This window comes from Trueperella sp. LYQ143 (assembly GCF_046599595.1).
Taxonomy (GTDB): Bacteria; Actinomycetota; Actinomycetes; order Actinomycetales; family Actinomycetaceae; genus Trueperella.
On sequence record NZ_JBKIWR010000019.1, the window covers coordinates 1 to 40934 of the forward strand.

Consider the following 40934-nt stretch of genomic DNA (forward strand, 5'->3'; position numbering starts at 1 on the left):
CCCCCCCCCCCCCACCCCTGATAGCTCACGCAGGATGATAGGGGAGATCAGGAACTGAGGGGGCGTATTCCCTCTTATGCCTCCCATTACTTTCCGCATACCATCGGGAAAACGATTCCCACCGGAAGATCTGTACATCTGTGAGCGGGATTTATACGTTTACTCGTGGAATCTATACGTCTGTGACCGGGATATATACATCTTGAGCGGGATCTATACGATCTGCGCGCGGATTCACACCTGCAACCGGAAGACCTATATATCTGCGCGCAGATCACCTTTCATGCATACGCACAGATCGGCCCTAGCTCATCGCTATATCTGAGCTAGGGCCGATCTCGATCCTTATTGGGTAAACGGAGTCGTAGTCAGGACCTCAAAGGTGTAGATGCCCTGATCTCGATGTTGGCGCACCATACACCAAGCCAGACAGGAGAAAACCTCTTGCGTTGGCAGGGTGATATTTCGGGTACGTCGGCACTCAGACATTGCAGATATCACACAGTCATCTGCGCCTTGCCCGATTCCGTATGCGAGGGTGAGGTGGGAAGCAAAAGGGGCCGGATAACAGACGGCATCGCTTCCTAGGACCTCGTGAGCACAGGCATTCGTCGCTGCGATGAGCTCATCCCATCTAGGAATATCACAGTGCATGATGGCTGAATGGTTAGCACATATAGGATCGTGCCAGCGCCCAGAGAGAACTGGCAGTGCCCGAATATGAGAATTATTGGCCAGTTCAGGGAGCAGCTCGCGCAAGCTCGCGTCGTCGGCCTGTTTGAACCGAGCAACCGTGAGGTGGAGGGCCTCCTCGGGTTGCGGGGCGAGATAATCGAGGCCGACAAAAGCATCGCGGTACTTGAATATCTCGCGGCGGCTGGTCGGCTCTGGGATGAGATATGCGTGGAGCTGCCCAGCCGCCACAAGCTCGTCATCCGTCGTCGTTGCAAAGAAATCTTCCATTGTTCTCTGACCTGACCTACACGCGAGCATTCGGGTCGTCATACGTGCCATAGAACACGCGGTTGCCAAAGCGATCACGCCAGCCGTTATCCGCTAACTGATCGACCTCAGCAATTGAGCGCCCTTTCGTTTCCGGAGCGAGGAAGAAGGAAATAATCATTCCGATAATGGCGACGCCAGCAAATAGCCAGGTGGCCTTATTCATTCCCCAATTGGTGACGAGGAGTGGGAATACCAGCACGCCAAGGATAGATCCGATGCGGGAAACCGATCCGGCGAAGCCAACTCCAGTACCGCGCAATCGCGTGGGGAACATTTCATTGGGGTAGACCATGTTCAACACTCCCGGACCAAGGTTTGCAGCCAGAATCGTCACGGAAAGCATGATGATAAGGGGAACCAATGGCGGTTTCGTCCACAAGGCGAGGGTGACGAGCGCGATAATCATCAGGGCGAAGCAAGAGAGGATCTGCTTGCGTCGGCCAAAACGCTCAACGGTAAACATGCCAAGACCAGCGCCGACAACTCCGAGGAACGCAATTAATGCCGCTCCGAGGAAGGCAAGGTGCGGTCGGCCTTCAGTGAAGGGCGTCAAGATAGTGGGCGTGTACATTTGAATCCCGTAGAAAGACACGCCGAAAGCGAACCAGAAACTTGAACAGAAAATAGTTGCGCGCAGGGATTGCGGGCTAAACAGATCAACCCACCGGCCTTTAGCCTGGGCAACAGTGTCAGCGGTGGACATGGTGAAATCGTGTTCGCGTTTGACTTCGCGTTCGATACGTTTTGCTTCTGCCGCGCGTCCTTGGGCGCGCAACCAGCGTGGAGATTCGGGAACAGAATGGCGTAAGACGATGACGACGGCAGCAATAACAGCACCAAGGAAAAGCATCCAGCGCCAGGCCTGATCGCCGACGTTAAAGAGCGCGATACCAGCCAGATATGCTGTGAAGGAGCCTAATTGCCACAGCAGGGACATAAAGATAATCATGCGCCCGCGGCGGAATGGCGCAGTAAATTCCGCCGTCATTGAGGAACTGATGGGGTAATCTGCGCCGATGAAGATTCCGAGGGCGAAACGAGTGAAGATAAGCTGCCAGACGTTTTGGGTGAGTGCGGCTAGCAGTGCGAATACTACAAAGCCGACGAGATCAAACATGTACATTTTACGTCGGCCAAATTTATCGACCAACATTCCACCGCACATCATGCCGAAGAACATGCCGATGACGACGGAGGAAGCAATAATTCCAGAGATAAGTGGGCTAGTAATATCCCATGATTTTTTGAGGCCGGGTAGTGCAACGGCGATGACAGAGACGTCAAATCCGTCAATGAACATGCCGGCACCGGCAAGCACGGATATTTTGTGTTGGAAGCGTCGTGACGCTGGTGATTCATTCACATTAGATATTTGTGCCATACACCACATCCTATGCTTGGTGGAACTGTTGGTCAAAGTTTGATTGGGGCAAAAGAAGAGAAGGGAAAGGGTAAAAGATCGCGAAAGCAGCAAAGATAAGGGAAGCAAGAGCTCCTGAGCGGCCCTCTAGCAGAGAAAAAATAAATGAGAGAGTTTTTATGCGCCGATGAGAGCTAACTAAGCCAGCGGCTGATGAATCGATAAAAATCATCGGTGATCGCGCACTAATGAATATTTCCCCTCCCGACGGGAAACGCCAATGAGATCCTGCCTTGTGGAAGCCTTAGGCGGCGGGGAAGAGAGGGAGAAAGCCGTGAGAAACCCGCTAATGGAAACCAGCTAGGGAAGCTAGGGAATAGACTCGATATGGTATTCCACGGTCACAGCGCTATGCGATAGACGAATAATGCTGTTTAGGCAGGCGGATTATTCGGTAGCGAGATGAGCTTGCCCCTCAAATAAAAGAACGATTCTGGCTAGCTAATAGGCAATGTGACCAGCGAAAAAGGGAACATAGCAGGCACTGTGGGGCATGTTCGCTATCGCTGTGGCTTCTAGTACTGCCAGGGTTTTGCGCTACTCCACTGATTCGGTAATACGCGGCTACCGTCATGGCTACGGGCTTCTGTGCAAAAACGCATATCATGCGATTCGCGAGTAATGAAGAGCCGGAGTAATTCAGCGCAGACGGCAGCGTCATGGATAGCTCGATGTGTCGGCTGTACTTGCAACCCTAAACGTTGAGCCAAACCGGCAAGGGAATGTGATCCTGGCGGGCAGTATATCCGTGATTGATCGAGAGTACATACGCTATGTGCAGCCTCAATCCGTTCACCACGTTCAGTGCGGCATAATTCGGCATTAATAAATTCCCGGTCGAAGCGCGCATTGTGCGCAACAAAACGACGCCCGTCCAATGCCTGGCAGACTTCCTCGGCAATATCGCCGAAGGTGGGGGCTTGTGCAACGTCAGCGTCGGATAAACCGTGAATGTGGCTGGCCTGTATTGGGATCTGCGGGTTAATAAGGCTGTGAAATTGGGCGGTTTCCCGTAACTGTGAGTCCAATTGAAGAATGGCGATTTCGATGATTCGGTCCTGTTGTGGGGATAGCCCGGTCGTCTCAACATCGACAACAGCAAACCCGTAAGAACACATATCCTTACTCTCTCACATTGCAATCATTTTGCCCCACGCGAAAGATAGTGAGATGAAGCAGACGAGAATCGATATTCATGCTTATATCTACTATGTGAATGCAGTAGTAGAGACTCCACAGTTGACAGCAACAGATCGATGCGACGCCTGCCATGCCCAAGCGTATGTGCGCGTCGAACTGGCTAGTGGCGAACTATTTTTCTGCGCCCACCATGCGCGCGAGCACCGAGCATCGCTGGAAAAGGTCGCCATTCGCATTATTGATGAAACTGGGCGTATTGACGCTGAATAGGGCACTATTGGTGTTTATTGGCGATAAGTAATTGTATTGTTGCCGCCAATTTCAGGCATATTGCTCTGCTGAGATTCGGTGATATTGACGCCCGTGTTAGCTGCTCAATCAGGCGTCTTGCCCCAAGGGAGCACGAGATAGTTTTAGCCCAGTTTTAGCCGCGACGCGACATCAATCCATATCGAGTAGCCGAAGTAACTGCATCGGAATCAGATATCGAAGTCGGTGAACTCGGATCGCATTACTAAACTGACGCGAGCTATCCCAGTGCCGCATGCTCGCTCGCGAGCCAGCCCGACGCCTGCGATACGTGCCGCGATATGCGTTGCGTATCTGATTTGTTTACCTGCGGTAAAGCGGCGGAGGTGATATAGCCAGGGGTAACGTGTGATATTTGTCCACACCACGAGTGGCTTCTCATTGGGAAGAAAACTCCCCGATTAAGATGTGCTCGTGTCATCAGTAGATAATCAGCAATACACCGCTCGGCATCTTTCTGTTCTTGAAGGTCTAGAAGCGGTACGCAAGCGTCCTGGTATGTATATCGGCTCAACTGACTCGCGTGGCCTTATGCATTGCTTGTGGGAGATTATCGATAACAGTGTTGATGAGGCAACAGAGGGGTACGCACGGCATATCGGCGTCGTGTTATATGCCGATGGTTCAGTCGAAGTCAGTGATGATGGTCGAGGTATCCCAGTAGATGAGGTTCCGGGGACGGGAGCTTCTGGTGTGGAAGTGGTTTATACCAAGCTCCACGCTGGAGGAAAATTTGATTCGTCAATGTATGGCTCAGCCGGTGGTCTGCACGGTGTAGGTGCCTCCGTCGTTAATGCGTTATCAGAGCGCCTGGATGTGGCTGTGCAGCGAGACGGCAAAGTATGGGAGATGTCCTTTAAGCGCGGCGAGCCAGGGATATATCGTGATGGTAAAGAGCCGCGTCCCGATGCGCCCTTTACTCCTTTTACCGAAACCTCACAATTGCGGGTGACGGGTAAAGTCGCTAAGAAAGTAACAGGCACGCGGGTCCGTTACTGGGCTGATCCGGAGATCTTCCCGTCAAATACTGAATTCAATTACGAACACCTCATTGAGCGAGTTCGGGAGAAAGCATTTCTCGTCCCTGGGTTACAAATCACGGTCCGGGATATGCGTACGGCGACGGTTGATAAAGCAGGTCATATTGTTGAGGAAGTATTCCAATATGACGGAGGCGTCGTTGATTTCGTCGATCATATTGCAACTGATCCGGCATTGACGCGCACAATGCTGCTCCGCGGTACGGGCACGTTCATGGAGACAGTGCAGATCCTTGATAAGAAGTCGCATCATCTGCGCCCGCACGACGTTGAACGCACATGTGAGGTGCAAATCGCACTGCGCTGGGGTAACGGATACGACACTCGGGAAGAGTCTTTCGTCAATATCATCGCCACCCCCAAGGGCGGCACCCATTTAACCGGCTTTGAACAAGGCGTGACGAAAGTCTTGCGGGCACAGATTGAATCAAAATCTCGGCAATTGAAAGTTACTGCCCGCGATCCACGAATCGAGAAAGACGATATTCTGGCTGGGCTAACTGCCGTGGTTGCCGTGCGTTTCCCCGAGCCGCAGTTTGAAGGGCAGACGAAAGAGGTGCTTGGAACGGCGCCTATTCGCCAAATTGTCGCACGTGTGGTGGAAACTGAGTTGACGGCATGCCTTAACTCAACAAAGCGCGATGCAAAAATGGAGAATATGCGGCTCTTGGAGAAGATCGTCTCCGAGATGCGGGCGCGGGTGGCCGCACGCACGCAAAAGGAGATCTCTCGCCGTAAGAATGCCTTAGAGACTTCTAGCCTGCCAGCAAAACTTGCCGATTGCCGCTCAGAAGATATTGACCACACGGAATTGTTTATCGTTGAGGGTGATTCGGCACTTGGCACTGCGAAACTGGCTCGCAATTCGGAGTTCCAGGCATTGCTACCAATCCGAGGGAAAATCTTGAATGTCCAGAAGGCCTCGCCAACGGATATTCTCAAGAACCAGGAAGTCTCCTCCATTATCCAGGTTGTTGGCGCTGGCTCCGGGCGTACCTTCGACGTCGATTCGGCGCGGTACGGAAAAATTATTTTCATGACGGATGCTGATGTGGACGGCGCCCATATCCGCACCCTTTTGTTGACGCTGTTTTTCCGCTATATGCGCCCATTGGTGGAAGCTGGTCGCGTCTATGCGGCAGTACCGCCGTTGCATCGCATTGAGGTTTCCGGGCGCGGGGCAAAAGGGCGTGAATACATTTATACCTATTCAGACGCGGAACTACATAGCGTTCTTGATCGGCTACGTAAGCAGGGTCGGAATTATAAAGAACCCATCCAGCGATATAAAGGATTGGGGGAGATGGACGCCGATCAGCTTGCCGAGACGACGATGGATCCGCTGCGCCGCACCCTACGCCGCATTTCCCTAGCTGACGAGGAAGCCCTGCGCTATGCGGAGGAAACCTTTGAACTGTTAATGGGATCAGAAGTGGCGCCACGTAAGGAATTTATTGTTGCTGGTGCCGATGATATTTCTCGGGAACAGATCGATATTTAGCCCTTAGATATGTAGTGCCTGACAGCTTATATATCGGTTTATATATCGGTGTTTGTGCCACGCCGGATCACTTTATCAACAGACAAAGAGGTAACTTCTGAGGATATGATAGCCACCTCGCCGGTGCGTGTTTCTAACGTTTCCCTATATGTGCTGAGACTCCCGTTTATACCAGGGGATACGTCAACTGAGATACCGGCAGGAAGTCCAGGATCGTCTACAACACGCTCACTAAATGGCACTACCTGTACAGAGATGATCTCCCCGTTTCTTTTACCGTCCCCGATAGTGTCAGCTCGCGCGTCAAAACGATGCCGGCAAGAAAACGGTGCCAGCGTCGAGTAAAAACTGGCATATCCGCATATACCGCGGCGATACGTCCGTCGGCTAATGCGGAAATATAAACTGCGGGTATTCCCACAACAGTGCCCACATCTTTGCGTTAGGCAGTGTTCATCCGGGACTTTCGGTACACTGGGCTATATGACGGGAATACTCACAGGACGATCATTAGCGCAGCGTCTGGCTGCGCCGGAGGAGCTTCCTCTCCCGTCACGCCATCTGGGATTGACGTGGTCGCAGCTTGATTCGGCAGATCTGCCAGAGTTGCGGCAGATGCTAGATGAGTCGATTGATCCTGAGATCTTTGATGAGACGCGCCTGGTGATGACGTTAACCTGGTGGCTTGATGACATCACAAAACATTCCCATGTTGACGCCATCATTGGCCGTGATTTTGCCGGAGTTGTTCAAGCGGTCGGTTTAGTATCCGTCCACCCGCACCCGCTGACGGAAGCACAAGCCGATGTATTTGGCGCTATTCGCCCACAGTGGCGAGGGCGAGGAATTGGTCGGGCGTTACTGGAATGGCAAGATGGTCGGGCCCGCCAAATGATGTTGCAGGCAGGTCACGATCTGCCTGCCTCGATTCGCTCTCGGGTGAGTTTAGCGAATATGGAGCGCCGACGCTTGCTTGCTGCGGGTGGTTTTTCTCCGCAGTCTCGTTGGACGTACATGGTCTTACCTTTAAGCTCTTCACATTGTCGCCAGAGCGCACAGGCACGTCAGCGGTTACAAGAGCGCGGTTTACATATCGTCACCTTTGATGAGGTTCACCGCACAGAAGTTCTCCGCTTGCACAATCGCGTATCAATGGTGATGGACCGTCGTCAGCCCCTATCAGAAAAAGACTGGTGTGAGCGCATTTCGGCAATGGATCACGATCTCTCACTGTTGCTAATTGATGATTCACAGCTTGTGGGATATTCCCTGTGTTCTCGGGAATCGGATGGCGAGCTACGGGTCGGTTTCTATGGCATTGACCGTGGGTATCGGCATCAAGGCAACGGAACCGATCTCATTTTGGCACTTATTGAACCGGCAATAGATGCGGGTTTGATGCAGATTAATGTTCCTGTCGTATCAGAGACGACGCCATCAACCCAATTCTTGACGACCTACGGATTTATCGAAGGATCGTCACAAATTCTCTATTCAATTGATATCTGATGGCTAATACCCCGTGGAATTGGACTGCGTTACACGCCGAGCACGTCACCGATGTTCTCAGGCTGATTACTGATATTGAAACTGCTGATTCCTCGCCAATTCGGACGACGCTAGCGGAGGTGGAATCCTACTTTCGCCCGTCGCACGTGTGGAGCGCACAAGGCGCATGGGTTAATTCTGAGCTCATTGCTTTCGGTCTGGCTCGTACGCCAGTGGTCAATAACGGGCAACAACCTATTACCATTTCTGGTGGAGTCGTTTCCTATTGGCGGGAACACGGCTTAGGGACGCAGCTCCTTGAGCGCCAGTTGGGAGCTGCCCGGATTGTGGCACAACGCGCGGGGATTGAATCGGCACGTGCGCGTATGTACGTGGATGCCGAACATCGGGTGCTGCTTTCCCTCGCTCAAGAATTAGGTTTCCAGGAGGAATCGAGATTCGTGCAAATGCGGCGCGATTTAGCGCAGATGCATGAGGTCGTGGAGCTTTCGCCGTATATGCATATTGTGCCGTTGTCCTCCGAATGGGTTAATGACGCGCGCAAAGCTCATAACCGCGTATTGGCGCGAACTCCAGCGTGGTCGAAGCATAATAAGGCGATGTGGTCGGCGCGGCTGGATTCAATGCGCGGCGAATGGTGCCTCGCTGCTGTGGATATGTTTGGTGATCGGCCACGTTTGGCAGGTTATCTGCTCGCCTCTGGATTTGCTTCTGCGGTAAGCCCGCAAGGTCATGACGTCATTGATGAAGGCTACGTTGAAGAGATTGTCGTCTTACCTGATTGGCGGGGAAAGCATGTGGCAACCTCGCTCATTATGACTGCAATGGATCGTTTCCGTTCAGCCGGGTTATCTTTTATTGGGATTGACGTCGATATTGTTTCAGGGAATAACGGGGAACAATTAGTGACGGTCTTTGAGCATTTTGGTTTCCAGCGGGTAGCCCAGACGAATATTCTCACCATTGACGTCTAGCTGAGCGCGATAACAAAATAGCGCGTTAATACGGTATCGCCGTAACGCAGGGATGCTCAGAGAAAACGGAATACACGTAGCCGATTTTCCGACGCAATTCGAGTGGCGATAATGCGACTGGGTGACGATTCGACTGCGGGTGACGCATACGCCAGGTAGCCGCATAGACGTTCTGAAACCGAAAGGCACAACGTCATAGTTAATATTCGGCGATTTGTGCCACTGTGCGGTATCGGCGTGCTTATGTTTACTAGCTAGCATACATATCGAGATATGGCGAGGACGCAGGACGTAATGAGCTGGTCGCTACAAGGCATACGGCGCTCGCGAAAGGTAGCGGTAAGTAGCTAGCGAGGGTGAATAGCACAGGATATGGCTTAGGGGTAGTAGATGACGGCGGTAACGCGCAGAAAACCGAGCGAGCAAAACGCCTATAGCCGCCCTGCTCGCTCGGTTTTCTGCGTCTCAGCTACCGGCGATGATTATCCGATAGCGCTAACCACATGCGTCAGCACACTGCCGGAGGCATCGCGGCGTTCGTCAATCTCGGGCAACGGCACCGGCTTACCGTGTGGACCACTTGCCCGAGGCGGGAGCGGCCCAACCCAGGCCTGTTGTAGGATATCTTCGCCACGCACGAATCGTTGCGTGCGAACCCCGCCGGTGCCGCGCCCTTTTGCGGGGTAGCGATCCAGGGGAGTGACTTTAGCTGATCCGGGCATTGTGCCAGGCAAGGACGTAGACGTTCCGGCGATAGTAACAACGCCGTGCGCGGCAAGATCATCGCGAGGAACAACACCCATTGCGATAACCTGTGCGTCAGGGGAAAGGCGGATGCCGACGATTCCCTGCCCGCTACGCCCTTGGGGGCGAACAGCGTCGGCATCAAAACGTAAGAGCTGAGCATTGGACGTTACCAGAACAATCTGATCGTTATCCGTGGCAGGGTGAGCGCCGATAACGACGTCATCGTCAAGCAGGGTAATAAGATCTATGCTTCCCTTATCAGGATAATCGGGCTTGACTCGTTTGATCTTGCCCTGTGCCGTTGCAATGGCTAGGGGAGAGGCATCCGAGGTTAAATCTACGAGGGAAATAATGCGAGTGCCCTTACCCATGAGGATAAGCTCATTTGCCTGCGCCCCCGCGCTCAAACTCGGGGCAGCCTCGGTATCTGGAATAGCGGGAATATCCAAAACAGAGAGCCGCTGTAGCGAGCCATCAGAACACAGCAGACCCACATGGGAACGATTAGTGGTGTAAACAAGCCCAGCAACCGTGTCATGAGTGGAGCGTGGCCCGCTGCGGCTCGGAGGATTTTCTCCGACGATTCGCGCGATACGCCCATCGGCTGAGAGAATGACCCAGCACGGGTCATCAGCGACTCGAAGGGGCTTTTCTGCGCCAGTTGGGGCAGCCGCTTCAGCTTCAAGTAAGACAGTGCGACGGGGAGTGCCAAATTCTTGTGCGACCTGCCCAAGTTCATCGGAGACGAGCTGATGTAAAGCCCGCTCAGATTCAAGGATTTCCGTCAATTCAGCGATAGTATCGCGCAGTTGGTCACGTTCTGCTTCTAGCTCTAGCTGAGAGAACTTCGTCAGCCGGCGCAAACGTAACTGCAGGATATATTCGGCCTGTACCTCACTCAGATCAAAGACTTTCATCAGGCGATCGCAGGCCATGGCCGAATCATCCGACGAGCGAATGACCGCGATGGCTTCGTCAATATCAACCAAGATCATGAGCAAGCCATCGACTAAGTGGAGTCGATCTTTGGCTTTCGCTAGGCGGAATTGTGTGCGTCGGCGAGTGACGTCAACGCGGTGGTGAAGGAATACTTCAAGGAGTTGTTTTAATCCTAGAGTACGTGGCTGACCGTCAACGAGGGCGACGTTGTTAATTCCAAAAGACTCTTCCAAGGGGGTGTTTTGATACAGCGCGGCAAGAACGGCTTCTGGATTAAAAGAATTCTTCACTTCCACGACCAAGCGGGTGCCATGCTTGCGATCAGTGAGGTTCTGTACCCCAGAGATACCTTGCAGCTTCTTGGATTGGACGCCGTCTTTGATCTTTTCAATAACCTTTTCTACCCCGACGAGGTAGGGCAATTCGGTGAAGATGATTCCCTTTTTGCGGGCAGAAATATTTTCAATATGGGCAGTTGCTCGGGTACGGAAGATCCCGCGACCAGTCTCGTAGGCTTGCCGCACGCCATCTAGCCCGACGATCTTTCCGCCTTCTGGCAGGTCCGGCCCTGGAATGAAACGCATTAACTCATCTAAGCTCGCCTCTGGGTGCATAAGCAGATGTTGGGCGCCGGCGATTACTTCATTGAGATTATGTGGCGCCATATTCGTCGCCATTCCAACGGCGATGCCAGATGTGCCATTGACCAGCAGATTCGGGATCGCTGCTGGCAAAACCTCCGGCTGGGTATCGGAGCCGTCATAGTTTGGCAACATAGTGACGACGTCTTCGTCCAGTGAGGCAGTCATAGCGATGGCTGCGGGGGCGAGCCGAGCTTCGGTGTATCGGGGTGCAGCCGGACCATCATCAAGTGAGCCGAAGTTGCCATGCCCGTCAACCAAGGGAAGACGCATCGTGAAGGGTTGAGCTAATCGAACCATAGCGTCATAGATTGCCACATCGCCGTGAGGGTGGAGGCGCCCCATAACCTCGCCGACCACGCGCGAGGACTTGACGTGTGCGCGATCGGGACGCAATCCCATGCGGTCCATCTGGTAGAGAATTCGGCGTTGAACTGGTTTCAGCCCGTCGCGTGCATCCGGTAAAGCGCGCGCATAGATCACCGAGTAGGAATACTCAAGGAAAGATGTGCGCATCTCCTGGGAGACGTCAATATCGACGATGTGCTCTGTAGTCTTCGCCATTTGCCCATTATCGGGCGGTTCGCGCTATGACCTGGCGATATCGGGCGCTGTGTCGGCGTGATGTTGCTGACGAGTCGTGCGGTAACAGGATGAGATTTGGGACAATAGCGACGTGGATCAAGATTTACACGATGAGCTAAAAGCCGTAATCATCCAAAATCCAGCGGGTCAATCTCCGCTATGGGAGGATATCGAGCAGGCGGTGGGAGCAGAGCCAATCTGCTCATTTTATGTTCGCCCGGAAACCGTATTCGATATTGATTCCGTCTATGAGCATCTCATGGTGTATATCCTGACGCCCGCGCGCCTACTGACGATCAGCACAGACACCATCCATGATCTGGATGAGCGTGGTGAATGGGCAACAACAATTCATACCATCCGTATTGCCCAGATTAAAGAACACATTATTTGCCGACGGCGTGGTTTTACCGATGGCGGTATCGGGGAGCTGAATTCGGTGTTCTTGCGGCTGCGCTGGGGGCTGACGTGGACTCAAGAGATCCATCCAGCGAGCTGTGATGATCCGGCGTGCGTCAATGAGCACGGTTACGTCGCAGTGGTGACCAACGAGGATATGGGCGTATTTATTGATCGTGAAGCAGATGAAGAACAATTTGCCCGCGGCCTACATTTTGTTGCTGCGTTAGAGGCGGCGATAGCCCGCAATGACTAAACGACCGCTGACGATCAGCCGAATCGGTGAACTAGCTGAGGTTATTCCGAGTATCTTCCGGGCGATTGGTATTGACGATACTTCGCCGGAGCCATCCCGCTCTGGCCATTTTGAATTCCCACAAGCGCGGCGGGCCTGCGTTGTTCTGGTTGACGGGTTGGGGTATCACCAGTTAGCGCAACGGTTAGGGCATGCGCCAACGATTCGGAGTATTGGTTTAGGCGATCCTATCGTCACCGTGGTTCCCTCAACGACAGTGGCGGGGATCAGCGCCTTTGGTACGGGGTGCCTGCCGGGGCGTACCCACATGGCTGGATACGCCTTACGGGTGCCACAGACGAATGATATTTTCAATCTGATTGCATGGAATCATCCGCAGGTCGATCCGGTGGCGTGGCAGCCTGTGCCAAGTTTCTTTGAGCGCTGCGAGGCGGGGGATCTGCGTCGGGTTGATGAGGACAAACCGATTAGTTTAGTGAAGATCCAGCCGAAGAAGTATGTGAACTCTGGTTTGACGAATGCGGCATTACGCGGGGGTCAAACAGTTGTGGCGCAGGATTTATCGCAACGAGTTGACGCCGCGCTCGCCCAGTTACGCGGGGGAGCAGATATCGTCTATCTGTATTGGGGAGATTTAGATTCCACGGGTCATAAGCATGGATGGCAATCCGAATCGTGGACTGCGCAGCTAGAACATTTTGACGCGGAATTACGGCGGTTGCGGCGCATGTTGCCTGCGCAGACGTTACTGATCGTGACAGCCGATCACGGCATGATCGATGCGCGTGAGGCAATCAATATTGCGCAATACCGTGAGTTGAAAGCTGACGTGGATGTGGTGGCGGGGGAATCCCGTGCGGTGCATCTGTACAGTGCGTGCCCCGACGAAGTGGCGCAACACTACCGAGATGTATTAGAAGATCGAGCGTGGATTTATACTGCGGATGAAGCGATCTCATGCGGTCTATTCGGCGAGGTGACGCCGCAACTGCGGCAGGTCATCGGTGACGTCCTGGTTTTTGCGCGTGAGGACTACGTGGTTGTGGATTCTCGGGTGCAAAGTCCGTCGGCGATGTCCTTGATTGGCGTACATGGTTCACTGACTCCGGCGGAGATGGAGATTCCGCTCCTTGTTGATCTGCGTTAATAATATTGGTTCCCCGTTATTTGCTTACTGCTGAATGCTTTTGTTGAGTGATCTACGGCGCGGGTGCTTGGCAACCTGCCGTGCCATTGCGTAATTGCGGGAGTTTTTGCGGGAGCTGCCTGCGTTAACAGGGGAATCGTCCGGCTGCTATAACAGCTCCTATAACAGCTCTGTTATAGCAGCACTGACTTATTAGCTTTAATCGTGGGGATGCTCGCATGGTGCGCGGTATCAGAAGAGTTTGCTACCCGATGTATTTTCCAGTGAGGATAAGAATGGGGTGTGAGAAACAGATAATCCGTTCCTCACACCCCACTTAGCGGAAATGCGGCTATGAACGGTGCCGGCGGCTAAGGATAGCCAGCGCAATGCCGCTGAGCGTGAGCATTACGGCTAAACCGATCGGTAGCTGAGTGCCGGTTAACGGCAACGCAGCAGCCCCACGATGTACCGCGGCTGGAAGAGTAGCGGGAGTAGCTGGCGGTGTAACTGGTTGCGGCGTCGCCGGAATAACTGCCGGTGCCGTTGCCGGAGTGACGTTGAACGTCAGCCAGCGATTCTTCGTATCTGCCACGCTCATCCACTGCTCACGCGGTGTCACGTCAGCGTCAATATCCGTGATGATGTGATGAGCTAACAGGTAGCGACCTGGTTCAATGTTAAGGCTGCCAAGAGTGACTTTCCAGGAGCCGGCAACCGTGTTATGGGCGATCACTCCAGGATCATCCTCGCGACTACCAGAGCCGGCACTGTTATCAGTATCGCAGGGGACGGCGGTGTTTGGAGTCGAGGCTGTAGCGTCGGCGGTACCGGCGATATAGCAGGCCGTGATGACGATTTCCCGTGATTGACCATCGGTATCTACTCGGGTAGCTGCGGTGGTCGAGCCATCAGGATTAATCCGTTCAAGACGGGTGACAACGCGATACTTCTCACCCGCAGCGAGATCGTAGTAGCTCAGGTCAGCGTCGATCTGGTGCGTTCCACCGGCAACGGATATTTCAGCCTGCGGCTGTGACCCTGACTCTGCCGCAACAGCCGATACACCATCGACGAGCGTTTTAGCGGAGAAACGCGGCTCAATAACCCGAGTCAGTTCGAGGGGAACGGTGAGTTCCGTATCGGACGTGATCGTCGGATATTCGTAATCCATCGGCAGTGTATAGAAATACTGCTCTGGATTGCCTATCTCGTTGGGATACGAGGGCAAGGTGTAAGCCGGTTGACCGCCAGAAGCAACCATAATGTTCTCGGTTCCCACCTTTTGCCCGTGATAGACGTAGGTGACGGCAACTCGATACTGCGTCACAACCGGCTGTGGGGTATCCGGTGCAGGTTGAGCTTTCTTTACTAGTGGCACACTCAGTACTTGAGAAGCGGTAATCTCTGGATTCACCCATTGCGGATCTACCTGGTAGGTATCCGGATCAGGAACCGTGATGAGAGCCTTTTCCCCGTGTCGCACACTCTGAGGAGCATTATTAGTGCTGGGAACTTCCGTTGCCCCATACATGTACTTCACGGTGACGGTGTAGGTATAAGGCGTGAACGTGAGGGGAACAACGATTGTCTCAGAACTGCGAACGCTGAGATGGTTGTATTTATCCTCGTAGCTGTAGTTGCCGCTATTACTGGCTGGTGCAGCTACCGGAATGTGTGCCCCATACGGCAGGTCGAATTGATCTGTGGAGATATCGCGGTCGCCATCTCGGTAGACCACAGCCACGTGGTGGCGAGTCGGTTTCGTCTCGGCGGAGATGTTGCTTGCAGCAATACCTGTGCGCAGCGGAATCTGCACGGCGGTATCGCCATACACTGGCTTATCTGGGAGCTGATAGTCAGGATCGACAACGTAATATCTGTGTTCGCTTGCTTGTGGGTGTGCCGGCAGTTCGGCTGGCACAGTGATAATAGATCCGGCGGCCTGTTGGAAGGTGATAATATCGCCGATTTGCGTCTTTGTGAGGGCATCGACGTATCGAATCGTCACAGTTACTTTTTCGGCTGCCGTTGGGGAGCACGGAATAATGACGCGCTCATCCTTGGTGACGTTCTTCGGCATGGTAACTGTTGCGTCTTTACTGACGCCATATCCATCGGGAAGAACGAGATCGTATTTGGCGTCCGATCCGTGCGTTACAGTGATCTGATCAGTCTTTAGCTCTTTGCCGTTTTCATCTTGATAGACGAAAGTAACCTGGTACTTCTTTTTCTCCACGGCAATAGTGTTGACGGTATTTGCCGTCAACTTTCCGGGAGTCCCGACGTATTGATACCCCTGCGGGAGCTTGGAATCATCGAGAACGATGGGTGTTGATCCCTCAGAAGGCTTTGATTGAATGGCGTACTCTGCGACCGTTGTTCCGGCTTCAACGAGTTTGACGTAGGTCGTGTAATAAATAGGAACTCGATTGAGTCGGATCGTATAGGTTTGCGGAGCATTCAGCGTGGCGGTGTCTGGCGTTGGCAAGTTGCCACTGTAGCTGTAGGAGTAATCAGGGTTGGTGCTCTTAGGCAGTTCCGGAGGGGTGAATTGGCTACCGACTTTCACCATGTATTCATTGCGAGCTACCTCTTGATTACCATCAGTGAAGACGTACGTCACCGGATAGGCTCGTTCCTGGACGACGATAACGCGGTGCTCACCAACCTGCAGGGGAGCAACCTCGCCTACCGGCGTGTAATCGCCAAGATAGGTGCTTGGGGAGAGCGCTTTGAGTTCATCTGCCGTTTTTGCGAGCGCCTTCTTCGAAACGGTTTTACCGTCTTGGGTACGCAGCTCGACCGTCGTCAGAGCGATCATGCCAGCATGTGCAATATTGGGATCTTGGTATCCTTGACCCTTATCAAAACCGCGGCGCTTTCCAACGCTAAATCCGTCAATATCAATGTATTTATCTTCAAAGAAAGATTTGGAACCGTGACCGTTAGCTGAGCTATCTAAGGTCTTTGCACCTTCAAATGCGCCGGTAATATTCGTAACGGAATCGTTAGCCGTGCGATAGTGCAATGATCCCATTTCTTGGGTGATGACGTCGCCAACCGCCTGATAGGCGCACATCCAATCGGATGAGGTGCATCGAATTTTCGGGGCGTTGAAGGTATAAGCCCGACGGAACTCGGAGTTGTACTTTTGCCCTGGTTCGTCAATCCGATAGTCTTTGAAATTCTTGTGGTACACCGGCGAGCCATATTTTTCGCCCAGGGATCGAACGGTAAAGATCTGCGTTAAGAAACCACCGAGAGAGTGGCCGGTAACGTAGACATTCGGGTAGCGGTTGCTGAAGATCTCATCGGCAAGGTTTTGGGCGTCGTATCCTTGTCTCGGCCATGCGCCCAAGGCCAAAGCGGCATCGCTACCGAGATCGCCTTTATTCCCGTCAGTTCCGCGGATGGCAACCATGTGTGTGGAGTTGCCCTGTAAGAAGGGATAGAGCTTGTTGCTGAAAGCATATAGCTGGGCGTCGAAGGAATCCTTTTGGTTGTGCCAGGTTTTGACGACATCCCAGTAAGGAGTGAGCTCCAGACGCATGACTCCATATTCGGAGTTATCTTCGTACCAATCCTTTTCCGAGTAATTGGAGGCGGGATCAAAGAGATTGCGCAGGTAGATATCGTCACGATAAGCAACTCGCTGGAACATGATAGCGTCGCGAGTTTGCACATCCCACATAAGCGGATGAGCGTCGGCTTTATCAGTGATTCCATCACCATCGGTATCGGCAAGAAGCGGATGTGAGGTGTAGGCGTAACACAGCTCGCCGTCTTTTGTGAATGTACCTAACTCGTCTTTGTTAGCAATACCATCGCCATCATCATCTGCATCGGGTTGGAGCGGAGCGTGATTGACGAGGAGACGATCAACGAGGCCGTTGCGGTCGTTACCGCACCAATGCACCTCGCCATCGACAATCTTTTGTGCGCTTTGCGCCGTCAGTGGCTCGACTGTGGGCTCGGCAGCGTGAGCAGGGGCTTGACCCATGCCAAATACCGAGCCGCTGAGCATTAATGCACTAACGAGTCCGAAAATTCCAGCGCGGCGAACGAAATATGACGTGGACATACTCTGCTCGCTACCTGAAGAAAAAACAACCATGTGTGTCAGCCTTACTCACCGAACGTGGATAAAGTGGAAAACTGTTCATCTCATCATACGAGAAAACACGGAAATCAACAACCGCGATAGTGTTGAATTATTCGCTTTATATTGCGGAAAAGTCGCAGTTCAAAGCGGTTGTGAATCCTGTGAAAGAATGAGTGTAGTCACACCTGAAATGTGTTCGGTTTTGGTGCATATCTAATGTCGGAAACTGCCTCGAAAAATTACAGAAAATGAATATTGTTTCGAGATATTTTCGCGGTAGTGCCCAGGAAGATGGTGAGAGGGAAGATGGTGAGAGGGAAGACGGTGAGAGGGAAGACGGTGAGAGGGAAAATACGCGTGGCAGCAGCTAGGCAGGGATATTAACTAGGTAGGGCTCATCAGGCGAACGGAATACGCGAGTGAAGTAGACGTAACCACTCGGAGGAAAACTGCAAAAGGAAGAAACAGAAAAGAAAATCCCCTGGAAAGAGAACGCACAAAACGCAATCAATATGGCGGAGAAAACCTAGCGTTCCCTAAACGAAGCGATGCTAGCGATCCTCGCGATCTGAGCGTGCTTGCCCATAGACGATTTCATCAAAGGTCGGCAGGGCTGGACGGGAGCGGCGTTTCTTTGCGGGCTTCTTCGTCTTTTCTGGCGCGACGACATCTAAACCAGGCAAGGCTTCCTCGGCTGATTCCGGCGCAGAGGAAGCAGAATCAGCTTTTACTGCAGGTTCGGTGTTATGCGAGGAGGCCTCTGGCGAAGATACTGATGGCACACTGATTGCGGTGACGGCGCGCGGCCCAACGCGATGTGCATCATCATTTTCCCCTGAGATAGATGCTCCTGAGGTGGCGTCAGCAGCTAACGCGGAATCCGGGGTATCGCTTGGCGAATCGTTCTCATAGGAATCCTGCAGCGCAGACGATCCAGAAATGGCATGCCCCACCCCAGTTGTGCTCCCCATCGTCGGGAAACTGAGAATATCGGCACCTGCGGAGGATTCGGCAGAACTGCTCGTCTCATTGTGTGACGCAGGAGAAGGCGCAGAGGGATCCGTCAGAAATGGCATGGGCTGGGCAGTGCCACGACGAGAATTCAACGCATCCAACATGAGGTCAATATCAACCGGCGTTCCGGCTGCTGCGGGATGGGCATCGATAGCGGTGTGCAATTTACGCCGACCGCGGGCATCATCGCCGGAATCGGCACTCATAGCCGGAGTATTGACGGGGCGCCACGGTGAAGTGGGAGCAGGAATTTGTGTTTCGGTCAGCCAGATAGCTTCGTCATTTGCTGCGTTGACTGTGCGGGAACGAAGATTGACTCGCCACAAGGCGGTGTGCTCCTTATCGCCACATATATAGCGGGCCACAAGCATCCACGGTTCTTCTTCCTTGCGGTAGGCGTCCCAGGAAATATCGGATTCTGCGACATCGCGGGCAACCAGTCGAGATACCACCAGCTCCTCTAACGTCATATCGCCCAATTCCCGCCCTTGGCGAAATCCTCTGGCCATTTCTGCGGTGTACATCCGCTCCCGAATAATAGGGTTCGCCAGGGATGCAACACGCGAAGCCGGATAGGAAGAGATTTCGGACACTTCGGTGACGGATAAGCCAGCGCGGATATGCGCCTGAACCTCCCGAATACTCATTGGGTGAGGCTCCGCGGCGTCTGTTACCTCAATATCTGTGCGCAAAGCGGCACGCAATTTATCGGTGATAGGGAGAAGATAGCGATTACCCTCGGAGTCGTTCAGTGCAAGCATCCCATTGTCTTGCAAACCTAACAGCTCTAACTCCACCATGTGTCCTCCTCGGCGTTCCTCTCCAGAGTGCCATTAATAGCACAATTTGTCAGCGGATCTTTCGGGCGTGTTTGAGTTTCTGCCGGCCATTGTGACGTCCGACTCGCGAGATTCATCGTCTCACCTTGTATAAATCGGCAACCTTTGGTACAAAGACGGTGAACATTGTCTATTGGGAGTTAACTCATGGCTACAGACTACGATGCGCCACGTAAGCAAGACGAAGATCTGAAAGAAGATTCGCTCACGCAACTGAAGGCTCGTAATACGGATCATCAGTCCAGCTCAGTCGATGAAGACGAGGTTGAAGCTGCTGAAGGTTTCGAGCTCCCGGGTGCGGATTTATCGGATCAAGAACTTTCCGTGGCAGTCATTCCGGCGCAAGATGATGAATTTACCTGCTCGCAGTGCTTTTTAGTGCATCATCGTTCCCAGCTTGCCTATGAAGAAAATGGATTGCCAGTGTGCGCCGATTGCGCATCCTGACGTCCTTGCTAAGAGGTGCTGAGTATGGGTTGGTTTTCGCGTAAGACGAATTCCGGTGATGACGCGCCCCGTAACGGGCAGGCAGCGCAAGATTTGACACAAGCAGATCTGGTGCGCGATCAGTTGGCACAATCCGCAGAACATGATCTCGGTGTGCGGGCGAATGGTCCATTCGATGAGTCTGAGGTGGATGGGATCGGCGAACGCCTCGATGCTGGATCGCTGTGGATCCCGTTGATCCCTGAGGCTCAAGTGCAGTTCACGGGGGATCGGCGTACCGGCCAGCTACTAGGTCTGGTTTATGCCATCGACGGATCTGCGCTGCAAATTCAGGCTTTTGCGGCACCGCGTTCGCGCGGGTTATGGGATGCGGTTCGCGGGGATATTATGACCTCCATCGCGAGCCAAGGGGGAACCTCGCAGGTAGTTGAGGGGGAGTTCGGGCCAGAATTGCACGCTCGGATGCCCGTTCCGGATAGCACCTCTCTCGCCCCACACAGATTCATCGGTATTGACGGTCCACGTTGGCTACTGCGCGCTACCCTGTACGGCAAGGCCGGTGGGGACGATGAGGCAGCCCACGAGCTGCTGGAGATCGTTCGTCAGGTTGTGGTGGCGCGCGGGCAGAGTCCACATCCGCCACGGGAGCTCCTTCCACTATCCGTTCCGCAACCGGCTAAGCGCGAACGCTCATGACCCGTCGGATCAGCGCGACGGGCGTGGTTCGCTCGATTACCTATCCGGGAATCGGGCAGACGCCACGGGTGCTAGTCCATCTTCAGATTGGTAGCGAGATCGTCGTGCTGTATTTCATGTCTCGTCGCGATCTACATTGCCTCGATATTGGCAGCAAAGTTCGGGTGCGAGGGGCATTGCAACGGGTACATGGGGTACCCACGGTTTTCAATCCAGTATTTCGGGTTGTCGAGGAGCGCGATGAGTGAGCAGAGCACCGGCATACGAGCGGCTTTAGCGGAAGATTTCCATGTTCTCGATGCGCTTGGTGGATGGCGGGGGATTATTGAATCCTCCGTGCCGACTCTTATCTTCCTCATCATGTATGCGTGCCGCTGCTCCCTGGCCCTATGCTTGCTGGTTTCCGTCGGGGCAGCAGTAGCCGGAATCGTGGTGCGCGCTATCCAGCGTATTACGGTGCTACCTGCCATTGGTGGGCTCATTGCGATTGCGGTTTCTGCGGTGATCGCATGGAAGAGCGGTCAATCGGCTAATTTCTTCGTTACAGGTTTGCTGACGAATATCGGCTACGGGATTGCCCTCGCCCTTTCACTTCTGATTCGCTGGCCAGCCTTAGGCGTCCTCATTGGGTTTTTACGCTCAGAAGGCACGGCGTGGCGCACAGATCCGGCGCAACGCGTTTTGCGTCGGCGCTACTATCAGGTCACATGGATGTGGCTCTTGCTTTTCCTGGTGCGTATTGCCGTTCAAGGGCCGTTATATCTCGCCCATGCCACCCAAGCTCTCGGCATCGCCCGTCTCTTCATGGGGATGCCGTTATTTGCCTTGGTTGCCTGGTTTACGTGGCTGATGGTTCGTTCGGTACCTCAGGGGCAGCAACATTAGTCGGTGTGGCGGCATTTAGCAGTTCCCGCATCTGCTGCAGGGCCTCCTGGCGTGCTTCGCGTTGCTCGTGATCGTTAAGCTGATAGCCGCGCACAATAAACATGAGGTGATCCTCACCCTCGATTGTGACATCTGGGGTGGCGGTAATAGGGATCTCGTCACGAATAATCGCACACATGACAATATCTGGATGAAACTCGATCTCGCTGAGCATCTTGCCCACCATCACGGCTCGTGGGTGGACGGTTCCCTGGTAAAGGTAGGCGTTTGCGTCAAGGCGTAACCGGCGCACAATGCGACCAGTTGAAATGGATTCCTCAATGATCTCAGACATGATCTGCGGAGTGGAAACTGCGACATCGACCCCCCATGTCTCGTCAAATAACCAAGTATTCGCCGGATTTGAGACGCGAGCGATCACTCGGGGTACGCCGAATTCAGTTTTGCACAGCAAAGACATAACGAGATTGGCTTTATCATCGCCAGTGGTGGCAACAACGACGTCGGCGTCATCAACTCCGGCCGTATTGAGCACTGATAGCTCACAGGCGTCGCCCATGATCCAATCAGCCTCAGGAACGGAGGCAACGCGCATGCCCTCTGGCTTGTGGTCAATGAGTACTACGTCGTGTCCTTGTTCGATCATGGATCGGGCGATAGAGCGGCCGACGGATCCGGCTCCAGCGATAACGAGCTTCACAGCGTCTCCTTCTCACAGGGGTGGTTCATAGTTCGCTGGATTGCCGTGGCTTTAGCCAGCGGGGCAATAAAACGCAATTCATCCCCATCTTGTAGCACGCTATCGGCATGTGGCACCACGAGTTTGACGTTGCGAGTCAGATATGCGACGCGCGCACCTGCGAGGCGTTCAATAGTGGCAATATTCTTGCCGTACCAGGACGGATCGACGTCTACATAGAACAGGGCGGCGCCTGTTGCCGAATCGACGTGCTCCACGTGCGGGCCAATCGGGATGAGATTGCGCATTACCTGATCGGCAGTCCACGCTGCTGGAGCGACGACGGAAATTCCCATCCGTTGATAGATACTGGCGCGCGAGGAGTCGTAGATACGTGCGACGACACGTTCGACACCGTAGAGTTCGCGAACTACTCGCGCCGCAATGATATTTGAGTTATCTCCGTTCGATACCGCGGCAAAAGCAAAGGCATCTTCTATTCCGGCTTGCCGCAGAGCACCGCGGTCAAATCCGAGGCCGGTGACCTGTTGGCCGGGGAAATCGTCGGGAAGACGGTTGAAAGCGACAGGGTTTTGGTCGATGACGGATACGGAGTGTCCGCGATCGACGAGATTCGTTGCGAGTGCTGAGCCGACACGGCCGCAGCCCATAATGACAAAATGCACGCTACAGACGCTACCGCAATCGGCAATAAAGCGTAACCTAAAACATGTGTCAAAATTCCGTTCAGTGGTGTTAGGTGCCGATAAGGTCCGTTCTGTATCCCGATCGACCTCGGTAGCGGTTATCGCATTATGTACCGTCATGGTGCCGCAAATTATCCTGCGCGCCGTGTCATATTCGGTAGCTGGGCCAGCAATGGCTATCGGTTTTTTTGCTGCCGTGATTTCCCTCGCGATGAGCATGATCTCTGTGCGTTTGCTGTTTACAGAAGTCCCGCGTCGTTCCTCACATCAGCTTGCTGAGCGCCATATCGACCATTGGGCCGGATTGATTGTGTCGGCAGCCCGTATTCTCGGCTATGCCCTCATCATTATTCTGGGGGTGGAAATCGCCGTCACCTCATTTAACTCTGTTGTCAACGTCTCGTGGTCTATTGCTATTGAGCCAGCGATCATCATTGCGATTGCGGTGATCGTATTCAGCGGGCGGTTGGCTTTGCATACGCGACCGATCATTATCTTGAGCTTTCTCGCGCTGCTGGGGCTGAGTATTGTTCTGGGATATGCCATGATCCAGGAGCTCGTCGGGGGAGTGAACTTTGAAGAGATTCGCTCGGCTCGGGAAAATGCGTTAAATACGCAGGTGAATATGGGGCGCTACCATCCTTTCGTGGAGGCAGCTCTCGGTGGGGCGATGGTTGGAGCGGTGACGATTTTCGTCTCAGAACGTATCCTCAGCCCGCACGATCATCGGCGCATTGTTCCGCGCACCTTACTAAAGGCAATGGTTCCGGCAGTCATATTGATTGCGGTGACGCTATATTTCGTTACGGCATTGCGTATGCCTGGTCGTCGTGTGGCGATTCCCTCTTTGTCAATGGCGGTTGCTTTCTTTGGGCGAGCTGGTCAAATCGTATTGGTGGTGCTCTACATCGTTTTAGGCTTGCTGGCGGCTTATTCAGCCTATCGCCAGTTGCCACGTCTGTTGCGAGAATTAGCAATTGACGGTTTGCTGCCGCGTCGTTTGGCGGCAAAAGATGCGGTGCGTCCGCGTCGTATGATTGTGGCACTTATTGGCTTGCTGGCAGCAGCGGTGACTTTCGTTTTGGACTCGACGCGCTCTCATGCGGTGGTATTCGTCTTTACCGTCTTTATCATGCAGGCTTTTACTGCAGTGGCAATGATTTCGCGGTCAAAGGCGATCCTCAACGAATCTACGGATGCGAGCAAACGCCATCGGGCAATTGCCCTGACGTGGGTATTTCGCGGTTTCTTTGTGCTGAGCCTGGTGGTGCTGGCAGCCGTGTGTTATGCCCAACCGTTCTGGGCGGCTTCCGGGATCGTCTCGCTGTGTGTTCCGGTGTTGTTCTTACTGGTCTATTCGCGGGGGCAGCGCAAGGTGAATACTCGTTTGGAATTAGCAAATCGGGGGAGTTTGACCCCATTGCCGACCCGAGTTCACGGTGTTGTTCTCATTGATCGAGTGGATCAAGCCTCGTTGCGTGCGGTGACGTGGGCGCGTTCTTTCCGCTTTTCTTCGCTCACCGCAGTCTGCGTCGATGTTGATCCCACTCAGACCCGTCAAATTCGCCAGGCCTGGCAGCAGGCGCAAGTGCCGGTTGATCTGACTATTTTGGGAGAGCCGAAAGGGGCGGTGCGCCGTCCGGTTATTGCTTACGTCCGCGAGCGATTGCGGCTACATCCGGGGGATGTTGTGACGGTTTTTATTCCGCGTGTGATTGCCACAGGGTCGTGGGAGCAATTCTTTGTTCGACATTCCACGCCGCGGATTATCAACGATTTGCGGTTTGAACCAGGTGTGACAGTGTGCGAGGTTCCGTACCGTCTGCGTGGTCAGGGGGAGTGACGTGCGCGTAACAGTAGGGGATATTGGCCACGGCGGGGTGTGCGTTGCTCGGTTAGCGGCAGACGAGGAGACGATGGGAACGCAGGGGCGCGTGATGTTTGTGCGCGGTGCGATTCCTGGCGAAGACGTCGAGGTCCAGGTCACGAAGAAAAAGCGGGCCTATTGGGAAGCGAATGTTGTTGACGTCTATACGCCTAGCCCGCATCGTCGTATTCCGTTCTGGGCGCAGGGTGCGGTGGGAGTAACTGGTGCGGCAGATTTTTCGCACATCGAGATCTCCTATCAGCGGCAATTAAAATCTCAGGTTATCGATCACGTCATTGATCGTATTGGGGGCGCTCGGCTGCGCGAACAGATTGGTTCTTCGGGCGTGCCAGTGTTAGCAGTAGACGATGGTGACGGTTGGCATACACGTACTCGTATTGATCTGACGAAGTGCCCGACGGGGATGGGGATGACCTTAGAGCGCTCGCACGATGTGACTCCTATTGCGCATATGCCGATGGCGGATTCTCGCCTGGATTCACTAGATCTGTTTGGGGCGGCATGGGATACGGATATTCCGACGAAGATGCGAGTTCGCGCGGTTCAGCCGGCACTGGGGGATCCCGTGCTATGCGTGGGGGATGAGGTGTTTAGCGCTCCGGGGAAGCGAGCTCATACGCATATTACTGAGGCGGTACATACCCGTTATGGGGATGTGACGTATCGAGTTCATGCACGTAACTTCTGGCAGGTCCATCACCATGCGCCAGAGGCGTTAATGGAGGCAGTGCTCGCCCCAGCGGGTATTGAGCCCGAGATGAATGTGGTGGAGCTGTATTCCGGTTCGGGGCTGTTTTCTGTGCCGATTGCTGTGCGCCTTGGAGAGCGCGGGGTGCTGCACACGTATGAAGGAGCAGAGCAGGCCGTTACGGATGCTCGAGAGAATCTACGCGCCTACCCCTGGGCGCAGGCGCATTGCCAACGCTTAGAGGTGGGCTTATCTGATCTAGTCGCTGATGCCGAGGTGGTGATTGCTGATCCGTCCCGCAGCGGTTTAGGCGTGGGAATAGCGGGTGAATTAGCACGGTGTCCGGCTGAACATGTGGTGTTAGTTTCCTGTGATCCTGCGTCAATGGCCCGAGACGTGGCAGAATTACTCTCATGTGGGAGATATCTCGAAAGCATTGTCGCTTACGATATTTTCCCGCACACCCATCATGTGGAAATTGTGAGTGTGCTTCGCCGGTTACGGTAAACACGCTTCTTTCCATAAGTGATAGACATGACCACTGCCAACTGGTATCTTGATGTCAAGATAATCGCGTGATTGGAGAGAAATGAGCATCGATAGTTTCGCGGCGAAATCGACCCTCGAAGTTGCGGGTCGGACCTACGAAATCTTCCGGCTCGATGCCGTATCAGGCACCGAAAAGCTGCCATACTCGCTCAAGATTTTGGCAGAGAATTTGTTGCGTACCGAAGATGGTGCAAACGTAACAGCCCAGCAGATTACCGCCTTAGCTAGCTGGGATCCAGCGGCAGAGCCTGAGCATGAGATTCAGTTCACTCCGGCTCGCGTCGTTATGCAAGACTTCACCGGCGTTCCCTGCGTAGTTGATCTTGCCACTATGCGCGAAGCTGTGACAGATCTTGGTGGCGATCCAGATACCATCAACCCCCTTAATCCGGCAGAACTCGTCATAGATCATTCGGTCCAGATTGACGTATTCGGCACTCCACGAGCCTACGAGCAGAACATGGACATCGAATACCAGCGCAACCAGGAACGCTACCAGTTCCTGCGCTGGGGGCAGACGGCCTTTGAGAATTTCAAAGTCGTTCCCCCAGGGACGGGTATCGTCCACCAGGTCAACATCGAATACCTCGCCCGAGTGACGATGGCGCAGGAAAATAATGGCGTCCTCCAGGCTTATCCCGATACCTGTGTGGGGACCGATTCCCATACGACGATGGTCAATGGCCTAGGCGTTCTCGGCTGGGGAGTGGGCGGCATCGAAGCCGAGGCGGCCATGTTGGGCCAGCCGGTTTCCATGCTGATTCCACGGGTTGTCGGCTTCAAACTCACCGGATCAATCCCACCTGGCTCCACAGCAACTGACGTGGTTTTGACGATCACTCAGATGCTGCGCGAACACGGAGTTGTCGGCAAATTCGTTGAATTCTACGGTGACGGCGTGGGAGCAGTGCCACTGGCTAATCGCGCCACTATCGGCAATATGTCCCCAGAATTTGGCTCCACAGCGGCGATCTTCCCGATTGATGACGTCACCTTGGATTACCTGCGCCTGACTGGACGCTCTGAAGAGGATATTGCTTTAGTAGAGGCATACTGCAAGACCCAAGGCTTGTGGCATGATCCGTCAGTAGAAGTCGAATACTCTGAATATTTGGAGCTGGATCTATCTACCGTCGTGCCCTCAATTGCAGGCCCGAAGCGCCCACAAGATCGTATTGAACTGGCAAAGGCCAAAGAGTCTTTCCGAGATGTTTTACCGACGTATGCTCCGGCACCTGAGCAAAGCTCATGCGGCTGCGGGGGAGATACCACAGATTCCCGAGCACATCGCCGCACGCCGGTCACTCTGGCTGACGGTACCCAGACGGAACTCGATCATGGTGCGGTAGCTATTGCCTCCATCACCTCGTGTACGAACACCTCGAATCCGTCGGTGATGATGGCCGCCGCCCTGCTAGCTCGCAATGCCAATGCTCGCGGGTTGAAGCCGAAGCCGTGGGTCAAGACCTCAATGGCCCCCGGATCACAGGTCGTGACGGACTACTACGAGAAAGCGGGTCTGTGGCCAGATCTCAATGCCTTAGGCTTCAATCTCGTCGGCTACGGATGTACCACCTGTATTGGAAACTCTGGCCCACTGCCGCAAGAAGTCTCAGATGCCGTCAACGCCAATGATCTGGCTGTCGTCTCCGTCCTATCTGGAAATCGAAACTTTGAAGGTCGGATTAACCCGGACGTCAAGATGAACTATCTGGCCTCCCCGCCTCTGGTGATCGCCTATGCTTTGGCCGGCACGATGGATTTCGATTTTGAACGCGAGCCGCTCGGTCAGGATCCTGATGGTAACGATGTTTACCTAGCAGATATTTGGCCAGATGCTGAGCAGGTTCAGGCCGTGATCGATGAATCTGTATCCCGCGAAATGTTTGAATCCTCGTATTCTAACGTCTTTGCTGGTGATGAGCGTTGGCGAGCACTGGAAACTCCGCAAGGGTCTACCTTCGAATGGGACGGAAACTCTACCTATGTGCGTAAGCCACCGTACTTTGACGGCATGACGATGGAGCTCACCCCGCTCAGTGATATTTCCGGTGCGCGGGTGCTTGCTAAACTTGGGGATTCGGTCACCACCGACCATATCTCTCCGGCTGGTGCTATCAAGCCAGATTCTCCGGCTGGCCGATACCTAACCGAGCATGGAATCGATCGTAAGGATTTCAACTCTTATGGATCACGTCGAGGCAACCACGAGGTAATGATTCGTGGAACCTTTGCAAATATCCGACTGCGTAACCAGCTTCTCGACGGAGTTGAAGGCGGATTCACGAAGAACTTCCTCACAGGCAATCAGGAAGCCATCTACGATGCCTCCCAGGAATATCAGCAGGCAGGAGTGCCACTTATCGTCCTCGCTGGCAAGGAATACGGATCTGGTTCTTCGCGCGATTGGGCGGCAAAGGGCACTGCTTTGCTCGGGGTGAAGGCAGTTATTACGGAGTCCTTCGAGCGGATTCACCGTTCTAACCTCATTGGAATGGGTGTGTTGCCTCTGCAGTTCCCAGCCGGTCAGAATGCCGATTCGCTTGGTCTAGACGGTACGGAAACCTTCGACATCACCGGCATAACGGAGTTGAATGAGGGGCGCACGCCAAAGACGGTTCACGTTCGGGCTACGGCAGCAGACGGAGGCGTTACGGAATTCGACGCTGTCGTTCGCATTGACACGCCTGGAGAAGCGGATTACTTCCGCAATGGGGGTATCTTGCAGTACGTATTGCGTAATCTTGCCCGACGCGCTGAGTAACGCTAACGGCAGATAGTGCGAATCGCTATCACATATTGATAGGCGGGTGGGGTGCTCGGTATGGGCAGTGCCCCACCCGTCGTCATTTATTCCTCGTCCCACTGATATGAAGCTCGCCAGTGTTAGAAATATTCCGTTGTGATTGGGGCGCTGAACTAACGCGGGTATGGGCAAGGTGGTAGTGTATCGGCAGATAGAATAAAGGAGAGTGCGTGTTCCTCGAGCAGATACACAGCCCAAAAGATTTATCGGCGCTTAGCCCGCGGCAGATGGCGACGCTTGCCCGAGAAATCCGTGAATTTTTGGTCGAAAATGTCGCCAAAACTGGCGGTCATCTGGGGCCGAATTTGGGAGTTGTCGAACTGACGATTGCACTCCATCGGGTTTTTGATTCTCCGCAAGATACGATCATCTGGGATACCGGCCACCAATCCTACGTTCACAAAATCCTCACTGGGCGCCACGACTTCACAAAATTGCGTCAGGAAGGCGGGCTGTCAGGATACCCCTCACGCGCTGAATCGGAATACGACGTCGTGGAGAATTCGCATGCCTCCACCGCATTATCCTGGGCAGACGGCCTATCGCGTGCTCGGCAATTAACCTCAGATCCTTCCCGGGTTGTCGCGGTGATTGGGGATGGGGCAATGACGGGCGGAATGGCCTGGGAAGCGTTGAATAATATCGCTGAAGATAAGGAACGGCCGCTGGTTATTGTGCTCAACGATAACGGTCGTTCGTATGCGCCGACGGTTGGTGGGATTGTGCGCCGCCTAGATCCGGTTCGCCGTCTCGACGCGCTACGAGTCAATCGAGAATATGAACAGTTCCTGAATTGGGGTAAACGCACGCTACATGGTGCGGGACTGCCTGGGCAGTTGACCTACGATGCATTGCACGGTCTGAAAAAGGGGCTGAAAGACGTCTTCTTTGACGCTGGAATCTTTGATTCTTTGGGATTGAAATATATCGGGCCGGTTGATGGGCATCATATTGGTTCCTTGATTGAGGCCTTCCAGATGGCGAAAAAATTTGGTGGTCCGGTTGTTGTTCACGCGATTACGGAAAAAGGTCGCGGGTATAAGCCGGCAGAGTCTCATGTGCCCGATAGATTCCATGCGGTAGGGCGTATTCATCCGGAAACCGGTTTACCGATTGAACCATCTCGTTTTGGGTGGACGTCAATCTTCGCTGAAGAGGTTTGCGCTGCAGCCCGTGCGGATCAATCTCTTGTTGGGATCACTGCGGCGATGTTGGAGCCCGTCGGATTGGCTCCAATGCGGGAAGAATTTCCCCAGCGGGTCATTGACGTCGGTATCGCGGAGCAACATGCATGCACAATGGCTGCTGGCCTCGCATACGGCGGTTATCATCCGGTTCTGGCCTTGTATGCCACTTTTATGAATCGAGGATTCGACCAGCTCCTTATGGATATTGCGTTACATAATGCGCCGGTGACGATCTGTTTGGATAGGGCGGGTATTACTGGCGATGACGGGGCCTCGCATAATGGTATGTGGGATCTGTCGCTGGCGGCGATGATTCCACACGTGCAGGTTGCCGTCCCGCGTGATGAAGAGCGAATGCGCGAGCAACTGCGTCGTTCGTTTGCAACCAATGGGCCGACGCTAGTGCGTTATCCGAAGGGATCGGTGCCGAATAGTTTGCCAGCAGCTCGTCGAATTGGCGATGTGGATATTCTGCGCGAACAGGGCGATCCGGCGCGTCGGCCGATCCTGCTGGTGGGAATTGGGCCAATGGCTCATACGGTTGTTGAAGCTGCTGAGCAGCTACCAGATGAGTCTCTCTGTGTGGTAGATCCATGCTGGCCGTTACCTATCGGTGCTGAACTTTGTGATCTCGCTCGACGGGCTGCTGGTGTGGTGGTGCTGGAAGATGGGCTGATCGAAGGAGGCGTCGGCGCGGCCTTACATAATGCTTTGAGTCAGATCCAATGTGATGTGCCGATGCGTATATGTGGTATTTCTCGTCATTTCCTGAACCATGCAAAACGAGACGCGATTTTGGAATACGAGGGGATGGCTGTGGCAGATGTCATTGCCGCAGTGCACAGTCTACGGGCAGGAAGCCCTGCCTAATTCACTGTAAGTGGCGTGATCGGGTGGCAGGTATCGCATACCTCTTAGCTGGCCCAAAATGATATGGCGCTAAAACGTTCTAGCGGGCTGTTATTGTGCCTAGAAATCGCCCCAGGTGTAAGAAAAGCCAGTGGGGTCGAATCCTGGGCGGCTGGCAGTATGCGCAGGTACATAGCTGATATAGGTGCTATTGGGTATAGCTCTAGCGGTAAGGATACAAACGGCGTCGATAATGGCAAAGGCTGGGAATGGGCAGCATATTAGCTCCACCCCAAACGAGGAGGTGTAGCGGAGCTGCCGGTGGATTATGCGCTGTGCATTGCGTGCAGAATTGGCTGGACTACTTCGTTAATCTGCCACGGACGCGCGCCATATTCTTGCAGCACATCACGTAACTCTGCTTCGGAATGCCATCCAACCCAGGCAGTGAGCCGCTGAATCTCTGGTTTAAGGAGGACACTTTGGTCAATCCCGAGCTTTTCGGCATGGGCAATCACTGCGGGGCGTAAAATCTCCCAACGTTTTGCCGCCTGCGGATGCGTCTTTGGCCAGCGCGTGATCGGCGGATAGGCTTTTGCCTTATCGTGATAATCGCGTTCCGGTAGCTCATGGGTGGGCAAACGCCAGGCAGTTTCGATGGCAGCCCACCATTGGGGGATATAACGTTGGCGCATACGAGGGCGTAATAACGGGCAGGTCGTAACGTCTTGTCGAGATCGAGGTTTGCGTCGAGCAAGTTCGGCTAGCACATCCGAGGGGACGATTTTACTGGGGGCAATATCGCGTTTTTGCGCCAGACGATCGCGGGTATTCCACAGCTCCCGAAGCATAGCTAGGGAACGTTGATCTCGCAGATGGGTACGTCGGGCTGCCTTACGCCAGGGCTGGGCGGCAGAGGGCGTCGGTTTGCGGGTGCGTATCTCCTCGCATTCTTCTTCAAACCAGGTGAAGCGTCCGGCTTCATGTAGCTGCTGGGTGAGAATATCGCGCAATTCGTGCAGGAGCTCAACGTCAAGGGCCGCATAATTCAATTCTTCGGCGGATAAGGGGCGTTGTGACCAATCTGCGGTGGCGTGCTCTTTTGCTAGTTTTAACTGCAGTAGCTCCACTCCTAGGGCTTGTAACGAGATATGTTCTCGGCCGAGGAGTTTGGCTGCCATCGCCGTATCGAATACCTTTTCTGGGAATAACCCCAATTCATGCAAGCAAGATAGATCTTGATCGGCGGCATGTAAAATCCACTCAGTTTTCATAACCTCGGCAAGGCCTACGAGCCGATCTTCGATTCCCACTGGATCAATGAGGAATGTTCCAGCTCCTGGGCGGCGTAACTGGATGAGATATGCGCGAGCGGAATAGCGAATCCCCATAGCACGTTCGGTATCAACGGCAATCGGTCCAGTACCGGCAGCCAGCCGCTGCACTGCCTGGTCAATATCATCGTGGGTTAATCCGACGGGGCCATCGCGCGGCTCTAAAAGCGGGCGTACATGTGCTGAGGTCAAATCTTATCCACCCGACGAGGTAGGCTGACGACGGATTCGCTCCACGGCCCTAGCCCAGCTAAAGTGGCAGCGAAGTTCGCCCATGCGTGTAAATGTTCGGTGAGATAGATAGTTCCTGGCGTCCACGATGCCCGCAGCTCCAGATCGACTCGCGAGCTATTGAGATGTAATCCGCCGAAGGTTTCGTTAAATACGCGGGTGACTGTGCCGTTGAGTGAATGGTAAGAGACTTGAGCGTCTAATTCATCTACTAACCATGACCATGCGACTTCTCCTAAAAGCGGGTCGTCACCCATTTCAGCGTCCATAGGAGCCTGAGCGTGGATAACGATTCGGAATGTTCCGTTCCAGGCTTCCTGACCGTCGGGGTCATGTAAAACAACGAATTTGGCTGAACCACGGAAATGATCGGGGTCGCGCTGTGCCGAATCGTTCACTTCTGCTTGTAAAGCTACCGCCCAGGGAGCAATGCGCGTTGGCCCAGGCATCTGGGCGATATGCAATTCGGGGCGGAAGGTTTGCCCTTTGAGGGATTCTAGGGCGGTGACGAAATCCGCAGGAGGTCCTTGCTGGTTCACCCTTTGACTGTATCGAGATATGTCGTCTTTCCGAAGATGGCGCGCCGATAGCTAGGCAAGCGTGATAGAAACCGTATTTTTGCTGGCAGTGCCGTGCGGAAAACAGACTCGCCAACGCGCTCGGCGCAACGATCTATTCGGCAAGAACGAATCCGTCAGCCCAGATGCGCAAAGAAAGAAATATAGCTATCTAGAGTGCGTTATCCCCAGATGGCGACATTCGGCGCCGACATGGAAACCTGTGGATCCCCAAGAGTGTTATGTGAGATATGCATGGCGGATTCGTCCCAGGCAAGCAGGAGCTCCTTACCGGCAATAGGCGGCGTAATATCAGTGTGCCCAGTAAGAGAAAAGACGATAACAACCGATCCACGTTCCATCCATCCTGATGGTGGAGCGCCATAGCGCGGTTTTGGCTCAGTATCGCCTTCGTGCGCAGGCGGCTCAACAAAGACACATCGGGTACGAGAGCGATCTCCGCTTGCAATATCTGCTACGGACGCGCGCAACCGAATAAGATCACGGACGAAATCATACATTCGGCGGTGATCCGTCAGCTCTAACTCAGACCAGTCCAATAAGGAAGAGATAAAGGTCTGTTCGTCTTGTGGATCAGCGGTGGCTAGAGGAACATCGGTTAAAGATATATCTGGATAGACGTCAGCCAAATCCCACTGAGCAAATTCGGCCATACGACCATCTTTAATACCTGCCCCCAGCTCAGGGCCGTGGTCAGTGAAATAGTGGAAAGGACGTTTCGTCGCCCATTCCTCGCCCATGAACAGCATCGGGGTGTAATGCGAAAGGAGGATCAGCGCTCGCGAAACAGCAACCTGTCCAAGAGCTAGCCGCTGCGTGGGACGATCACACAACAGGCGGTTGCCAACTTGGTCATGATTTTCGTCAAAGGCCATGAAGCAATGCCCACTGATCTCAGCCGGGATGGGGCGACCGCGTGAGGCACTGGGAAAAGCGAGCTCTTGCCCGATACGCACAAAACCGTTCTCAAAAGCGGCGCGCATTGCCTGCGGATCAACGTAGTCCTGATAGTAGGCGTTGTGCTCTCCGGTGAGCCATACGTGCAGTGCATGATGAATGTCATCTGTCCACTGCAGATCCATGCCTAAACCGCCCTGGGTAATGGGCGTAATCATCGCAGGATCATTCGCTTCAGTTTCCGCAGTCAAGGTGATCCGTCGGTCTAACTCAACGGATAATTCATTCATTTCCTGGGAAAGCTGAGCGAGAAAATGCGGCTCGGAGGAGTCAATAAGGTAATGTGCAGCGTCAATACGCAGAGAATCAATGTGATAATCCCGCACCCACTGGCGAGCATTATCTAAGAAATACCGACGAACTTCTTCACTGTTGTGGCCATCCAGATTAACGGCTAACCCCCACGGGGTGTGGTGAGCGTCAGTGAAATAGGGGCCGAATTGAGCCAAATAATTCCCATCTGGCCCCAGATGGTTGTATACCACGTCCAGGCATACAGATAGCTGACGTTCATGTGCGGCATTAACGAAAGCGACGAGATCTTCGGGTGCGCCATAGGGATGATGGATAGCGAAGATGGATACCCCGTCATACCCCCAGCCGCGCTTACCTGGCATAGGGGCGATGGGCATAAGCTGCACCACATCCACGCCAAGATCACGCAGATAATCCAAACGATTGATGGCAGCTCGAAGCGTCCCCTCAGGGGTGAAGGCTCCAACATGTAATTCGTAGTAGATTGCGCCGTGCAGATCACGTCCATGCCAATGCGCGTCTGTCCATTGAAACGTATCTGGATCAACAACTTGTGACGGACCATGTGCCCCGTATGGCTGGCACATAGAGCGAGGATCCGGCAGGGGCATACCGCCATCAAGATAGACGTAGTACTGCTGCCCATGAGGCAATCCCTCGGCAAGTTCGAACACCCCAGCACCACAGTTATGTAAGGCGCGATGCTGGCCGGTATCGCATAGTTCTACCGTCACTTCGTGGGCGTGCGGTGCCCAAATTCGCAGAGCTTTCATGAAATGCGCTCGCATACTGCTGCCGAGAACCGACCAAGTAGATCGGCAATAGGATGAGTGCCGCCGGAGAATTCCTCGTCGGTGAGTACATTGCGCCATTGACCCTCGGGCAAAACGACGCTGTGCGTGGCTAAGGCTGGGTCATTCTGACGCAGCGCAACGGTAATCAGGCCCGGTGTTTGGTCGTACATTCGAGCGAATGCGAGAGCATATCCAGTGGAAACCGGCAGCGGCTCATATCCGGCGTGTAGGAGTTGCGGTGTGCGGGCGCGCAACTGAGCAAGGCGGGAGGTGACCCAGAGTTTTTCTTCGTCAATACTGGGGTGAGCGGGTAAGCCGTCGCTCTCTAGGCGAGCGAGAAGCTGATGTAGGTAGGCGAAATCTACTGGGCGGCGATTATCCGGATCGACCAGTGAAGTCTGAGTGATTTCTTCCCCCTGGTAAATATCTGGAACGCCAACCATCGTCATGTGCAGAGCCTTTTGGGCCACGATCATCGCCCGTGCTCCTGGTTCAATGCGATTCATAAAATCCGCTAGCAACTCGCGTATTTCAGGGGATTCCACGGCAGTTTGTGCGTAGGTGAGCAGGGTCTGTTCGGCATTGGAATTCGGTTGCGTCCAGGTGGTCCACGTTTTTTGTTCGCGAGCAGCCTTCAACAGATACGCTGATAGTCGATCAAAGGGGATAGGCGCGTTATCTCGCCAGGTACCGATGATGGTTTGCCACATGAGCATTTCAATTTGCCCATCAATCTCGTTGCGTTCTTCGTCATTGAGTAGGCGACGCATACGCCCAAGGAGGCTCAGCCATTCGTCGTGATGATGAGAAAGCTGTGCGATATATGCGCGGACGTCTTCGCAACGTTTGGTGTCATGCGTGGTGAGTGTCGTCATGGATACTGGCCAGGTGCGCAGTTGTTGTTGCTGGAATGCATGGAAATCATCTGGTGAGATCGTCGGGGTATCAGGGCCGGCGCCGACTTCGTTCGCTGAGGTTAGCGCGGTGTAACGGTAGAAAGTCGTATCTTCTACGCCTTTTGCCATGACGGCTCCGCATACTTGCTGGAAGCGGATAATTGCTTCATTGCGGGCGGCTTCATGGGTGCGCCCAGCCGATCCGATTTCATTACCGAGAAGAATATCGACGACAACTTCCAGGGTTTCTAAATGATCGGCTTCTAGTTCTTGTGCGGCTCGTTCGGCGCAGGAACGCACAACTCGTTCCTCGTTGGGATGGGGGCGTTCTTTGGGAACGACGTAGGCGCGGTAGCGATCCATGTGGATGACTAATTCGGTGACGACATTATGTATTGCACGATAGGTATGGTCACGTAGTCGGACATCGCTGTGGCAGATCTCAGCGAGGAGAGTTGCCAGCCTATCGACCTCGGCAAATAGTGAGGTTTCGACGATCTGCCGTTTCGCGGCGATCTCCATATTGGTCAGTGTTTCTGTAGATTGTGATAGCTCAACGTAGCTCTGTGTTAATGCTGATAACCCTGCCGGATCGGTGAATAATCCTTGCAGGCGCATGAGTGCGTCATATCCGGTTGTGCCGGCGCAGGGCCAATCAGAGGGGAGGACTTCGTCAGTGCCGAGGATCTTTTCGGCCACCGTCCATACCTGCCCGGTTGCTTGTGCTAGATTGCGCAGATACTCGCGGGGATCTGCCAGTCCATCAGGATGGTCGATTCGTAGCGCATCGATATAGCCGCGGTTGACCAGATCGATGATGAGCGCGTGAGATTGCGCGAAAACCTCCGGATTTTCGACGTTAATAGCCGCGAGCGTATCGACGTCAAAAAATCGTCGATAATTCAGCTCTTCGTTGGCAACTCGCCAATAAGCTAGCCGGTAGAACTGGGCATCCAGCATCTGTGCGATGGGTAAGGATTCTGTGCCGCGTCGGATGGGGAATACGTGGTCGCCGTAGCGGATAACATGGCTCGGTTCAGATTCTCCGGGGATGACGATGGAATCCGTGAAAATATCGCCATTCGTTAAAACTTTGCCGATACGATCTGCGAGAACCGGCATGAGTAGCCCGTCGCCTGCATCGGATAGCTCAATATCAAACCACGAGAAGTAAAGGGAGTCGTGCCCATCACGCAGGAGCGACCACAGCGCGCGATTATGGTACAGCGGGGTAGGGACGGCCATGTGATTAGGCACAATATCGACGATGAGGTGCATTCCGGCGTGGTGGATTGCGTCGGCTGCTGCTTCAAATCCTTCTTGCCCACCTAGTTCGGTAGAGATACGCCCATGATCGACCACGTCGTAGCCGTGTGTGGAACCAGGAGCAGCCTGCAAGATCGGGGAGAAAAAGACGTCAGTCACCCCTAATGCGCGCAGGTAGGGAACAATCGCTTGGGCGTCGTGGAAAGTGAAGGACGGGGAAAGCTGAATACGGTAGCTCGTTACCGGCTGATGTCGATTAGCTGGAGGGACGTGCGGATGGTTAGGTATAGCAGTATGTGATTCCATTAGTGATAACACTCCTTGACAGCGTATCTCCACTCTATCGGCTTTTGGCGGTAGCGGGGAACGCACCGAGAGCGGGGCGAGTGGAAGAAAACAACGTAATGCGTGCTTAAATCAGATCGCTGCTGCGGTGCGTAGGCCGGTTGGGGCATGGAGAATCTGCGGTGGGATCGTGCCGGTAATGGCGGGATCCCTATCTCGATTTTTCCTGGACGTATGAGGCAAAGACGCAGATCATATTCATGCCGTGAGGGAATTACTATCGGCTAGGACGGGATCTTCGGCGCGCGAACGCATCAAGATGGTGACGGAATGTGCCCGGACCGGAAAAATATCGCCACTGGCGTATTCGTCACCGCTTAGCTCCTCCGACGTGGTGGTGAGCACTGTAGTCCAGGTGGCAGCCTCGGAGCTTGGCGGGATCGTAAAATCAAGATCCTCTTCCGAGGCGTTGTAGGCGAGGAAGAAATCATCGTCAACAACGGGGTTGCCACGATGATCTGGTTCAGCGATCCGTGCACCGTTCAAGAACACCATGACCGAGCGAGCGAACCAGGTGTCCCAGTTTTCCTCTGCCATTTCTTCGCCGTTGTTCATGTACCACATGATGTCGCCTTGCTCGGAGGCGCCACCGCGTCCGGCGTCGCCCTTAAAGAATCGGCGACGCCGGAATACCGGATGTTCGCGCCGAAGCTGAATGAGGCGTTGAACGAAGCGATGTAGTTCTGCCGCCTCGCTATTTGCCTCCCAATGTACCCACGAGATCTCACTATCCTGGCAGTACGTATTGTTATTTCCCCCTTGGGTGCGGCCGAGCTCGTCACCATGAGAAATCATGGGCACACCTTGCGAGGTCAGCAAAGTGGTAAAGAAGTTCTTTATTTGCCGCAGGCGGAGTTCAGTGATGCGGGGATCATCGGTTGGGCCTTCAACGCCATGATTCCAGGATCTGTTGTGCGATTCTCCGTCTGCCCCGCCTTCGCCATTCGCGTCGTTGTGTTTATTGTTGTAAGACACTAGATCACGCAGGGTAAAACCGTCATGTGCGGTGATGAAGTTGATGGAGGCAAAGGGTCGCCGACCAGAGTGTGCATACAGATCTGAGGATCCGGTTAACCGGCTAGCGAATCCGGATAGTACCGAGGGCTCGCCCCGCCAGAAATCTCGCATAGTATCGCGATAGCTACCATTCCATTCTGACCATAATGGCGGGAATTCACCGACGTTATAGCCACCTTCGCCGACGTCCCAGGGCTCAGCAATCAGCTTCACCTGCGAGATGATTGGATCTTGCTGGATAATGTCGAAGAAGGATGACAGCTTATCGACGGCATGTAGTTCCCGAGCCAGCGTAGAAGCTAGGTCGAAGCGGAAGCCATCCACATGCATGTCAACGACCCAATAACGTAGGGAATCCATAATGAGCTGCAAGGAATGGGGAGAGGACATGTTGAGCGAATTGCCCGTGCCGGTGGTATCAAAATAGTGAGCCTTATCGTTGTCAACGAGCCGATAGTAGGCGGCGTTATCGATGCCTCGGAACGATAGGGTCGGCCCCATGTGATTGCCTTCAGCGGTGTGGTTGTAAACCACGTCGAGAATGACCTCAATATCCGCTTCATGATAGGCCTTGACCATCGCTTTGAATTCTTCTACTTGAGATCCGCGCTCTCCAGAAGATGAATAGCTGTTATGTGGGGCAAAGAATCCGATGGTGTTATAACCCCAATAATTGGACAGCCCGCGTTCAAGCAGTGATGTGTCGTTAACGAATTGATGGATTGGCATGAGCTCTAATGCGCTGATCCCGAGATCTTTGAGGTAGTTGACCATCTGCGGGTGAGCCATCCCCAGGTATGTGCCGCGCAGCTCATCGGGAATATCGGGGTGTAACTGCGTCATCCCTTTCAGATGGGCTTCATAGATGACGGAGTTGTGATACTCGTGCTGAGGTGGGCGGTCGTGCCCCCAATCGAAGAAGGGATTGACTACGACGGAGAGCATGGTGTGGCCGAGGGAATCTTCTTCGGCGCGCTCCTGTGGGGCAAAGAAGTTGTAGGAGAAATTCGCTTGGTGGTTCTCTACGTGCCCTTCGATTGCTTTTGCGTAGGGATCAAGGAGGATTTTAGACGGATCGCAACGGTGCCCGTTTGCCGGGTCGTAGGGGCCGTAAACGCGGAACCCGTAGCGTTGTCCGGGGCGGATTCCTGGCAGATAACAGTGCCAGACGTAGGCATCGACTTCGCGTAGCTCAACGCGTGTTTCTTGCAGGTCGTCATCAACTAGGCACAACTCGATCCGGTCTGCCACGGAGGAGAAGATCGCAAAGTTTGTTCCGGTGCCATCGAAGGTTGCACCGAGGGGATACGGTTTTCCAGGCCAAATTTCCATACTGATAGGCTCTCATGAATAGCGGTGAATGAGTGAGAAGTTATTGCAAAATGCAAAGATGAAAAATGTGGTGGGCGATACTGGGATCGAACCAGTGACCTCTTCCGTGTGAAGGAAGCGCGCTACCGCTGCGCTAATCGCCCGCTAAATGTTGCACATGCATGCCCAATGAGGATAGCTGAGAGGACGCGTCTAGCGCAAATAAAACTAGACGTGGCGCAGGTCATGTTTTTCGATTAGACAACGGGCGCTCCGGCTGGCTATATTAGTCAAGCGTTCGAACTGAAAGAACGAATGCGGATGTAGCTCAGTTGGTAGAGCGTCACCTTGCCAAGGTGAAGGTCGCGGGTCCGAGCCCCGTCATCCGCTCGACGGCCACAGTGTGGTCCATGCGATCCGCACTAACCCGCGGTGGGTTGGCCGAGAGGAGAGGCAGCGGCCTGCAAAGCCGTATACACGGGTTCGAATCCCGTACCCACCTCGAAAGTCCGGGCGATTGGCGCAGCGGTAGCGCGCTTCCTTGACACGGAAGAGGTCACTGGTTCGATCCCAGTATCGCCCACTAGATATCCCTCGATATGTCGGGGGATTTTTTGTTTGCCTTTTGTTCTGGTCTGGTAGCCAGACCCTACCAGACCCCTGGGGCTAAAACCCGCCCGCGAATGTGGGTTATAGGACAAAATGTGTTGCTATTTTTCGGGTTTTTCGTTGTGTTGATGCGCGAAAGTGGGGGTTTTAGTTGGTTGTAGTCAACTAATTGGTCGGACAAATTGGGGTTATAGGACAAAATGTGTTGCTATTTTTCGGGTTTTTCGTTGTGTTGATGCGCGAAAGTGGGGGTTTTAGTTGGTTGTAGTCAACTAATTGGTCGGACAAATTGTGTTGCTTTTGTCGGGATTTTTTGGCGTTATTGCGGGGGAAACTGGGTGTTGTAGTTGGTGTGTTTTAGGGGTTTGGCACTCTGTTATGAATGACGAGTGTTAAGTGCCCGGGGTGCGG

At 53.8% G+C, this 40934-nt stretch carries 28 protein-coding genes and 4 tRNA genes; 17 read left to right on the forward strand and 15 right to left on the reverse strand.

Going from position 1 to position 40934, the window contains the following annotated elements; translation table 11 throughout:
* Positions 1-345: 345 nt before the first annotated feature.
* The 3 genes from ACLHIL_RS07630 to ACLHIL_RS07640 all read right to left on the reverse strand — a co-directional run bounded on the left by ACLHIL_RS07630 (position 346) and on the right by ACLHIL_RS07640 (position 3543).
* Positions 346-963 carry a hypothetical protein gene (locus tag ACLHIL_RS07630; protein WP_411297365.1) on the reverse strand — a complete coding sequence of 206 codons (618 nt, stop codon included), beginning with the start codon at positions 961-963 and terminating at the stop codon, positions 346-348.
* A 16-nt stretch (positions 964-979) separates the two neighbouring features.
* Entirely contained in the window at positions 980-2386 is a 1407-nt protein-coding gene (locus ACLHIL_RS07635; RefSeq protein WP_411297366.1) for an MFS transporter, read from the reverse strand.
* 554 nt (positions 2387-2940) lie between these two features.
* A complete protein-coding gene (locus ACLHIL_RS07640; RefSeq protein ID WP_411297367.1) occupies positions 2941-3543 on the reverse strand; it encodes a PolC-type DNA polymerase III in 603 nt (200 codons plus the stop codon).
* A 52-nt stretch (positions 3544-3595) separates the two neighbouring features.
* Here ACLHIL_RS07640 and ACLHIL_RS07645 point away from each other — a divergent pair, with 52 nt between their 5' ends.
* Positions 3596-3835, forward strand: a complete 240-nt coding sequence (locus ACLHIL_RS07645; RefSeq protein ID WP_411297368.1) for a hypothetical protein — start codon at positions 3596-3598, stop codon at positions 3833-3835.
* A gap of 453 nt (positions 3836-4288) precedes the next feature.
* The gene (locus ACLHIL_RS07650; protein WP_411297369.1) at positions 4289-6415 is read left to right on the forward strand and encodes a type IIA DNA topoisomerase subunit B; all 2127 of its coding nucleotides are present in this window, start codon (positions 4289-4291) and stop codon (positions 6413-6415) included.
* Between the two features lie 38 nt (positions 6416-6453).
* On the opposite strand, the gene ACLHIL_RS07655 is transcribed toward ACLHIL_RS07650, so the two are convergent.
* Positions 6454-6657: a G5 domain-containing protein gene (locus ACLHIL_RS07655; protein WP_411297370.1), complete on the reverse strand. Its 204-nt coding sequence runs from the start codon at positions 6655-6657 to the stop codon at positions 6454-6456.
* Between the two features lie 241 nt (positions 6658-6898).
* Here ACLHIL_RS07655 and ACLHIL_RS07660 point away from each other — a divergent pair, with 241 nt between their 5' ends.
* Both ACLHIL_RS07660 and ACLHIL_RS07665 read left to right on the forward strand, forming a co-directional pair.
* Positions 6899-7924: a GNAT family N-acetyltransferase gene (locus tag ACLHIL_RS07660; protein ID WP_411297371.1), complete on the forward strand. Its 1026-nt coding sequence runs from the start codon at positions 6899-6901 to the stop codon at positions 7922-7924.
* The gene (locus ACLHIL_RS07665; protein ID WP_411297372.1) at positions 7924-8898 is read left to right on the forward strand and encodes a GNAT family N-acetyltransferase; all 975 of its coding nucleotides are present in this window, start codon (positions 7924-7926) and stop codon (positions 8896-8898) included. The genes ACLHIL_RS07660 and ACLHIL_RS07665 overlap by 1 nt, the downstream gene beginning before the upstream one ends.
* 482 nt (positions 8899-9380) lie before the next feature.
* On the opposite strand, the gene ACLHIL_RS07670 is transcribed toward ACLHIL_RS07665, so the two are convergent.
* A complete protein-coding gene (locus tag ACLHIL_RS07670; protein ID WP_411297373.1) occupies positions 9381-11789 on the reverse strand; it encodes a DNA topoisomerase (ATP-hydrolyzing) subunit A in 2409 nt (802 codons plus the stop codon).
* 112 nt (positions 11790-11901) lie between these two features.
* On the opposite strand from ACLHIL_RS07670, the gene ACLHIL_RS07675 reads away from it, so the two are divergent.
* Positions 11902-12465, forward strand: a complete 564-nt coding sequence (locus ACLHIL_RS07675) for a DUF5998 family protein (protein ID WP_411297374.1) — start codon at positions 11902-11904, stop codon at positions 12463-12465.
* Positions 12458-13612, forward strand: coding sequence for an alkaline phosphatase family protein (locus ACLHIL_RS07680; protein ID WP_411297375.1), 1155 nt, complete (start codon positions 12458-12460; stop codon positions 13610-13612). The genes ACLHIL_RS07675 and ACLHIL_RS07680 overlap by 8 nt, the downstream gene beginning before the upstream one ends.
* A 331-nt stretch (positions 13613-13943) precedes the next feature.
* Here ACLHIL_RS07680 and ACLHIL_RS07685 read toward each other — a convergent pair whose 3' ends face one another.
* Together ACLHIL_RS07685 and sepH are read right to left on the reverse strand one after the other, a co-directional pair.
* On the reverse strand, positions 13944-17708 hold the full coding sequence (locus ACLHIL_RS07685) for a hypothetical protein (RefSeq protein WP_411297376.1): 3765 nt from the start codon (positions 17706-17708) through the stop codon (positions 13944-13946).
* A gap of 539 nt (positions 17709-18247) precedes the next feature.
* Positions 18248-19510, reverse strand: coding sequence for a septation protein SepH (sepH, locus tag ACLHIL_RS07690; protein WP_411297377.1), 1263 nt, complete (start codon positions 19508-19510; stop codon positions 18248-18250).
* Between the two features lie 186 nt (positions 19511-19696).
* Here sepH and ACLHIL_RS07695 point away from each other — a divergent pair, with 186 nt between their 5' ends.
* From ACLHIL_RS07695 to ACLHIL_RS07710, 4 genes are read left to right on the forward strand one after another with little or no spacing between them, the layout of a single operon-like run.
* Positions 19697-19996 carry a DUF4193 domain-containing protein gene (locus tag ACLHIL_RS07695; protein ID WP_411297378.1) on the forward strand — a complete coding sequence of 100 codons (300 nt, stop codon included), beginning with the start codon at positions 19697-19699 and terminating at the stop codon, positions 19994-19996.
* 24 nt (positions 19997-20020) lie between these two features.
* Positions 20021-20692: a DUF3710 domain-containing protein gene (locus tag ACLHIL_RS07700; RefSeq protein ID WP_411297379.1), complete on the forward strand. Its 672-nt coding sequence runs from the start codon at positions 20021-20023 to the stop codon at positions 20690-20692.
* Entirely contained in the window at positions 20689-20940 is a 252-nt protein-coding gene (locus ACLHIL_RS07705) for a hypothetical protein (protein WP_411297380.1), read from the forward strand. The genes ACLHIL_RS07700 and ACLHIL_RS07705 overlap by 4 nt, the downstream gene beginning before the upstream one ends.
* On the forward strand, positions 20933-21577 hold the full coding sequence (locus tag ACLHIL_RS07710) for a DUF3159 domain-containing protein (RefSeq protein ID WP_411297381.1): 645 nt from the start codon (positions 20933-20935) through the stop codon (positions 21575-21577). Before ACLHIL_RS07705 ends, ACLHIL_RS07710 begins: the two co-directional genes overlap by 8 nt.
* Here ACLHIL_RS07710 and ACLHIL_RS07715 read toward each other — a convergent pair.
* Together ACLHIL_RS07715 and ACLHIL_RS07720 are read right to left on the reverse strand one after the other, a co-directional pair.
* Positions 21531-22277 carry a potassium channel family protein gene (locus ACLHIL_RS07715; protein ID WP_411297382.1) on the reverse strand — a complete coding sequence of 249 codons (747 nt, stop codon included), beginning with the start codon at positions 22275-22277 and terminating at the stop codon, positions 21531-21533. The genes ACLHIL_RS07710 and ACLHIL_RS07715 overlap by 47 nt on opposite strands.
* Positions 22274-22942 carry a potassium channel family protein gene (locus ACLHIL_RS07720; RefSeq protein ID WP_411297383.1) on the reverse strand — a complete coding sequence of 223 codons (669 nt, stop codon included), beginning with the start codon at positions 22940-22942 and terminating at the stop codon, positions 22274-22276. Before ACLHIL_RS07720 ends, ACLHIL_RS07715 begins: the two co-directional genes overlap by 4 nt.
* 46 nt (positions 22943-22988) lie before the next feature.
* On the opposite strand from ACLHIL_RS07720, the gene ACLHIL_RS07725 reads away from it, so the two are divergent.
* The 4 genes from ACLHIL_RS07725 to dxs all read left to right on the forward strand — a co-directional run bounded on the left by ACLHIL_RS07725 (position 22989) and on the right by dxs (position 30951).
* Complete coding sequence (locus ACLHIL_RS07725; RefSeq protein ID WP_411297384.1) at positions 22989-24806, forward strand: hypothetical protein; 1818 nt, start codon at positions 22989-22991, stop codon at positions 24804-24806.
* Between the two features lies 1 nt (position 24807).
* Positions 24808-26046, forward strand: a complete 1239-nt coding sequence (locus ACLHIL_RS07730; protein ID WP_411297386.1) for a class I SAM-dependent RNA methyltransferase — start codon at positions 24808-24810, stop codon at positions 26044-26046.
* A gap of 82 nt (positions 26047-26128) precedes the next feature.
* Positions 26129-28852 carry an aconitate hydratase AcnA gene (gene acnA / locus ACLHIL_RS07735; RefSeq protein ID WP_411297388.1) on the forward strand — a complete coding sequence of 908 codons (2724 nt, stop codon included), beginning with the start codon at positions 26129-26131 and terminating at the stop codon, positions 28850-28852.
* A gap of 212 nt (positions 28853-29064) precedes the next feature.
* On the forward strand, positions 29065-30951 hold the full coding sequence (gene dxs / locus ACLHIL_RS07740; protein ID WP_411297389.1) for a 1-deoxy-D-xylulose-5-phosphate synthase: 1887 nt from the start codon (positions 29065-29067) through the stop codon (positions 30949-30951).
* Between the two features lie 305 nt (positions 30952-31256).
* On the opposite strand, the gene ACLHIL_RS07745 is transcribed toward dxs, so the two are convergent.
* From ACLHIL_RS07745 to ACLHIL_RS07770, 6 genes are all read right to left on the reverse strand, one after another.
* The gene (locus ACLHIL_RS07745; RefSeq protein WP_411297390.1) at positions 31257-32456 is read right to left on the reverse strand and encodes a ribonuclease D; all 1200 of its coding nucleotides are present in this window, start codon (positions 32454-32456) and stop codon (positions 31257-31259) included.
* Positions 32453-33034 (reverse strand): DUF3000 domain-containing protein, encoded by a 582-nt coding sequence (locus tag ACLHIL_RS07750; protein ID WP_411297391.1) that lies wholly within the window; start codon positions 33032-33034, stop codon positions 32453-32455. Before ACLHIL_RS07750 ends, ACLHIL_RS07745 begins: the two co-directional genes overlap by 4 nt.
* Before the next feature lie 200 nt (positions 33035-33234).
* Positions 33235-35058 carry a malto-oligosyltrehalose trehalohydrolase gene (gene treZ, locus ACLHIL_RS07755; RefSeq protein ID WP_411297392.1) on the reverse strand — a complete coding sequence of 608 codons (1824 nt, stop codon included), beginning with the start codon at positions 35056-35058 and terminating at the stop codon, positions 33235-33237.
* Complete coding sequence (gene treY, locus ACLHIL_RS07760) at positions 35055-37547, reverse strand: malto-oligosyltrehalose synthase (RefSeq protein WP_411297393.1); 2493 nt, start codon at positions 37545-37547, stop codon at positions 35055-35057. Before treY ends, treZ begins: the two co-directional genes overlap by 4 nt.
* A gap of 237 nt (positions 37548-37784) precedes the next feature.
* Positions 37785-39935, reverse strand: a complete 2151-nt coding sequence (glgX, locus tag ACLHIL_RS07765; RefSeq protein WP_411297394.1) for a glycogen debranching protein GlgX — start codon at positions 39933-39935, stop codon at positions 37785-37787.
* 68 nt (positions 39936-40003) lie between these two features.
* A tRNA-Val gene (locus ACLHIL_RS07770) sits at positions 40004-40078 on the reverse strand.
* 153 nt (positions 40079-40231) lie between these two features.
* On the opposite strand from ACLHIL_RS07770, the gene ACLHIL_RS07775 reads away from it, so the two are divergent.
* The 3 genes from ACLHIL_RS07775 (at position 40232) to ACLHIL_RS07785 (ending at position 40497) form a co-directional block, all read left to right on the forward strand.
* Positions 40232-40304, forward strand: a tRNA-Gly gene (locus ACLHIL_RS07775).
* Positions 40305-40345: 41 nt separating this feature from the next.
* Positions 40346-40416, forward strand: a tRNA-Cys gene (locus ACLHIL_RS07780).
* A gap of 9 nt (positions 40417-40425) precedes the next feature.
* Positions 40426-40497, forward strand: a tRNA-Val gene (locus tag ACLHIL_RS07785).
* Positions 40498-40934: the final 437 nt, after the last annotated feature.

What these genes read in the sequence shown, in the direction of transcription:
- ACLHIL_RS07680 (WP_411297375.1), top strand. Translation starts at nt 12,458, where the DNA reads ATGACTAAACGACCGCTGACGATCAGCCGAATCGGTGAACTAGCTGAG.
- ACLHIL_RS07705 (WP_411297380.1), top strand. Translation starts at nt 20,689, where the DNA reads ATGACCCGTCGGATCAGCGCGACGGGCGTGGTTCGCTCGATTACCTAT.
- ACLHIL_RS07695 (WP_411297378.1), top strand. Translation starts at nt 19,697, where the DNA reads ATGGCTACAGACTACGATGCGCCACGTAAGCAAGACGAAGATCTGAAA.
- ACLHIL_RS07660 (WP_411297371.1), top strand. Translation starts at nt 6,899, where the DNA reads ATGACGGGAATACTCACAGGACGATCATTAGCGCAGCGTCTGGCTGCG.
- ACLHIL_RS07630 (WP_411297365.1), bottom strand. Translation starts at nt 963, where the DNA reads ATGGAAGATTTCTTTGCAACGACGACGGATGACGAGCTTGTGGCGGCT.
- ACLHIL_RS07665 (WP_411297372.1), top strand. Translation starts at nt 7,924, where the DNA reads ATGGCTAATACCCCGTGGAATTGGACTGCGTTACACGCCGAGCACGTC.
- ACLHIL_RS07700 (WP_411297379.1), top strand. Translation starts at nt 20,021, where the DNA reads ATGGGTTGGTTTTCGCGTAAGACGAATTCCGGTGATGACGCGCCCCGT.
- ACLHIL_RS07710 (WP_411297381.1), top strand. Translation starts at nt 20,933, where the DNA reads ATGAGTGAGCAGAGCACCGGCATACGAGCGGCTTTAGCGGAAGATTTC.
- treZ (WP_411297392.1), bottom strand. Translation starts at nt 35,058, where the DNA reads ATGAAAGCTCTGCGAATTTGGGCACCGCACGCCCACGAAGTGACGGTA.
- acnA (WP_411297388.1), top strand. Translation starts at nt 26,129, where the DNA reads ATGAGCATCGATAGTTTCGCGGCGAAATCGACCCTCGAAGTTGCGGGT.
- ACLHIL_RS07645 (WP_411297368.1), top strand. Translation starts at nt 3,596, where the DNA reads ATGAAGCAGACGAGAATCGATATTCATGCTTATATCTACTATGTGAAT.
- ACLHIL_RS07685 (WP_411297376.1), bottom strand. Translation starts at nt 17,708, where the DNA reads ATGGTTGTTTTTTCTTCAGGTAGCGAGCAGAGTATGTCCACGTCATAT.
- sepH (WP_411297377.1), bottom strand. Translation starts at nt 19,510, where the DNA reads ATGGTGGAGTTAGAGCTGTTAGGTTTGCAAGACAATGGGATGCTTGCA.
- ACLHIL_RS07635 (WP_411297366.1), bottom strand. Translation starts at nt 2,386, where the DNA reads ATGGCACAAATATCTAATGTGAATGAATCACCAGCGTCACGACGCTTC.
- treY (WP_411297393.1), bottom strand. Translation starts at nt 37,547, where the DNA reads ATGGAATCACATACTGCTATACCTAACCATCCGCACGTCCCTCCAGCT.
- ACLHIL_RS07670 (WP_411297373.1), bottom strand. Translation starts at nt 11,789, where the DNA reads ATGGCGAAGACTACAGAGCACATCGTCGATATTGACGTCTCCCAGGAG.
- ACLHIL_RS07640 (WP_411297367.1), bottom strand. Translation starts at nt 3,543, where the DNA reads ATGTGTTCTTACGGGTTTGCTGTTGTCGATGTTGAGACGACCGGGCTA.
- glgX (WP_411297394.1), bottom strand. Translation starts at nt 39,935, where the DNA reads ATGGAAATTTGGCCTGGAAAACCGTATCCCCTCGGTGCAACCTTCGAT.